Here is a 56,746-nt window from a genome sequence, read left to right as displayed (position 1 = left end):
CGCACCAGCACCAGGCCGGCGGTGCTGACGATGCTGCCCGGCTTGATATCGCCCAGCGCCTTGGCCGGCCCCATGCCCAGCCCCGTCATGGTAGCGCGCAGCAGGGCCAGCGGATGGGCGCGCAGGCTCAGCCCCTTGGTCCGGTAATCGGCCCAGACCTGTTCACCCTGTGTCATCTGCGGCAGGTCGGCCTCCGGCTCGTCCCCCATATCCACGGGCGGACGGTTATCGCCGATGCGCCGGGCCTGATCGGCGGCCTGGAACAAAGGCAGTGGTTTACCGCCCAGCCGTTTCACCTCCCACAGGGCCTGCCGCCGGTCCTGGCCCAGACTGGCAAAGACATCGGCATCGGCCAGCCGGTCCAGGATGGCGACGGGCAGGCTGGTCCGCCGCCACAGGTCACGGATCGTGTCATAGCCGCCGCCGCGTTCGCGCGCGATGGCGATGGCCGCGTCTTCCCGCATGCCCTTCACTTGGCTGAAACCGAGGCGCAGGGCGGGGCCGCCGCGCCCTTCCTCCAGCGTGCACTCCCATTCTGACCGGTTGATATCGACGGGCCGCACCTCCACCCGGTGTTCGACAGCGTCGCGGATGATCTGGGCCGGCTGATAAAAGCCCATGGGCTGGCTGTTCAGCAGGGCGCAGGCGAAGATGGCCGGGTGGTGGCATTTCAGCCAGGAGGATTTATAGGCCAGCAACGCGAAGCTGACGGCATGGCTTTCCGGGAAACCATAGCTGCCGAACCCCTGGATCTGCTTGAAGCAGCGGGCGGCATAGTCGGGGTCGTAGCCGCGCCCGATCATGCCATCGATGAATTCCTGCTCAAACGCTCCCACTCCGCCCGTCTTCTTGAAGGTGGCCATGGCGCGGCGCAACTGATCGGCGCGTCCGGGGGAAAAGCCAGCGGCGACAATGGCCATGCGCATGGCCTGTTCTTGAAACAAAGGCACGCCCAGCGTGCGCTCCAGCACCTGTTCCAATTCCGGCTTGGGGAAGCTGACACGTTCCTCCCCCCGGCGGCGGCGCAGATAGGGATGGACCATGTCGCCCTGGATGGGGCCGGGCCGCACGATCGCCACCTCGATCACCAGATCATAGAATTCGCGCGGACGCAGGCGCGGCAGCATCGACATCTGCGCCCGGCTTTCGATCTGAAACACGCCGATCGTGTCGGCCCGGCAGATCATCTCATAGGTGTCGGTATCCCCGTCCGGAATGTCGGTCAGGCCCTGGGGCCTTCCCAGCCGCTGACCCAGCATTTCCAGCCCGCGCCGCATGCAGGACAGCATGCCCAGCGCCAGCACATCGATCTTCAGCAGGCCCAAAGCCTCGACATCATCCTTGTCCCATTCGACGACGGTGCGGTCCTCCATGGCCGCATTCTCGATGGGGACCAGTTCATCCAGGCGCGAGCGGGAGATGATGAAGCCGCCCACATGCTGTGACAGATGCCGGGGAAAGCCGCGCAAATCATAGGCCAGCTCCATGCAGAGCGCCAGGGTCGGGTCGGACGGGTCCAGCCCCGCCTCCCGCGCCGTGCCCTCATGTTCCACCCCATGCCGGTTCCAGCCCAGGCGGACCAGGGCGCCGACAACATCATCGGACAGGCCCAGCACCTTGCCCACCTCCCGGATGGCCATGCGGGAACGGTAGCAGATGATTGTCGCCACCAGACCGGCATGGTCGCGGCCATATTTGGTGTAGATGTACTGCATCACCTCCTCGCGCCGCTCATGCTCGAAATCGACATCGATGTCGGGCGGCTCATGCCGGTCTTCGGAGATGAAGCGTTCGATCAGCAGTTCATGATGGTTGGGATCGACGGCGGTGATGCCCAGGCAGAAGCAGACAGCGGAATTGGCCGCCGATCCCCGCCCCTGGCACAGGATGTCGCGGGATCGGGCAAAGCGGACAATGTCATGCACCGTCAGGAAATAGGGCGCGTATTTCAGCCGGCCGATCAGGTCGAACTCATACAGAAGCTGTTTGCGCACCTTTTCCGGCACGCCTTGCGCATAAAACCGTTTCGCCCCTTCCCAGGTCAGGCGCTCCAGCTCTTCCTGTGGGGTGCGGCCATCCGGGATGGGGTCAATGGGGTAATCGTAGCGCAGCTCATCCATGGTGAAGGTGCAGCGACCGGCGATCAGGCGGCTATTGGTCAGGGCGTCGGGCCGGTCGGCGAACAGGGAGGCCATATCCGCCGCCGGTTTGGGATAATGGTCGGCATGGGGCGACAGGATGCGTCCGGCATTGGCCAGGGTGCGGCCATGGCGGATGCAGGTCAGGATGTCGAACAGGCGCTGCCGGTCCGGGTGGTGATAGCGGACATCATGGGTGGCCAGCAGGCCAACGCCTGACCGGTCGGCCAGTTCCCCCAGCCGCAGCAGGCGGGAACGGTCATAGCCCTGGTAAAGCGGGGCGACGGCCAGATAAAGCCCCGCCGCCGCCAGGGCGCGGAACCGGTCCAGCTGTACCGACAGGTCGGACAGGCGGGCGGGCGTGGCCCGGCCATCGGGCGCCAGCACGGCCAGTATCTGCCCCTCTGCCGCCCCCGCCAGATCGGCCAGGGCCAGGTGGCATTCCCCCTTGGCCCCGCGCCGCTTACCCAGCGTCAGCAGCCGGGTCAGCCTTCCATAGGCGGCGCGGTCGGTGGGATAACACAGGACCGGCGGCGCATCGGCCAGGGTCAGGCGGCACCCCACCACCAGCCGCATACGGTGCTGCTTGCAGGCCGTATGCATGCGCACGACGCCGGCCAGACTGTCATAGTCGGTAATGGCGATGGCGTCGCGGCCCAAACCGGCGGCGGCCAGCACCAGCTCATGCGGGTGGGAACCCCCGCGCAGGAAGCTGAAATTGCTGGTCACCTGCAGGTCGACATAATCCCCGTCCGTCATGCGCACAGCCCGTGCAGATACCAGGCCCCCCGCTCATCCGCGGTCCGGAACAGCCAGAAACGCCGGCCATCGCTTAACTGCGCGCGGTAATAATCCCGCGTCGGGCCGGTGCGTGCGCGCCACCAGTCGGGCCGGATACGCTCCGGTCCCTCCATCCAGTCGACGGACAAATGCCGCCCGCGCCAGACCAGCCCCTGGCCCATCTGCACCGGTTCGGGCGGATGCAGCAGCAGCAGGGGGCGCGTCCCCTCCATCCGCCATGTCCGGGGACGCGAAGGGGCGGGGCGCTGGGGCTGCGGTTTGGGCCAGGGCTTGGCGGGGGGGCTGTTCTGGCCCTCACCCTCCCGCAAAGCGGGCGAGGGGCGAAATTCAAGCCCCTCGCCCACGACAGTGGGAGAGGGAGGGGCCCAAGCTGTCAGGCTTGGGAGGGTGAGGGAGTGAAAATCCCCGCCCTCCATCTCACCCGCCAGTTCCATCACCTGTTCCGGGCGGTGGGTGTCGCGTGGCACGGGGCGGCCCACATGATCCTCCCCCAGCCGGTTGACCAGCCGGTCCAGCAGGCCGGACAGGGCAAAGGCATCCCCGCCCCCCACGGCCAGCCCCGCCTGTTCCCCGGTAAACAGGTCGGTACCCGTCGCCGTCAGCTCTATCATTTCGATACCGAAACCAGGATCGACCTGATCAAACCGTTCCCGAAACAATTTAAGCAGGGATGGCGGATCGCGCAGGGGGCGGGCCGTGCCGATGGGCAGGTCCTGGCTGCTGGCATCGGTGCGAAAACAGGTCAGGACCAGCCGCCGCGCCCCGCGGCCTGCCGCCTCCAGCCGGGCCGACAGGTCGCGCAGCAGGGATAGCACCGTCCCCTCAATGGCCTCACGCGTGGCGATGGGTTCGGCGAAGGCACGGCGTACCTGCCATTGCGGGGTGGCGGCCTGCGGGGCCACGGGTTCGGCGGTGATGCCCAGCATGCGATCCAGGCGTCGCACCGGCCCCGTGCCATAGCGGGCCACCAGCCCGGCGCGCGGCTGCCGCTGCACATCACCGACCGACCGCAGGCCGACACGGGCCAGATCGCCCTGCAGGCCGAGGTCCAGGCGCAGGGCGGCCAGCGGCAGGGACAACAGCGCCGGCCAAGCCCGCGTGCCCGTGGGCAGCAGGGGGCCTGCGCTGGCCGGGCGATGCCGGGCCCAGCCCCAGGCGGCGGCGGCCCCGTCACCCAGTCCCAGATGATGGGTCAGGCCGGCGCGGGTCAGGCGGCTGCCCAGATCGGCCAGCAGTCCCTCTTCCCCAGCGCAGAGATGGGCACAGCCGGTAATGTCCAGGATCAGCCCGTCCGGCCCGTCGGTGGCGGCCTGTGGCGTATAACGCTGCGCCCACAGGGCTAGCCGGGACAGGGCCGCCTGATCGGCGGCGGGGTCGGCTTGCATGGCGGTCAGGGCCGGGCACAGGGCGCGGGCATCGGCCAGCAGCATGCCGGGGCGCAGGCCATCGGCACTGGCCAGCCCGTCCACGGCATGCAGACGGATCCCCCCCTGTCCCGCCAGCGTCAGGGCCAGCGGGCCGGACAGGGGCGCCACCTTATTCCGCCGCCGCCACTGGTCCGTTGGCCAGCGGCTGAGCCAGACGGAGACGAAACGCCGTGTCATCCCAGGTAACCTCCCACGGTCCCGAACCCGATCCACCGCCACCGCCCCGCGCCCGCAGCAGCGATACCTGCCAGCGCGGTCTTCCCCCCTCTTCCTGCGGCGGGCCATCGCGCAGGGAGGCAATCCGCCAGCGCGTCAGCGCGACGGAGGGCGGGGGCCGGGCCAGGGGCGGCAGGATCAGGAGGCCCAAAGCATCCCCATCCTCCGCCGCCAGTTGCAGACGGCGCAGCGCCACCGCACCGGGCAGCACCCCATCCCCCACAACAGCGGCCAGGGCGGAGCATCGCAACGCCTCTTCCAGTACCCAGAGCGCGTCATCCAGGCTATCGGGCCGCACCAGGATCAGGCGGGAGGCATCCAGACCCAGGGCCGCCAGCCCCGGCCCATAGGGCATGTCGGCATGGCCCAGCGGATCGCCCTTGTCCTTGTGCCGGCACCAGAGGATGGGACCGGGCGGCAGGCCCGACAGGATGGAGGCCACGAATCCAAGCGCCCCCGCATCGGCGGGGGCCGGCAGAAATTCATGCATACCACCGCGCACCAGACCGCCCCCCGCCAGGGCCGCATCCAGACAGGACAGGCCCAGCGACAGGGCCGTCCGCCCCTTGGGCGGACGCACCCGGTCCATGATGGACAGCCGCTCCCGCAGGGCGGCGATGGTGGGGATAGTGTCGGTCATGGGGTTATTGTTCTTGTTTTGTTCTATTTGGCAAGTGCTGAATCCGAAGTGCTCGGTTTGTTGGTCAGTCTCCTCGCTGCTGCTGAAAGGCCTGCATGGTTGCTGTCACCCATTCCACAAAGGCCTTCACGGGCGGGCGGCGGAAATGCGGGGCGGGGGCGACCAGATGATAGGCGTCATAGATGGCCGTCTGCGGATAGGGGCGCACCAGCCGGCCTGCCGCCACATCATCGGCGGCCAGGATCGTGTCGCCCAGGGCCAGACCCTGCCCCGCCAGGGCCGAATCGATGGCATTGCCGGCATCATAGAAGCGGGTGCCGCGCAAGGGCGCCGTCACCACCACGCCCGCCGCCCGGAACCAGCAATGCCAGGGCATGTCCATCTCCTCCAGCAGCAGGTCGCCTTCCAGCAGGCGGGCCGGATCGGCGGGAAGCCGTGCGGCCAGTTGCGGGGCGCAGACGGGGAAATTGACGACCACGGACAGAAGCTGGGCCTGCAACCCCGGCCAGGGGCCGCTGCCATAGCGGATGCCCAGATCGGCCCCGCCCTTGCGGAAATCGGCGGCCACGCGGGTGGCATCCACCACGACCTCCACCTCTGGATGGCGCGCGCGGAAATCGCCCAGGCGGGGGATCAGCCAGCGTTGGGCAAAGGATGGCTCCACCGACAGGATCAGGCGCGACCGCCCGGCCACGGGCGGGGCCGCACGCAACAGGCCCGTCGCCCCCTCGATCAGATCGAAGGCCGCCACGGCGGCATCACGATAGGCACGGCCCGCATCGGTCAGCATCAGGCCGCGATTATGGCGGGTGAACAGGGTACAGCCCAGCCAGGCCTCCAGATCCTTGATCTGCCGCGACAGTGCAGGGTGGGCCACGTTCAGTTCTTCTGCCGCCCGGCTCAGGCTTTCATGGCGGGCCGCCGCCTCAAAGGCGCGCAGTTGGGTCAGGGGTGGCAGGCGGCGCATCGTGATCCCCGCAAGGTCAATCTCCCAGGGCGACAACTGTCGCCTGAGGGTACAGATGTAACTAAAAATTACAGCGACTGTATTTGATTGATATTCGACGTCAAGCGGGGCTTCCGCGATGATGGCGCCAACGACATTCCATCCCTTAACCCAAGGATAATCGCCATGTTGCGCCGCACCTTCATCCAAGGACCTGCCAGTTGGCCCTTCGCCACGCTGTTCAGCCTTCTTTCCTGCCGTTTTTCGCCGATTTCCCCCTGCCAGCGGCATTGACAGGGGGGGTGGTTTGCGGCAGTTGAAAGGCACCCCAGTGCCGGGCGGACGGCCGCCCAATGCCTGATAGATTGCCGGGACTGATCAAGATGACCGACGTCGCCAACGCCGACGCCCCCCAGATGCCGCTGCTGTACAAGAACCCCGTCGCCGTGAGCGCGCAGCATCACGCCGATGTGAAGGTCAAGCGCAACCGCACCTTCCGCTATTGCGCCAATATCCACGCCGTTCCGGTGCTGGCCGAAGAGATGCCGCAGCTGCAGAACCATTATCCGCTGGTGTTCGGGCCCGGCCCGTCGGCCGGCGTGATGGCGCTGCTGGGCTTGCGCGCGGGCGAGAACCTGTTCATCCGCGAGGATGGCACCTGGGCCTTCAATTCGCAGATCCCCGCCTATATCGGTCGTTATCCGTTCATCCTGGTCGAGATGCCGGAAGACAAGCGCCTGGTCCTGATCATGGAAGAGGATGAGGAAATCCTGGTTCGCGGTGAGGGTTCCGAGGGTGACCTGCCGCTGTTCAAGGATGGCAAGGGCACCAAGGAAGGCGAAGACATCCTGAATTACTGCGTGGCCTTCAACCAGTCGGCCCGCCAGACGCAGCTGTTCTGCGAAGAGGTGGAGAAGCTGGGCCTGCTGGTCGATCAGCGCGCCGAGGTGGTGACCCCGGAAGGCAAGCAGCTGTCGCTCTCCGGTTTCCGCGTCATCGACGAGCAGAAGTTCAACGAGCTGCCGGACGAGACTTTCCTGGAATGGCGCAAGCGCAACTGGATCGGTCTGGTCTACGCGCATTTCGTGTCGCTGGGCCGCTGGCAGAACCTGATCGACCGCCTGCCAAAGGGCGTCTGATCACCCTTGCCAAGGGACTAAGTCTGAAAGCCCCGGCGGTCCATACCGTCGGGGCTTTTTCTTTGCTGCTTACCCGGTTTCCTGCCCGTCAATGACCGAAAACCCATACGGAAGAAAGATGCAGGGCCTGTGGGGCCGGGCTATACTGCCGCCATCGACGCTTCCGGCGCTGGCCGGGGCAACAGGTCCGGGTCAACAGCGGCGGTGGCCACAATGAATCTTGAACTTCGCACCTTCTCCATCCGCGATGCCGCCGCCGAAGAGGATGAGCAGCGAATTGCCAGCTTCCTGCGGACGGTGGATGTGGAGCGGATCGACACGGCCTATGCCGATGCCGGCTGGCGCGTCCTGGTCCATTACCGCGACCTGCGCCGGCGGGAGGAGCAGGCCCAGATCGAATCGGCCATCCAGGCGGCCCTCAATGGCTGGCGCGGCGATGTCGCCCGGTCGCAGGGTATCAGCCGAGACGAGGTGTTGAGCAACAATCTGCTGGCCGAGGTGGCGCGTTTTGCCCCCACGACAGAGGTGGAACTGTCCGTCATCGCCTCCAGCCTGGGCGAAAGCAGCCACAAGCACGGGGCCGCCATCGTCGCTGTCGTCCGCCAGACGATGGAAGAGCTGACGGGGTGAGTTTGGCCTATCGCACAACAAAAAAGGCCGCCCAATCGGGCGGCCTTTTCTGTTGGGATCGATAATCCGATCAGACATCCAGCAGGATGCGTTCCGGGTTCTCGATGCATTCCTTGACGCGCACCAGGAAGGTCACGGCCTCGCGGCCATCAATGATGCGGTGGTCGTAGGAGAGCGCCAGATACATCATCGGGCGCACTTCGACCTTGCCGTTCACCACGACGGCGCGGTCCATGGTCTTGTGCATGCCCAGGATGCCCGACTGCGGCGTGTTCAGGATCGGGGTCGACATCAGCGAGCCATAGACACCACCGTTGGAGATGGTGAAGGTGCCGCCCGACAGGTCTTCCATCGACAGCTTGCCGTCGCGGGCCTTCTTGCCCAGCTCGCCAATGGTCTTTTCCACGCCGGCAAAGGACAGCTTGTCGGCATCACGGACGACCGGAACCACCAGACCCTGCGGCGTGCCGACGGCGACACCGATGTCGTAATAGTTCTTGTAGACCAGATCGGTGCCGTCGATCTCTGCGTTGACCGCCGGCAGTTCCTTCAGGGCGACCAGGCAGGCCTTCACGAAGAAGGACATGAAGCCCAGCTTCACGCCGTGCTTCTTCTCGAACGCGTCCTTCAGCTGGTTGCGCATGGCGATCACGTTCGTCATGTCCACCTCGTTGAAGGTGGTCAGCATGGCGGCGGTGTTCTGCGCTTCCTTCAGACGCTCGGCGATGCGCTGGCGCAGGCGGGTCATGCGGACCCGCTCCTCGCGGTCGGCCTTGGCGCGCGGACCCGACGGGGCCGGGGCGGCCTTGGGTGCCGGGGCCGGGGCGGGAGCGGCGGCCTTCGGCGTGTCGATGGCGGCCAGGACATCGCCCTTGGTCACGCGGCCATCCTTGCCGGTGCCGGCAATGGCGCCGGTATCGATGCCGTTATCGGCGGCGATCTTGGCGGCGGCCGGCATGACCGGGGCCGACTGCACGGCGGCCGGGGTCGGGGCGGCGGCGGCCACGGCGGGGGCCGGAGCGGCGGCGGCAGGGGCGGGTGCAGCACCCGAACCGGCACCGATCACGCCCAGCAGGGCGCCGACGGCGACATTCGTGCCTTCGGCGGCCACGATCTCGGCCAGCGTACCGGCGGCCTGGGCGTTGACCTCCAGGGTGACCTTGTCGGTTTCCAGTTCCACCAGCGGATCATCGACATTGATGGCGTCGCCGACCTTCTTCAGCCAGCGGGCAACCGTCGCTTCCGTGACCGATTCGCCCAGCGTGGGCACCTTGATTTCCGTCGCCATGTTCTGTGGCCTTCGTGTTTGGATGGTCTTTGTCGGGGATGGGGAAGCCGGCGGATCAGACCGTCAGCGCTTCGTCCAGAAGCTTTGCCTGCTCCTGGTTGTGGCGCTTCAGCATGCCGGTGGCGGGGGCTGCCGAATCCGGACGGCCCGCATATTTCGGACGACCAGCCTTATGGCCGATGCTGGTCAGCACCTTCTCGATACGGCGGTCGACGAACAGCCAGCCACCCTGATTCTCCGATTCCTCCTGACACCAGACGATATCGGCATTCGGGTACTTGGCCAGTTCCAAAGCCAGCGCATCGCCGGGGAACGGATAGAGCTGTTCCAGGCGGACGATGGCGATGTCCTTGACGCCCCGGTTCTCCCGCTCCTGATACAGGTCGTAATAGACCTTGCCGGAGCAGATGACGACGCGGCGGATCTTGTCATTGGCGACCAGATCGACACCGGTTTCATAAAGAACGCGGTGGAACGTCTGATCGGCGGAGAACATGGCCAGCGGCGACACCGCCAGCTTGTGACGCAGCAGCGACTTCGGCGACATCACGATCAGCGGCTTGCGGAAGTCACGGCGGATCTGACGGCGGAGCGCGTGGAAATAGTTGGCCGGGGTCGTGATGTTGCAGACCTGCCAGTTATCCTCTGCCGAACCCTGCAGGAACCGCTCCAGACGGGCGGAGCTGTGTTCCGGACCCTGGCCTTCCATGCCGTGCGGCAGCAGCATGACCAGACCGGACATGCGCAGCCACTTCGATTCGGCAGAGCTGATGAACTGGTCGATGATGACCTGGGCACCGTTCACGAAATCACCGAACTGCGCTTCCCAGATGGTCAGCGCATGCGGTTCGGTCAGCGAGAAGCCATATTCGAAGCCCAGAACGGCGGCTTCGGACAGCGGGCTGTCATGGACTTCGAAGCTGGCCTGGGTGCCCGGACGGATATGGTTCAGGGGAACGAACTTGTTCTCGTTCACCTGATCGACCAGCACGCAATGGCGGTGCGAGAAGGTGCCACGGCCCACATCCTGACCCGACAGACGGACCGGATTGCCTTCCAGCAGCAGGGTGCCGAAGGCCAGCGCCTCTGCCGTGGCCCAATCGATGCCCTCGCCGGACAGGATGGCTTCCTGCTTGGCCTTCAGCTGGCGCGCGACCTTGGAATTGACGTTGAAGTCATCCGGCGTCTTGCACAGCGCCAGACCCACTTCCTTCAGCACGTCCAGGCCAACAGCGGTGGTGCCGCGCGCCACATCGGCGGGCGCCGGGGTCAGACCCGACCACTTGCCTTCCAGCCAGTCAGCCTTGTTGGGCTTGTAGGAGGTGGCGGCCTGGAATTCCTGCTCCATCTGGGCATTGAATTCGGCGACATAGCCCTCGCCCTCGGCCTGGGTGATCACGCCTTCATTCACCAGTTGCTGCGCATAGAGCGCGCGGGTGGTGGTCTGCTTGGCGATGGTCTTGTACATCAGCGGCTGGGTGAATGCCGGCTCGTCGCCTTCATTATGGCCCTGGCGGCGGTAGCAGACGATATCGACCACGACATCCTTCAGGAACTTCTGACGGAATTCGATGGCGATACGGCTGACATGGATGACGGCTTCGGGATCGTCGCCGTTCACATGGAAGATCGGGGCCTGGATCGACTTGGCCACTTCCGTCGGGTACGGGCCGGAACGGCTGTACTGCGGCGCGGTGGTGAAACCGATCTGGTTGTTGATGATGAAGTGGATGATGCCGCCGGTGCGGTACCCCTTCAGTTCGGACAGCAGCAGCGTTTCCGGCACCAGACCCTGGCCGGCAAAGGCCGCATCGCCATGCAACAGCACGCCCAGCACGTTGGAACGGCTTTCGTCCGACGGCGGCACCTGACCGGAGATCTGGCACTGCTTGGCGCGCACGCGGCCACAGACGACCGGGTTCACGACTTCCAGGTGCGACGGGTTGGGCGACAGGGACAGGTGGATGGTGTTGCCATCGAAGTCACGGTCGCTGGAGGTACCCATATGGTACTTCACGTCGCCCGAACCCTGCACATCCTCGGGGTTCGCGGGGTTGCCCTGGAACTCGCTGAAGATGGCCTTGAACGGCTTGCCCATGACATTGGCCAGCACGTTCAGGCGACCACGATGGGCCATGCCCAGCACGATTTCCTTCAGGCCCATCTGGCCGCCGCGCTTCATCACCTGCTCGATGGCCGGGACCAGCACTTCGCCGCCTTCCAGGCCGAAGCGCTTGGTGCCCGTCCACTTCACCTGACAGAAGCGCTCAAACCCTTCCGCCGCCGTCAGGCGCTGCAGGATGGCCTTCTTGCCATTGACGGTGAAGTCGGTCTGGTTGCGGATGCCCTCGATGCGCTCCTGGATCCAGGCCTTCTGCTCCGGGTCCTGGATATGCATGAACTCCACGCCGATGGAGCCGCAATAGGTGCGCTGTACCGCGTCCACGATCTGGCGCAGGGTGGCGGTTTCCATCCCCAGCACGTTGTTGATGAAGATCGGGCGGTCCAGATCGGCCTCGGTGAAGCCGTAATGGCGGTAATCCAGCTCCGCATGCTCGGCCCGCTTGTCCATGCCCAGCGGGTCCAGCTTGGCCAGCAGGTGGCCGCGGACGCGGTAGTTCCGGATCAGCATCAGGGCGCGCAGGCTGTCCAGCTGGGCGGCGCGCACCTGTTCGGCGGTGAAGCCCTGCACCACGGGCGCGGCGGCGGCCGGGGTCGGGGCGGCCTTGTCACCCTTGGCCGCCTTGGCCGGGGGCGGGGCGTCCGGATCGGGTGCCCCGATCACCTTGGCGGTGGCTTTCGCCCACGACGCGCCGTTCAGTTCGGCCAGGATGGCGTGACCATCATCGCCCATTTCGGCGAAGAAGGACTGCCAGCTGGCATCGACCGAGGACGGGTCCTGCCGGTAACGGGCGTAAAGTTCCGCGATGAAGGTGCCGTTGGCGCCGAAGAGGAAGGACAGGCGCTCGCTCGGTGCTTGATCGTAGGGGGCCATTTGGGGTTCCGGTCGGAAAGGCCGCGACGTTGGATCGCCGGGGCCGGGTGCAAAGGCTTGATAATCCGCGACGGTTTTACGTCAGTGCATCGGTGTCATCAACATGCAGGTCTGCCGTGGCAGCCTTTTGCCGTGAGCACGGGTAGCATGACCAGCCGGACAAAGGTCGATTGAAAACAGACCATTCGTGCTAAAGATGGTATCGACCGGTGCCAAATCCAGGGAAAGTCAGGGAAAAATCGCCGATGAGCCGTCAGCCCCGTGCCGAACTCGCCAAAGCCGTCCTGCATGAGGCGCGCAAGCTGGTCGCCGATCACGGGCTCTCGGCCCTCACGGCACGCACCCTGGCACAGGCCGTTGGTTGTTCGGTTGGAACATTGTACAACCTTTACCCTAATCTGGACACGGTGCGCCTGCACCTGAATGCCGAACTCCTGGACCGGTTGCAGGTGGTGATGGCGGCGGCAGACGAGGCGGTGGCCGCCGACGCGGCGGTGGAGACGCGGCTGCTGGCCCTGGCCAAGGCCTATCTCAGCTTCGCCCGCTCAAACCTGAACCTGTTCCAGACCCTGATCGACAACCGCCCGCCCGTCCTGACCGAGCCGCTGCCCGACTGGCTGCTCGAACGCATCGTCCGCCTGCGCCGGGGGATCGAGATGGCCGTGGCACCCCTGATCCCCAATGCCAGCCCCGACCGGCTGGAACGCGCCGCCGCCACCACCTGGGCCGCCGTCAACGGTCTGGTGGAAGGCATCGTGTCCGGCAATCTGGCCCCGGTCAGCAGCGCCGACCCGGAACTGATGATGGCCGAACTGGTGGAAACGCTGGCGGCGGGGCTGCGGGTGCGGGGGTGATGCCGCGGCCGTGTGGTGGCGGCCACAATTCCGGCCATCTTGGGGGTCATCATCCGATGGTTGCCCCATGGTCCCCGCCGGGTCAGGAACCGTCCATGACCATCGCCTATGCCTTTCGCCCCCTGCTGACCGCCGGCATGCTGGCCCTGTCCCTTCCCGCTCTGGCACAACCGAGTGCGCAGACGACTATCCGGGAGGAACAGGTGGTCAAGGTCGATGGCAGGGCAGAAGTCTGGCGCCTGTCCTGGATCGGCCCCGTCAAACCCTTCTGCGGTCCGGATTCGGGCGACGATGTCATCACCATGCCCTGCAGCGGCTTTGCCTATGGCGAACAGGGGCGGCTGGTCCTGTCGCGCACGCTGCCGGGCGGTCAGCTGGATGACCGGCTGGACCTGTCCCCCCTGTTCGCCGGCAGTGACCTGACCGACCACGAAGGCAATGCCGTGCTGCCCCGCTGGCCCATCCTGGACGAAGATACGCACCGGCTGGTCGCGGACGATGCCACGCTGGCGGCGGAAATCCGGGCGCGCCCGCCTGTGGCGGTCATCAAGCTCGTCGATTACGACCGCGACCGCAAAGCCCAGGAATTCCTGATCCAGACGGATGTGCAGCCGGGCGGCAAGCGCTTCTACGTGGCCGTGGGCGTGAACCGGACCACGGGCAGGCTGGACTGGCTGCGCTCTGCCGCCCGACCGGACCGCCCCCTGGTCCTGAACTGGGCCGCGTGGCAGGCGCTGGCCAAGGGGGCGCAGAATATTGATGTGGTACGCTGGGATTGCGGCGATCATGGCAGCGAGGTTCTGGAAACTTATCGCCTGTCGGTCAATGCCGGGCGCATTGATGTCCGTCTGCGCACTTTCGCCTGTGCCGATGCGGGTGGAAACGGCGGCCTGCAGAAGGAGGAACCCTATTGAGTCTGGCACACCGAACGGCGGTAACCCTGCTGCTGGCCCTTTCCCTGGTTACGCCCGCCCTGGCGGCCGACACGCCGGACGTTCCGGCAGGGTTGTTGTCGAACCGGCTGTGCGGGTCGTTGACGGTGGCCATCGACTCGGTGCCTGGCAAGGGGCCGGCCTTTCTGCGCAGTTTCGATCATCCATCGGGGGCGGGCGCGCCGGCGGAGGATGCGCTGAAGAACGCGGCCTTCACCTATGACAATGCCCTGGCCGCCATCGCCCTGGTCGCCTGTGGCCGTGCCACAAAGGCGCGGCGTATCGGCGATGCGCTGCTGTCGGCGGTGGAGAATGACCGGGCGGGGCCGCAGGGTCGGCTACGCACCACCTATCGCGCCGGGCCGCAGCAGGAATTCCCCATCCCGCCCAATGGCTGGTGGAACCAGAAGGCCGGGCGGTGGGAGGAAGATGCCTATCAGGTGGGAACCGCCACCGGCAATGTCGCCTGGGCTGGTCTGGCCCTGCTGACCCTGGCCGATGCACTGAATGAGCCAAAATACCGGGCGGGGGCCGCCAAGCTGGGTGGCTGGGTCCTGGCCCATACGCGTGATGCCAAGGGGCCGGGCGGCTTTACGGGCGGGGTGCATGGTGACGGGACGGGCACCCAGGCCCTGACCTGGAAATCGGTCGAACATAATACCGACCTTGTCGCCCTGTTCGGCTGGCTGGAACGGGCCGGCGTGCCGGGTGGCGACTGGGCGTCGGGAAAGGCGGCGGCGCTGGGTCTCCTGAATGCGCTATGGCAGGCGGATGGGGGGTACTTCCCGACCGGCACGCTGCCCGATGGCGTGACCGTCAATGACGGCAATTCCGGGCTTGATGCGCTGCTCTGGCCCCTGCTGCTGCCCGAGTCGCCGCGTGATTGGCGCCGGGCGCTGAACCGCGCCAATCAGGTGCATGGCGTGGCCGGCGGCTATGATTTCAATGGCGACCGCGACGGCGTCTGGGTAGAGGGCACGGCGCAGGCGGCCCTGTCCTGGGCGTCCGTGGGTGATCGGGAGCGGGCGGAAAAGCTGCTGGCCGGCCTGATCGGTGATATCAGCCCTGGCGGCTATCTCTGGGCCACGCGTGGGGACAAGGTGTCCACCGGCTTTGCCATCGGCCCTGACAGCAAGGGGGCCGATTTCTTCTATTACCGGCAGCCGCATCTGGGGGCCACGGCCTGGGCGGTGCTGGCGGCCACGGGCTGGAACCCGTTCACGGGCAGGACCATCAGCCCTTGATGATGGGGGCATGCTTCTGGGATGCTGCCGCCATCGGCAATCCATAAAGAAGAAGCCCCCATGCGCCTGACCCTGCTCGCCACCGCGGCCCTTCTGGCCCTGTCATCGCCCGCCATTGCCCAGGACGCGCCCAAGCGCGCCACACCGGCAGAGGTGCTGGCGGCATCGCCCGCCGGCGACTGGCGCGTGCCGGTACCGGAGAATACCTTCTATATGGACCTCCCCGGCGGGCGCGTGGTCATCGAACTGGCGCCCGCCTTTGCCCCGGTGCATGTGGAGAACATGCGCAAGCTGGCGCGGGAGAACTGGTACGAGGGGACGTTCATCGTCCGTGTGCAGGATAATTACGTGACCCAGTGGGGCATGCCGGACGAAACGCCCAAGCCCATGAAGACGGCCCTGGACAAGCTGGCGCCTGAATTCACCATCAAGGACGGGGCCAGAACCCTGCCCTTTGCCAAGCTGCCCGACCCAGATGCCTATGCGCCGGAGGTCGGCATTTCCGACATCTTCCCCGCCGCGCGTGATCCCAAGACGGGGGAGGCCTGGATGACCCATTGCTATGGCATCGTGGGTGTCGGGCGCGGGATGCCGCTGGACAGTGGCAGCGGGGCGGAACTGTACACCGTCATCGGCCATTCCCCGCGCCCCCTGGACAAGGTCATCACCCTGGTGGGCCGTGTCCTGAAGGGGATGGAACTGCTGACGGCCCTGCCGCGCGGCACGGGCACGCTGGGCTTCTATGAGAAGGTCGAACAGCGCGTGCCCATCACCGCCGTGCGTCTGGCGGCCGATGTGCCGGTGGCGGAGCGGGAAAAGATCGAGGTCCTGTCCGGCCAGAGCGAGACCTACACCAAATGGCGCGATGCCCGCCGCTTCCGCCAGGATGATTTCTTCATCCGCGCGTCGGGCCATATCGATGTCTGCAACGCCATGCCGCCGGTACGGGTGGTGAAGGGCTGAACGGGACGACCCGATACACGCCCCTGTCTTGCGGGGCGTGTATCGGGGATCACAATTGCTTGGGTGCGTTCAGGCCCCGCTTCTTCAGCGCCTCAATGAATTTTCCGCTGGCGCGCTGGGCAACAGCCTGACCCCAGGCCTGGCCAACAGCCATGGATTGCTGGGTCAAGGTCGGCAGGCTGTTCAGCATCTTGATGCCAATCGGCGTCTTGTAGAAATCGATGACCGCATCCATTTCCGCGACGGTGAAGTTGGTGGCATAAATGCCGGCTATGGCATCCATGAATTCCGGCATTGAGGCCCGGACCTCGGGCAGGAAATATTCTTCCAGCGCCTCTTTCACCTCGGCTTCGTGGCCGGGATTGGCATTGTTCACCAACTGACCGATCTGGCCCACCATGGCCGTGGTGATCTGATCACTCAACTTGGCCATACCTGTGATGGCGATCAACTCCCGGGCTTTCCCCATGCGGGCGTCATATTCGGCCTTGTCCGTCGCGGCCCAGGCCGGCGAACACAGCAGAGACAGCGCTAGTGACAAGGTGACAAGTAGGGAACGTACCACGATAGCAACCTCGATCTGAGCGGTTTGACACTCCCGTCAGCCTATCCAATGTCTCCCTATGTTGCCAGTATCGGCTGTCTATATTGCAGTAATCTCGCGTAGCGGGGTGATGTTTCATAGCCGCTTGGGCAGCGACAGGCCGCGTTCGCGGGCGGCCCTGGCGAAACTGTCCCAGGCCTTGTCGGACACACCCTCTGCCCAGGCCTGACCCAGGGCCATGCTCTGCTGGATGATGGTGGGTGACATCGCCACCAGCTTGCGTCCCACCGGCGATTTGTAGAACCCGATCATCTGATCCAACTCCGCCGCCGTGAAATGGGCGGCGTAGAGGCCCGTGATACCGCGCGACAGTTCCGGCAGGGCGGCGCGCGCCCTGGGCAGGAAATGGTCGCGCACCAGGGCCGTCACCTCCGCCTCCCGTCCTGGATTTTCATGGGCCAGCAGTTCCTCGGCCTGGCGTGTGACGCTGACCAGGGTCTGGTCGGCCAGTCCGGCGGCACCGGCCAGTTCCATCAGGGTACGGGCCTTTTCGATCCGGGCCCCATCATCCCCCTTGGCGACGGCATGGGCAGGCAGCAGCAGGGAAATCAACAGCGGGGCAAGCAGCAGGATACGCACGGCACGGCACCTTTGGCGGCGGAACTCTGACGCCAAGCCTACCCGCCCGGCATCAAACCGTCAGCACCGATCCGACGCGCAGGTCATAGCGTCCCTGGTGCTGGCGCAGACGGTTGAAATCAATCCGGGTCCAGCCATCTTCCCCGAACCGGGCCAGATAGGGACCGACCTGATCACGGGTCAGCGGCGCCAGGGCCAGGTATTGCTCCGTCCCGCCGGCGTTTGCGAAATCCAGCCCCTCCGCATGGTCGCGCAGCCAGGCCAGGGCCCAGGCCCCCAGCAGGAAATGCCCGCCCATGGACAGCACCATCCGTCCCGCCGCCACTTCGCGCAGGGCATCCTCCTGCCAGTTCAGGCCGATGATCGACAGGTCCTGTCCCGGTGTGCGGCCCATCGTGATGGCAGCATCCATGGCGCCCAGGGCCATATCGTCATTGGCGCACCAGATGCCCTGGGTCTGCGGCTGCCGGCGCAGCAGTGACAAGGTGCGGTCGCGGGCCTCCTCCCGGCTCCAATTGACGGCAACCTGATCCAGAAGCCGTGCGTCGCCGTCCGCCGCCAGGACCCGGTGCAGACCATCCAGCCGTTCCTGTGCCGCCGGTGTCGCGGTAATCCCGCCCAGCGCCAGCAGGGGCACCGGTCCCTTCCCGCTCGCGCGGCGCCGGCAATCCGCCACCAGCGCCTCTGCCATGGCAGCCCCGGCTCCAGCATTGTCGGCCAGCAGGCTACCCAGAAATAGGGGGCTGCGTTCACGCGGTCGGCCCAGCAGGGCCAGATCCTCCGCTGCCAGGCCGCTGAACGCCAGAATAGCCGGTACCCCCGCCGCCTGTGCCGCCGCCATCAGGGGGGCGGCGGTCCGGTGTTCATTGACGATGATCATGTAATCCGGCTGCTGCGCCAGAATCTCATGCCCCAGCGACAGGACGCGCTGACGGTCGCGCTCCGCGTACTCGGTCAGCAAGGTAATCTGGAACCGTTTCGCCGCCGCCCGCATGGCAAGATCGGACATCTGCCAGAAACGGTCGCTGGCCCGCCCCGGATTGACGAACCCGACGCGCAGATGACGCACCCCGTGATGCGCACGCACCGGCAGCGCCAGCCCGGACAGGGCGGCGGCGGCCAGCAGCAGGCGGCGTGACGGGTGGATGGTCACGGTACTCATATGTTCAGCGTCGGGGTGTAGGACAGGGGCCAACTATAGCCTATCTGGTGCCGTTGCACACAGGGGAATGTCATCCGTGATGAACCGCCCCCGTCACATACGAAGTCATGTTGCGGGGGTCACACCCCTGCACCCCTAATGCCCGTGACGGGAAAATCCCGCAGCGTTTTGGGGGGAAACAGATGGATATGCGTGCGGACCGGCGGTTCGACAGGCCGGAGCTTGATGTTCTGCGCTTCCTGGCCTTCGTCGGTGTTTTTGGTTTCCATTACATCGATTACGCGCCGTTCGACCGTGATGCGCATCCGGTGTTCATGGCCTTCTGCACCATCGGTGCTTTTGGCGTCTCGATTTTTTTCCTGCTGTCGGCCTATCTGATCACCGAGCTTCTGTATCGGGAACGGGCGGTGATGGGCCGTATTGATGTGAAGCGGTTCTTCATTCGCCGCATCCTGCGCATCTGGCCGCTTTACTTCACCATGCTGTTCGGCCTGCTGGCGCTGGGCCGGGTGGTGCCGAAGGTGGCGCCGGATAATTGGCTGGCCGTGCTGTCCTTCATCACCTTCACCGGTAACTGGTACGTCATGGACCGGGGCTGGATTGCCGGCTCCTTCGACCCGCTCTGGAGCATTTCGGTCGAGGAGCAGTTCTATCTGTTGATCCCCTTTGCCATCGCGTCCCTGCTGCCGTGGCGGATCGTTGCCATCTGTCTGGGTGTCATCGCCGTCTCCTATGCCACAATCTGGCATTACGCCACGCATCCGGTGATGGGCGACAATGGCATGTGGACCAACAGTCTTGTGCAGTTCCAGTTCTTTGCCGCCGGCACTCTGCTATCCGTCTTGCTGCGCGGTCGGGCGCCGGGCTGGGCCATGCCGGTACGTCTGGCGGTGTTTGCGGCGGGGTTGGGCTGCTGGTTCTGGGCACTGTTCGATTTCGGGGTGAAAAGCTGGGATGCCCATCCCACGCCGGTGGGTGCCCTGATCGGCTGGGGTCTGGTGCTGCTGGGGGCCGTCCTTTGCTTCCTGGCGCTGCTGGGTATGGACCGGCGCTGGGCGCCGCGCTGGTTGATCTATTGGGGCAAGGTCTCCTACGGGCTGTACCTGTTCCACTCCCTGGTTCTTTACCTGACCTTCGGTTTGCTGATGGGCTGGTTTGGCGGCCCGCAATTTCTGCAGCGCGATCCGGGCGGGCCGGCCTTATGGGTGGGCACGGTTCTGTCGCTGCTGGCCCTGTTCGGTCTGGCGCATCTGTCCTACCGCTGGCTGGAAATGCCGTTCCTACGGTTGAAGGACCGTTACGCCCTGGTGGGAAGATAGGACAGGACAACCCGGCAGAAAGCGCCGGGTTCCTTGCAGGGGGCAAGGGGATGTTGCGGAATGCAAGGCATCGACATTTCCCAACCCCTTGGAATCATTGAGACGCGCCGAACTGGCCCAGAGATTGCTTCGTTCCCGCCGTCACCAACCGACGGGGACCATCATGGACGGCGGCACGCATCTTCACCTTCTCCCTTCCCAGGACAGCCAGACGGAAGCCGAGGGCAGTTTTGCCCAGTTGTACCGTCAGGCGCATGGCAAGGCCGGCCTGTCGCGGCTGGGTGTGGGGGCGATCCTGGACTGGCTGACCCGCCGGGGCGGGGATGCGCAGGGCATCGATACGCTGCTCGACGATGGGCTGCCGTTGACATCGGACAATCGCGACCGGGTGAAGGGCAATCTTTTCCTGTCCTACCTGTTCCATGATCTGCGCGACAAGCTGCGGGTGCATATGGAGGCGGCGCGCGATGCCGGCGACGGCCCCTTTGCCCCCCTGCCCAACGGCCTGACCCAGCAGCAGAAGCTGAACTGGCTTCGCGCCCAGGCCTGTATCAGCCTCAATCTGGTGCTGGATGAATGGGCTGCCGATCTGGCGGGCAAGCCGGCGCCCGCCTGCCCCTTCGCCCGCATGGCCCGCTTTGCGAAGGGCTTCTTCAAGGGTTCCGCCCTTTATGCCCGCGCCGACCATGACATGGTTTCCATCTCCAAGACCGGCAGCAATACCGCCCTGCATATGTGCTTCAGCCTGGTGGAGGCGTCGCTGCACCTGGGCCTGGACATGGCGGTGCCGGCCTGGCGCGACGCCATGTGGCGCAGCCGCAAGGAGCTGAAGACGCTTGCCGCCGGTAGCCTGGGCATGATCGTCACCTTCCTGCACACCTCCAAGCTGGAGCCGGAGGGCGAAAGTGCCGTGAACCCGACAACGGGGGAGGCCTGCGCCTTCAAGGTGGAGCATGCACCCGATGGCGTGCGCCTGCGCCTGGATGCCCGGTCCATCACGCCGTTCAGCACGGGCAATGACCGGATCTACACCGGCTGCCCAGCCTTTCATGTGTCGGGCATGATCGAGATGTATCTGGATTGGGTGCTGGATCTGGCCATCCATCATGACCTGCATCAGCCCGAACGCCCCGTCATCGACCGTCCCTGGCCGCAGCGCTGGCACCATGGGATGGCGGCGGAGTAACTATGACGCCCAACGAAAAAGGGGATGCGGTGACGCATCCCCCTTCTCTTTGAGCAAAACCGTGCTCAAACCCGCATTAGCGGGTTCAGCCAGCGCAGGAAACGGCCCGTCAGGCGCAACGGCGCGTCGGTGAAGGCGATGCAGATGCAGTCGCCATCATCATCGGCAACAGGCCGGTGATCGACACTGGGGTCGGTCGCCGCGAAATCGCCGCGCAGGTAATGGCCGGTATCGTCGGAAAAGCCGCCGGCCAGCACCAGGGTGAATTCATCACCGCGATGGGTATGCTGTGGCATACCCATGCCGGACCGGATGCGCATCATCCGCACCGCGCCGCCACTGCATTTCACATTGGCCTCATGCAGGCCAGGGATGGTGCGGCGCCAGCGGATATGATCGATATCGCCGCCGATATAGGACCGCAGCGGTTCCGGCAGCACGGGTGCCGGCCCGACCGGGGCCAGACGCCGGCGCGGCGCCTCCGCCGGTGGTGGTCCGTCCAGGCGCGACAGAACATCGGACAGAAGGCCATCGCTGACCGCCATGCCGGCATCGGCCGACAGCAGGGCGCCGCCAATCGCCTCCATCCCCGCTACCTCTGCCCGGCAGTGCGGGCACAGTGCCAGATGTGTGGCAACGACCAGGGATGGCGCCTCTGCCAGGGTGCCGGCGGCATAGGCCAGCAGCAGGTCGCTGTCCGGGTGGTGATGCGGGGTGTTGGTCATGCCGTTTCCCCTTCCAGGCTGCCGGCCATCAGCTTGCGCAGACGGGCCACCGCCAGACGCAGCCGTGATTTCACGGTGCCCAGGGGCAGTTGCCGTTCAGCGGCGATGGCGCTGTGCGCCTTATCCTCGAAATAGGCCATCCTCAACAAATCCGCCTGTTCGGGCGGCAACTCCCGGATTGCCCGGTGAAGTTCCGCCGCCCTTTCTTCCACCAGCATCGTTTCCATCGATCCATCCGCCTCGTCCGGCACCAGGGCCGGGTCGTTGGGGTCGATGGTTGGCCGCCTGTCGCGTCGCAGCCGGTCGATGCGCCGGTTGCGGGCGATGGCGAAAATCCAGGTGCTGACCGCTGCCTGCGCCGGGTCGAAACTTTCGGCCCGATGCCAGACCGTGACCATCACGTCCTGGATCGTTTCCTCCGCCGCCCCCGCCTCCATCCCTGCCCGAAGCAGGAAGGATTTCAGCCGGGGGGCGAAATGCTGGAACAAAGCGACGAATGCCTGCCGGTCCCGCTGACGCGCGACGCGCGACATCAGATCGTTCAGCCGGTCGATCTCGGCCTGGTCGGTCTTCTGCGCGGTCATGTCCGGCTGTGGCATCCTGCGGGCAACAAGAAGAGTGTCCGCAACGGCCAACCCGTCACGTCTGATCCTTCCCTTGGTGCCCGGACTATAGAAGCCGCTGTGTCCCATGCCAATCTTTACGAAGGATGTGGCAGAATGGATCACAGGCAAGTCCGTGCCATCCGAAATTATTTATCTGGAGGCCCCTGTTCCAGTTCCCGCAGGTCGCGCCCCCGCGTCTCCCGCCCCAGTGCGGCGATCAGCAGCAGCGCCCCCAGGGTCGGCACCGCGATCAGGGCGGCGGCGATGCTGAAGGCCGGGACGGCGGCGGCCACCGACAATCCCTGTGCCATCAACCCGCCCAGCTTGCTGCACCCCGCCACCCAACCGGTGGCGCGCGCTCGCACGCGCAGCGGATAATTCTCCGCCGTGTAGGGCAGCAGGATGGAGATGACGCCCGACGATCCGACAATGACGAAGGTCAGCGCCAGCAGCGGGCTGTCCCCCGGCGTGCGCAGCAAAAACAGCAGCAGACCGCCCGCCATCATGGCCACCATCAGCACCAGCGACCATTTCGAACTCCACCGCGCATAAAGGAAGGTGGCCACGGCGACAACGGGGATGGAGATGATGGTGGATTTGGCGATGAGGCCGCTGGCCGCCGCCACGCTCAACCCTTCTTCCACCAGCGTTCCCGGCAGCCAGAGCAGCAGCCCGAAATTCACCAGCCCCCAGGCCAGTGCGCCCAAGGTGAGGGCCGCCGTAAGGCCCAGGAACCGGCCCTGCACGGGCGGGCTATGGGTGTGATCCGCCTCCGCCGCCACTTCCTCTTCTGTGGCCTTGTGCGCCACGGCACCGAACCGGGCCAGCATGGCACGCGCTTCCGCCCCCCGGCCCATCTGCTGTAGGAACCGCGCACTTTCCGGCAGAAGCGGGCTCATCGCCACCAGCAGAAGGCCGGTGGGCAGGTTCAGGAACCACATGATCCGCCAGCTATAGACCGGTTGCAGCATTTCCGACAGGAAGGAGGCCGCGAAATAGCCGCCGACGGCGCCGATGCCGCCGATCAGCACCAGCATCCAGCCGCGATGGCGTGTCGGCATGATCTCTGCCAGCAGCGCATAGGCCACGGGCAGCATGCCGCCGGCCCCCGCCCCCATCAGCAGGCACATGAAGACGTTCCACCAGAAATCCGGCATGGCCCCGCAGATGGAGGTGCCGATGAAGACGATGGAGGACAGAAGGATGGCGGCCCGTCGCCCGTAAATATCGGCCAGCGCGCCCCAGATGAAGGAGCCGATGACCGTGCCCGTCAATGCCGCCAGCGGCAGCCAGGCCACCATGGCGCGGTCCACCTGATACTCGGCCCGCATGCCGGGCGTGACGAAGCCCAGGCTGGCCGGCTTCATGATATCGATGATCAGGGCCAGGGCCAGCAGGCCCGCCATGCCCCAATGCGCCCGCGTCAACGGGGCATCTTCCGGTGGGGCGATGGTTTCGATGATGCGCTCATGCCGGGGCAGTTGCTTGGGCAGAAGGCCGAACGCGGCCAGCCCGATCCCCACCACGATCAGGGCCATGCCCCAGTACATCTCCGCATCCATGGGCATGCCGACCAGGACATAGCCCATGTCGGCGCCCATCAGATACATCGGGATGTGCAGCACGACGCCGACCGTCACCACGGCGCAGCCCAACCAGAATACCAGCGCATTGCGCCGGTCGCCGACGGCGGAAAGGGTCGTGGACACGTGATTTCCCCCCAGTATCCGGCAAAACCCGGCCCCCGCCGGTCCCGCCCCATATCCCAGGCCGATATAGGGCAGGTTTCCAATCGGCGAAAGCGGAATCATCGATGCCGCTTTACAGGCGCTAGCTTTCAGTTCCTCAAACGCCTGCGCCGCATCTGCGGCTTGGCTTCACGCGGCATGTGCCGCGCGGCGACAGTCGCCGCCGGAACTGTTTCCGGTCGCTCCGATGGGGGCTGGGGGGTATGCGTTCAAGATGGGGGTGCGGATGGCCGCCATCAATCAACTGCATGGCTTCTGTGACGAAACGCACATCGAACGTCGTTCAAATTCCGCTACACAGTCCTCACCGCGATGATGAATGACGGCTTCGAACAAGAAATCGCCACAATCGCAATAACGAGTGAGCCAAATGGTCCTCAAGGAAGCGCTGAACATTGGCGCCACAGATGAACTGTGCCTTGTGGTACCACATATGGAGAGAAAAATGTCGCGTATTGCTTCTGCCCTGCTTGGTGGTGTTGCTCTGGTCGCCGTTGGCGCCGCTCCGTCGCTGGCGCAGTCGCCCTTCGACGGTGCCTATGTCGGTGCCTTCACCGGCTACACGGACAATAATGCTTCCGCCGCTTCCGGTGCCGCCCGCGCCGATATCGACAGCGACGGCTGGCTGTATGGTGCCTATGCCGGCTACGGCAAGACCTTCGATCAGTTCTATTTCGGTGCCGAAGCCGAAATCGGCTCGGCCAGCCTGTCGGGCAATGCCGGCACGGTCGCCGGTCTGCCGACCAAGCTGGACGCTAATGAAAGCTGGGGTCTGTCGGCCCGCGCCGGTTACCTGCTGAATGACAGCACCCTGCTCTATGCCCGTGCCGGCTGGCAGCGCACCAATTACGACGTGACCGTCGGCACCGGTGCGACCCAGGTCAAGGCCAGCGATAACCTGGACGGCTATCGTCTGGGCGGCGGTCTGGAATATGCCGTGACCGACAATGTCCTGGTCCGGACCGAGTACAACTACGTCAACTACGACAACACCAACTTCCGTGAGAACCAGGTGCGCGTGGGCGTTGCCTACCGCTTCTAAGGTTTTCAGGAAGCGCTTCCCCCGTCCCGGACCGCAGCCCCACAGCGGCCGGGATGGTTGGCGGGCCTGAATCCGCCCTCATGACAGGCCCGCCCCGTCGCCCCCGGCACCGTCCCCACGGTGCCGGGGGCTTCGCGTTTATGGGCGCCCCGTGTTGGCGTGAGCGGCGTTCATAAATTTGCAGGCCTGTGATAGGGATCACATTGAACGGCGTTCATATCGCGATAGAGATGGGCTCAGAGGCAGCCGGCAGAGGTGCCGCACCGGCCCGGACCCAGGTCGATTTTGACAGGGGGAAGGGATGATCGGATGTGGGGCCGCGTTCTGTCTATCGAACTGCCTCTGACCTTTTCCCCCCGGCTGGCGGCCCCACGACAGCCGGGATGGGTGCGGGCCTGTCGCCCTCATGCGGGCCTGCTTGTCCCCCCGGCATTGTCCCCACAATGCCGGGGGTTCCTTTTTCAGCGCTTGCCCGCCACGGCGCGGTCGCCGACATAGGGGTTGCTCTGGCGTTCCTGACCAAAGGTGGACAGACCGCCATGGCCCGGCAGGAAGGTGACATCGTCACCCAGCGGGAACAGCTTTTCCCGACAGGAACGGACCAGATCCTCCAGATTGCCGCCGGGGAAGTCGGTCCGACCGATGGAACCCTGGAAAATCACGTCACCGACGATGGCGAATCGGGATGGTTCGTGGAAGAACACGACATGACCCGGCGTGTGGCCGGGGCAATGCAGCACCTGCAGGGTCAGGTCGCCCACCGTGACCGTGTCGCCATCGACCAGCCAGCGGTCGGGCGTGAAGGGCCGGGAATAGGGCATGCCGTAACCGGCCCCATGTTCCCTCAGCGCGATGATCCAGTAATTATCCTCAATGGCCGGCCCTTCGACGGGGACCTTCAACAGGTCCTTCAGGTCGGCCACGGCGGCGGCATGGTCGACATGACCATGGGTCACCAGGATGCGTTCGACCGTCAGCCCGTTCTGCGCCACAGCCTTACGGATTTCCTCCACCCCGCCGCCGGGATCGATCACGGCGGCGCGCAGAGTCTTGGTGCACCAGATGATGGAGCAATTCTGCTGGAACGGCGTGACCGGGATGATCACAGCCTTCATGGGGGGTGTCGCACTCATCCCTGTCTCACGCCTTCCGTCGCACGAATTTCAATGCCGTATGCGTGGGTGACACCGCGCATACCGTGTTGTCAACCAGCCCGGCACCGCGCCCGGCGGCAAACACATCCTCCTGGGTGATGTCACGCCGCCCCTTGGGATAGATGACCCACAGGCCGGATTTGGGGCCAAGCCCCACCGCCAGCCCGGCCACCGCGTCGAGATCAATGGGATGATCGGCCACCAGCAGGATCAGGTCGGCATCATCGCCACCATCGCCGGCCACCCCACCACGCGACAGTTCAGCAGCCAGTACGGGGTCGGGGGCCTGTCCGCGCAAGGCCACCCGCTGCCCCGGCTTGAACCCCAGCTTGTCCAGCACACTTTTAGGGTTGCGGATGCGGTGCAGCCAGTCGGCGGCCTTGGCGGCACCCAGCGTCAGGGACAGGGTGCCATCGGGCGTGGTCAGGACCAGATCGTCGCCCGCCACACTGCCCGCCGTCAGATCGGCCAGCATCAGCTTCACCCGCATCTCCCCGCGCAGCAGCAGATGATCACCCTCCAGTATGGCCTTGCCGGTGCTGGTGGTGCCGTTCCAGGTGGCGGTGACGGTGGCCTCTTGTCCCATGGCGTTACACCCTTGCTGCCAATTCCCCCAAACCCCGGTCGCGGATGCCCAGTTCAGCCAGATGGTCGATCAGGCTGGTCAGGTAATCGATATTGCGGCCCGACTGTCCCACACCCTGACGGATCAGGGCGGCGGTGCCGTCCAGGCCCAGGCGACCGCAATATTGCGGGTGGGCGGGATCGGCTGTGAAGGTCAGGGCCGATACATCGCCATCCGCCGTCCTTACCTGCAGCCGGCGCGGGATATAGACGCGGTAGGCCATTTCACGTTGCCAGAGATAATCCAGAACGCCGGGCACCGCATCCGCGGCGACCCGATAGACCCGGCCCCGGCAGGACCCGCCCCGATCCAGGCCCAGCACGGCGCCCGGTCGTTCGGGCGTGCCACGATGCTGATGGCTGTAGATGCAGAAGCCGCGATGGTAACCGCGCAGCAGCGCCTCACGCTGTTCCACGAAGTCAAAACCCGGATTCCACATCAAGGAGCCATAGGCAAAGACCCAGAGGTCGGTGCCGGGCGGATGGTCAAAATCGGGGACGGGGGGGCTGTCGCTCATTCCTGGTTGCCGGTTCCATCTCGCAATCGCAAAATGGTAACGCAAGCCCGCCCCCCGTGCCAACGCGGATATCCCCATGCTGCACCGTTACCGCCCGCTATTCCTGGGTCTTTCTGTCGCCATCCTGCTGTTGCTGGCCTATACGGCCTGGTGGTCGACCCTTGCCTGGCGGGTGCGCGCGGCCCTGGCCGAGGCCCCGGCCAAGGCAATGGCAGAAAAGGGTGTGCAACTGGACCTGCGCGATGCGGTGGTGGGTGGTTTCCCGCTGACGGTCAGCGTCGAGTTGTCCGGTGCGCGGGCGCAATGGCCCAGCGGGACTGTGCTGGAAACCGGGGCCGTGACGGCCAGCGCCTTTGCCTGGGCACCCACCGATATCATCCTGTCCTCTACCGCCCCCGTGCGCCTGGACCTGGCGGGATCGGCCCGGCATGAGCCGGTGGTGGGCGGTGCAGGAGCGGTGCGGGTCGAGGCCAGCCTGGGCCTGAATGGCAAGCCCAAGCTGGTCACGGCACGGCTATCCGGGGTGGAGGCTGCAATGAAGGCAGGCAATGGCCGTCTGAAGGCGGCCGACGCGATCTTGACCTGGACCGCGCCTGCCCAACCGCCCGTCGGCCCCACCGACAGCCAGGGCCAGACCAGCCTCCTGATCAGTAATCTGGACCTGCCGGGCGCGGTGCCTGCCCCGTTGCAGCAGCGGATCGAACAGGTGGCTCTGTCCTATGAACCGCGCGGGCCGCTTCCGCCCAAACCCAGTGTGGAGGGGATGACGGCATGGCGCGATGGTGGTGGCACGCTGGAAATCCGGTCGTTCCGTGTGTTGTGGAGCGGGATGGACCTGCGCGCCAACGCCACCCTGGCGCTGGACCGCGACATGCAGCCAGAAGGGGCGGGCACGGCGGAACTGTCAGGGGCCGATGCCCTGATCGATGTCATGGGCACCCGTGGCAACATCCCGGCAGACCGGGTGGCCGTGATGAAACAAGGTCTTAAAGGCCTGACACGGCGCAGCGATGATGGGCGCGACGTGTTGTCGGTGCCCATCACCTTGCAGAACCGGCAGCTTTCCGTTGGCCCCATCGTGGTTGGGGTGCTGCCGGTGGTGCCGTGGAATTGAGGGGTGGAGGGGACATTACCCCCGCGCCAGTTCCGCCGGGCTGCGGAACAGCAGGTCGCGGGGGCTGATACGGGCGATGAAGGCGGCGAAGTCGCGATCCTCGCCATGCACGGCATCGTGATAGGCGTCGAACAAATCCTCATAGAGCTGCAATTCCTTCAGCAGGGCCGTCTTCTGCTGGAGCGAGGCCTGTTCCATCAGGTCGGTATGCAGCATGGCCAGACCCGCCACCCGCCAGTCGGCACCGGCGAAGAACGGGATCAGCACCAGATTCTCATCGGCCTTGTTGCCGGCGGAAAAGATGATACGGCCCAGGCGCAGGGCGCGGCGCTTGCTGCCCGTGGCGGCGCGGCCACCATCATAGCCCGATGCCTTGCCCGCCGACACGCCGATGCGGGCAGTGGCGGCCAGGACCGGCACCCCGTCCTTGCCCTCGCCCTTCAGCCCGTAAAGGATGCCGCCGGCGACATTGGTCAGGATGGAGGAAAACGCGATCAGGGTCTGGCGATCCGCCTCGGCCAGCGCCTCATGCGAGACGCCAAGCGCCGTCAGCGCCGTCAGGATGGTAGGCGCCACTTCCCGCGCGGGCCGCGAGATGCCGACCGTGACGGTCTTGGCCTGATGGCGGATGGTATCGACGGGGCGGCTGGTTTCTTCAAACAGCTTGCGCATCAGCTCCACCCCGCCCGACAGCAGGGCGGTGCGGCTGCCCGCGTCGGCGGTGGCGAGGGAGGTGGAGAGGGCGGCCAGTTGTGCCACGGCGCGCGGCGGCAGGGCCGCGTCCTGTTCGCCATCGGCCACACGGCGCAGTTCCACGGCGATGGCGTCGATGATGGGGGCCAGCGGACGGTCCTTCTCAACCAGCGCCTGTTCGATGGAAACACCCAGGGCGCGGAACCCCTGTGACCGGCGGTCGATGGCGCGGGCGGCGTGGAAGCCCCAAAGATGGCCGACCACGGTCGCCAGCACGAAATCCAGCCCAGCCCCCGCCGACGGCACGCGGATCACCGCCTCGGCATAGCTATCAAAGCAGGTTTCGCCCTTGGCGGCGATGACCAGCGGCTTGCCGGCATGGGCCTTGAAAATCGCCACTTCCTTGGCCGTATCCTGCGCCAGCAGGGGCGGCAGATCATTGGCGATGACCAGCGTCAGCGGCTCCGTCGACAGGTCGATATGCTTCTTGTCTTCGGTGAAATCGACGGGGATCGACTTGTAGCAAAGCTCTGACAGCTTGATGCGGATTTCCTCTGCCGCGATCTTGTTGGGGCCGTTGCCGACGACCGCCCAATAGCGGTTCTGCGGCGCGTAGCGTTCGGCACAGGCGGCGATCAGGTCTTCCTCGTCCAGCACTTCCTGAATGCGTGCGGGCAGCCCTTCAAGCGCCACCAGTTCATCATGGATCTGGGTGGGCGACAGGCTGCCCAGCGCGTCGGCAATGCACAGCGCCGTCAGCTTGCCCGCCGCCACCTGGCTGTAAAAGGCCTTGGTGCTGGCCACCGCCATTTCGATGTCCCGCCCGTCGCTGGTGAACAGATGGCTGTCGGACTTGCGGACCAGCGGGCTGTTGCGGCGGTTGACGATGGCGTGGATCCAGGCGCCTGACGCGCGGGCCAGATCGACGGTGCGGTTGGTGTCGGTGGTGGTGCCGGACTGGCTGATGGCGATGACGATGGCGTCATCCAGGCGCACACCATCCAGATCGGACGACAGTTCCGACGCCTTCGCCGCCTCCACATGGATCGACGTGCCGGGCAGGGCCTGACGCAGCAGATGGGCGACACCCATGCCGGCGATGGCCGCGGTGCCCTGGCCTGTCACGAAGATGCGGCGGATGGCGGGCTTTGCCGGGTCGGCCAGACGCCGGCGCAATCCTGCCCAGATGCCGTCGGGGCCAAGGTCGAAGCTGGCGGCGCGGCCCTGGCGGGTATAGCGGCCCACCAGCGTCTTGCGCACCGACGTGGCGCTTTCATGCACTTCCTTTTCAAAGAAATGCGCGAAATCGCCCCGGAAAATGTCGCGGCTGAAAATCTCGATGGTTTCGGGTTTCAGCTCTGTATCGGCGCCATCATCGATGGTGCGGGCACTGATCGCCGGTTCGCCATCCAACGTGGAGAGCGTCACCTGCAACCCGCCCTTTTCCACCTTGGCCATGGCGATAGAGGCGCGGGCGCGCGGGGCCAGACCGTAATTCTCCGACGCGATGATAAGACCGTCGCGAACCTGCGCCAGGAACAGCGACTGGCCGCTGCCCTTCTGCCCGAAATAAAGCCGCTGGGGCTGTGTCGGGTGCAACAGGCCGATGGCGACGGACCCTTCAAACTGCCGCAGCGCCGATAGGAAACGGTCGGGCGTGTTGGTACCCGGCGTCAGGCGGAAGGCGACGGGGATGATCTTGGCATCGGTGGTCACCTGGGCCGGCACCTCATGCCCGGCGGCGCGCACCAGACCGTCCTTCAGGCCCCGGTAATTGTCGATATCGCCGTTCAGGACGCACATCGTGTCGGCATCGGCGGCCAAGGTCGGGGCATTGTCGCCGGCCAGCCAGCCCGATTGCGGGTGACAGTTGGGCAGGTTGATGGCCCCGTGCGAGGCCCAGCGTGTATGGGCCAGGATTGCCACCTGATCGGCCTGCAAGGCGATGGACCAGAGCAAGGCGTCGGCCCGCACCTTGGCTCGCAGGGTGGCGCCATTGTCGCCCAGCTGCCCGATCAACTGCGCCACCTTATAGGTGAAGCGCGCGGTGGCCCCGCCATCGGGCAGGGCATGGATGGTGACAGCGCCATCGGCATCGAACGCGTCGCGCCCGGCGGATGCCGCCTGACGCCGCCAATCCGCCATCTGCCCATCCGACACGGGGCCGGGCAGGCGCAGCTGCACCGCCACGCCGGCGCTGTCACGCCCACGCACCTCCAGCCGGTCCAGATTCTCCAGAACCTGTTCGATGGACCAAGCCGTGAAATGCTGGGCGCGGGCCGGGGTCGGCACGCCCCCGATCAACGAAAGGGTGCGGTCGATATTGGCCAGCACCTCGTTTCGCAACTGCCAGCCGTAATCGCGCAGACGCTCGGCGGTGCGTTCGGCGGCGGGATCACGGGCGATGGGGCTGGCCTTCAGCTCCGCCTCCAGCCCCTCGATCCGGCTGGCGGCCTGGGTCAGCCGGTCGCGCAGGTCGGCGCGTTCCACCAGCGCCAGATGCGTGGCAAAGGCCATCAGGTCGTCAAAGCGGGCATGCAGTTGATCCAGCATGGCATCAATGCCAGCCAGATGGCCGATCCCGGCATCGCGCAGCCCATCGGCCAGCAGGGCGATCCAGGAGACGTCGTTATCCTGGTGCCAGGTCAGGTTCGACAAAAAACCCGCAATGCCGCACATGTCCAAAATCCCTTTGTAAAGATACGCCGCCTTGATACCCCGAGGCCCCCGCCCGGTGCAAACAATGTGCATGCCCCTCGAAAGGGGCGGAATTGCGGTGATGGTGATAACGGGGAACGGAAAGGGCATGAGTGGTGTTGCCCTCACCCTCCCATCGGCTGGCGCAGACGGCCCCCTCCCTCTCCCACGTTCGTGGGCGAGGGGTGAAATTTAGCCCCTCGCCCGCATCGCGGGAGAGGGAGGGGCCCAAGCCGGAAGGCTTGGGAGGGTGAGGGTGCAACACCCTCTACCGCAGCTGCAACAGGTCCCACTTGTTCCCATAAAGGTCCTGGAAGACCGCGACGCTGCCATAGGCCTCGTGCCGTGGTTCCTCCAGGAATTGCAGGCCGGCCGCTGTCATGGCGGCATGGTCGCGTGCGAAATCGTCGGTATGCAGGAACAGGAAGACGCGGCCCCCGGCCTGATGGCCGATCTGCGCCTCCTGTTCCGGCCCTGCCGCCTGGGCCAGCAGCAGACGGGTTTCCGTGGCCCCCTTCGGGGCCATCAGAACCCAGCGTTTGCCGCCGCCAAGGTCGGTGTCGCTGACCAGCGTGAAGCCCGCCCGGTCACGGTACCAGGCGATGGCTTCGTCATAATCCCGTACCAGCAGGGTCAGGGCGCCGATGGCGGGCATGGGGTCAGTCGCGCAGCAGGTCGTTGATGGAGGTCTTGGACCGGGTCTGTGCATCCACGCGCTTCACGATCACGGCGCAGGACAGGGACGGGCCGGGGCTGCCGTCGGGCAGGGCCTTGCCCGGCAGGCTGCCGGGGACGACGACGGAGTAGGCGGGAACGCGGCCCACGAACACTTCGCCGGTCGTGCGGTCGATGATCTTGGTCGTGGCGCTGATGAACACGCCCATGGACAGGACGGCGCCCTGTTCCACGATCACGCCTTCCACCACTTCCGACCGCGCGCCGATGAAGCAATCATCCTCGATGATGACGGGACCGGCCTGCAACGGCTCCAGCACGCCGCCGATGCCCACGCCGCCCGACAGATGCACATTCTTGCCGATCTGGGCGCAGGAACCGACCGTGGCCCAGGTGTCGACCATCGTGCCCTTGTCGACAAAGGCCCCTACATTGACGAAGCTGGGCATCAGAACCACGCCCGGCGCGATATAGGCGCTACGGCGCACCACGCTGCCCGGCACGGCGCGGAAACCGGCCTGGCGCCAGCCGGCCTCGTCCCAGCCATCGAACTTCGACGGGACCTTGTCCCACCAGGACGCCCCGCCCGGCGCGCCGGAAATCATGGCATTGTCATTCAGGCGGAAGGACAGCAGCACGGCCTTCTTCAGCCACTGGTTCACGGTCCAGGACCCGTCCAGCTTTTCCGCCACCCGCGCCTCGCCGGCATCCAGCAGCGACAGGGCCTTGTTGACGGCGTCGCGCACGTCACCGGTGGTGGAGAAACCCAGATTGGCGCGGTCTTCCCAGGCCTGGTCGATGGTGCGGGCGAGATCGGCGAAGCTGCTCATCGCGGGTGGTCCTGATGTTCGGTTTAGGAAGGATCGGCGGGGACTTTGGGGGTGGGCACCCTGGGTGTCAACGAAGCCTCAAGCAAGGCGCCCATGCCCGCACGGTCGTTCGGGAAAACGCCCTTACCGCAGATGCGCCGTGATCTCGGCCAGCCATGCCTCCACATCGGCGATGACATGGTGCACATGGTCGCCGGGATGGATGTGGGCGCTGGGATCGGGGTGGGAATATTCGCTGTCGGTGCGTACCCAGACGGTCGTCATGCCGGCGGCGGCGGCCGGCAACAGATTGCGGTGCAGATCCTCCACCATGGCGGCACGGGCAGGATTGATCCCGAAGTTGCGGATCATGGTGGCATAGGGGGCGGGATCGGGCTTTGGCACGTAATCGGCGGCCACGATGTCGAAGATGCCGTCGAAATGATCGGCCACACCCAGCCGGGCCATCACATTTTCGGCATGGCGGACGGACCCGTTGGTGAAGATCACCTTACGTCCCGGCAGCGCCTTCAAGGCGTCGGCCAGCAAGGGCGATGGGGCCACTGGCGTCACGTCGATATCATGGACATAGGCCAGGAACGGTGCCGGGTCCATGCCATGGTCGATCATCATCCCGCGCAGCGAGGTACCGTGCAGCCGGTAATATTCCTTCTGCTTCAACCGCGCCGCCTCCCGCTCCATGCCCAACGCCTGGGCGATGTAATCGGTGATGCGTACATCGACCTGGGCGAACAGGTTACAGCGGGCCGGGTACAGCGTGTTGTCCAGGTCGAAGACCCAATGGTCGACATGGGCAAAACGGTCGGCAAGAGCGGCGGCCAGCGGGGTGGTGGCGGTCTGATAAGCGTTTGTCATGATTGTAACATGATCAACCGCCGATGTGACCGCAAGGGCAATGGACCGCAAGGCTCCGGTGCGTTACCACTGGATCAGCGAGAATTGGTTACCACGGGAGCGCCCCGGCCTTGTCACCCACCCCCGGCCCTGCCGATGCCATTGATATCGTGGCCCTGCCTGCCCTGCTGGAGGGCTGGCCCGGTCCCGGCCTGACGCTGGACGGGCAGGGGCAACCCCTGGCGTTGAATGCCGGCGCACGGCAACTGGCGGACCGGCATGATGGCTGGCTGATCGAACTGGGCCGCTGGGCCGCGTCCGGCGGGCCCTTGTCGGAACCGCACCGGTCGGTGCCAGTTGAAACGGGCAGCGGGCCGGGTGTCGTGGAATTCACCACCGTCCTTCTCACCGATGGCGGGGTGCTGTGCCTGGGCCGGGAGGTGACGCTGGAACGCCGCCTGCGCCACGCCCTGACCGAAAGCCGGCAGCGGTATAAGGATCTGGTCGATATCTCGTCCGACTTCGCCTGGGAAGTGGGGCCGGACGGGCGGTTTGTCTTCGTGTCGGCGGCAGGCGCCATCGGCTATCACCCCGATGATCTGATCGGTCGGCACCCGTCGGAATTCGTGCTGGGCGATTTCGCGGATCAGCCGCTGCCCTTCGATACCGCTGTTGGGATCGAACGGACGGAGGTCTGGCTGCGGGCCAAGGATGGGGAGGCGGCCTGCCTCATCTCCTCCGCCGTGCCCCTGGTCGGGCCGCAGGGCGACTGGATCGGGGCGCGTGGTGCCTGCCGCGACATTACCGAGGCGCGGGTGAAGGGCATGGAACTGGCCCAGGTCCGCCTGCGTGAGAAATATCTGGGCTATATCGTCTCCTCCACCCGCGACGACGTGGACCCGGCCAAGACGCTGGAGATCGCGGTGGGCGTGGCGGTGAATGCGACCGGGGCCGGTGGTGCCCGGCTTTATGCCCGCACCGGCGATGCCTTCGTGGAGGCTGCGGCCCAACTGGCCATGGCACCCAATATTGTGGAGGCCATCCCCCCCTTCCTGGAACAGGTGGCCGAACAGGCTGAACCGATCACGACATTGGTCAATGGCTATGGCATGCTGGCCACCCGCACCCTGTTCCGGCACGAGGTGAATGGTGCCATCCTGGTCTGGCGCGGTGATGGGCTGGACTGGAGCGAGGATGATTTCTCGATGATCCAGGCCATCGCCGATCAGGTGGGCGTGGCCGTGGCCCAGGCCCGCTACCAGGAACGGTTGAAGACGCTGTCGGAACGTGACGGTCTGACCGGTCTTTACAATCGCCGTACTTTCATGGAACTGCTGGAAAGCCGTCTGGACAAGCAGACGGGGGGCGGGTCTGCCCTGCTTTACTTCGATCTCGACAATTTCAAGGCCGTGAACGACAAGCTGGGTCATGGGGCGGGCGATGATGTGCTGCGCGCCGTGGGTGAGTTGTTGGGCACGCTGGCCCGGCCCAGCGACCTTTGCGGTCGTCTGGGCGGGGATGAATTCGTGCTGTGGATCGACCGCGTGGACGAGGCACAGTCCGTCGCCGTGGCCGACCGCCTGCTGCGCGAAGCCGCGGAATTCCTGCGTCCCCTGTCGGCCTCACCCGAAAAGCCCCTGGGCGTTTCGGTGGGGGTCGCGGTCTATCGCGGTGGCTCGGGCGAGTTGGCACAGGGCCTTGTCGACCGGGGTGACCAGGGTATGTATGCTGCCAAACGCATGGGCAAGGGCCATCGCGCCCTGTCCCCGGCCTTCACGGCTGATTGAGAACGGGATACGGTTCTTAAATGAAAGGTTCCACCCCCACCACGCCGCTGGATTACGATACGGCCAAGAAGCTGGCGGCCAGCGATGATGCCGGACAGCGCCGGATGGTGGCGTCGCGCGCCGATACCAAGCCGGAACTCCTGTTCTATCTGGCCAATGACGAAAGTGCCGAGGTGCGGCGCGAGATTGCGCGCAACAATGCCACGCCTCGCCAAGCGGATCTGCTGCTCTGCGGCGACCCGGACGAGGAGGTGCGGTCGGGTCTGGCGCGCAAGATCGCGATGCTGGTGCCCACACTGCCTGCCGACCGGGTGGGACAGCTTGAACGCATGACCCTCGACATTGTGGAGGCGCTGGCCAAGGATCAGGCCTCCGCCGTGCGCCGTGTGGTGGCCGAAACCCTGAAGGATCAGCCGGGCGCGCCGCCGCACCTGATCCAGCAACTGGCCCGTGACCTGGAACTGTCGGTATCGGGTCCCGTCCTGCGCTTCTCGCCGCTGCTGACCGATGACGATCTGCTGTCGATCATCGGCAGCCAGCCGATGGATGGCAAGCTGGTTGCCATTGCCCAGCGTGCCGGCCTGTCGGGCGGCGTGTCGGAGGCGGTGGCCCGCACACAGTCGGAAGCGGCGGTGGCGGCCCTTTTGGGTAATGAATCGGCGCAGATCCGGGAAGAGACGCTGGACCGTATCATCGACATGGCGCCCCGGTTCGAACCCTGGCACGGCCCCCTGGTCCGCCGTCCGGCCCTGCCGCCCAAGGCGGCGGCCCGCATCGTGGGCTTTGTCAGCGAACAACTGATGCGCGTGCTGGAGAACCGTACCGACCTGCCGCCTGATGTGCGTGCGGCGGTGCGCAGCGCGGTGCAGGAACGGGCGCGGAGCGCCAACAAGGGCGGTGGGGCGGAACCGCTGGGCATTGGCGATGACGAGCCGGAGGAGGCGCCCAAGGAGCGCCCCATGGACCGGGCGCGCAAGGCCCACGCTGCCGGCAAGCTGGACGAGGATATGGTGGCCGCAGCATTGACCCAGGGTGACCGCGCCTTCGTGCTGGCGGCACTGTCGGTGCGGGGCAATGTACCCATCGACGCGGTGGACAAGATCATTGGTGGGCAGAGCGCGCGCGGGGTGACGGCTTTGTGCTGGCGGGCCAAGCTGTCCATGCGCCTATGCCGGCAAATCCAGCTGCGGGTGGCGAACATTCCGCCGACATCGGTGTTGAATGCACGGGAAGGCACCCATTACCCGATGTCGGACAGCGAGATGAACTGGCAGCTTGAATTCTTCGGACTGAAGGCATGAGGCCATGAACGCCGCCGCTGACCCGGATACGGCCCCGCCGACCCATCCAGGCCCCGTCGGCCTGATGTCGGGCACGGCGGCCCGCCGGGTCATGCAGTCGCTGATGCGCACGGGCCAGGAGGCGCGGTTCATCGGCGGCTGCGTGCGGGATGCGTTCCTGGGTATCCAGGCCGCCGATATCGACATCGCCACACCGCTGGTCCCGGAAGAGGTGACGCGCCGGCTGCGCCAGGACGGTATCCGCGTCATCCCCACAGGCATTGAGCATGGTACCGTCACCGCCTTGACGGAGGGATCGTCGTTCGAGATCACGACACTGCGCCGTGATGTCGAAACCGATGGGCGGCGCGCGGTCGTGTCCTTCACCGATGACTGGCTTGAAGATGCCAGCCGCCGCGATTTCACCTTCAACGCCATGTCGCTGACCCCGGAAGGGGAGCTGTACGATCCGTTCGACGGGGTGCGTGACCTGAAGGGCGGTCGCGTGCGCTTCATCGGGCAGGCGCGGGAACGGATTGCGGAGGATGTGCTGCGCATCCTGCGTTTCTTCCGTTTTCATGCCCGGTTCGGCCAGGGGCGGCCCGACCCCGATGCCCTGGCCGCCTGTGCCACCATGGCACCGCTGCTGCCATCCCTGTCGGGCGAGCGGGTGCAGCAGGAGGTGATGCGCATCCTGGCCCAGGACCGGATGGTGGAGGTCTGGCGCCTGATGATCGATTGCGGGGTGGTGGCGCAGACCCTGCCGCACGCTACCAATGTCACGCGGCTGGCCGCACTCGACCGACTGGAATGGCTGGTGGGGGAGGCGCATCCCATGGCGCATCTGGCAGCATTGCTGCCATCGGGCCTGTCGGCGGCGGCGGATACGGCGGAACGGATGCGCCTGTCGAATGCCAACCGCGACTATCTTCTGTCGCTCTGCGCCCCGCCGGTCGATGTGCATCCCGACCTGACGGTCACCAGCCGCCGCCATGCCTTGCAGAAACTGGGGCCGGAAACCTACCGCGACCTGTTGCTGCTGGCCGCCGCGACGCGGGGAACGCCCGCCGTGGAACTGCTGGAGGCGCTGGCGGAGGCGGCGACCTGGGTCGTGGTGCCCTTCCCCCTGAAGGGCCGCGACCTGCTGGAAATGGGGGTGCCGCCCGGACCGGAGGTGGGGGTGATGCTGGCCTCGCTGGAAGGGTGGTGGGCGGCCCGTGATTACCGGCCCACGCGTGAGGATTGCCTGACCGAACTGTCCCGCCGTATGGCCGACCGGCAGCGCGATCAAGCGTCGCCTGCAAAATCATAAGGTAATCTAACCCTTTGGTAGCAAGCCAGATACGCTGTCCTGGCGGTATGGTTAAGGGCCGGCGGAAACCGCCGGATCGGGGACCGGGGGTAGTAATGAAATTATCGATCAAAGCGACCTTGCTGGCCGTTCTGGCTATGCTGGGGCTTGTGATACTGGCCAATGGCTTTGTGTCCTGGCGGGCATTGAGCGTGGCGCAGGCCGATCTTCAGGAAATCTATAATGGCCGCGTGGTGCCGCAGCGGGAACTGAAGATCATCGCCGACGCCTATGCCGTTTCCATCGTCGATGCCTCGCACAAGGTGCGAAACGGCAATGTCGGTTGGGATGAAGGCCTGGCATCCGTTCGCAAGGCGCAGGCCGATATTGCCACCGCCTGGAAAGGGTTCAGCACCGTTCCCCATCCGGACCCCAAGGAAGCCGCTCAGATCAAGGCCGCGTACGAGGCGCTGACCAAGGCTGACAAGGCGGTGGGCGACCTGATCACCATTCTGGCGGCAAAGGATGCGGCGGCCCTGGACCAGTTCGTGAAGGAACGGCTCTATCAGAGCATCGATCCCGTCTCCGGTGACATCTCAAACCTGATCGACACCGGTGTGGGCAAGGCCGGCGGTCTATATGACCATGCCGATGCCGCTGCCGATCGCGCGATTCTCCTGGCAGAGCTGCTGCTGCTGGTCGGTGCAGCGTCGATCGTGCTGGGCGTCTGGTCGGTGCTGAACCGGGTGGTGCGGCCTATGGCGGGCCTGACCGCGACGCTGGAGGTGCTGGCGCGGGAGGATTTCACGCCGGTGGTTCCCTTCACCGACAAGCATGACGAGATCGGGACCATGGCCCGTGCCGTGGACGTGTTGAAGCAGGGCGGGGCGGAGGCCCAGCGGCTGCGTGCCGATCAGGAACGCCAGCGGACCGAGGCCGAGCGGCAGAAGCGTGAGGCGCTGGAAGCCATGGCGCAGAAGGTGGAGGGTGAAACCCGCGCCGCCGTGGACCGGGTGGCGGGCCGTACCGGCGAAATGGATACCCATGCCGGCGCCATGGCACAGTCGGCGGAACTGGTTTCCAACAACAGCCAAAATGTGGCCGCCGCCGCCGAACAGGCCCTGCACAATGCCGAAACCGTGGCGTCCGCCGCCGAGGAACTGTCCGCTTCCATCCGGGAGATCAGCGCCCAGGTGGCCCACAGCGCGGAAGTCAGCAAGCTGGCCGTGGAAAAGGGCAACGAGACCCAGACCACCATCGCCACCCTGTCCGATGCCGTGGCCCGTATCGGGGCCGTGGCCGGCATGATCCAGGAGATTGCGGCCCAGACCAACCTCCTGGCGCTCAACGCTACCATCGAGGCGGCGCGCGCGGGCGAGGCGGGCAAGGGCTTTGCCGTTGTGGCATCTGAGGTGAAGAACCTGGCCACGCAGACGGCCCGCGCCACGGAAGACATTGCCCTGCAGATCGCCGAGATCAACAGCGTCACCAGCCGGTCCGTCGATGCCGTGCGCGAAATCGGTCGCACCATTGAGGAAATGGACGGTATCTCCGGCGCCATCGCCGCCGCCATCGAGGAACAGGGGGCAGCGACGCAGGAGATCAGCCGCAATGTGCTGCAGGCCGCCGATGCCGCGCGTGAGGTGGCGGCTCGTATCGCCGATGTCTCCAACGAAGCGGCGGCCACGGGGGATCGGGCCGGTACCGTCCGGGTAACCGCAGCCGACGTCGCCCATTCCGTCACGGACCTGCGGTCGGTGCTGGTCCGCGTCGTCCGCACCTCCATGGCCGAGGTGGACCGCCGTCTGACGCAGCGGTTCAAGGTGGATGCAGTTGGTACCATCACCATCGATGGCAGGCGGCATGAGGTCACCGTGCGCGACCTGTCAAACGGTGGGGCGCTGCTGTCGCCGGTGGCCGGTATCAGCCGTTCGGCACGCGGAAAGCTGTCCGTTCCGTCGCTCTCTCTCGAAATCGGTTTCCAAACCCTGGACACGGGCGAGGAAGGGCTGCATCTCTTGTTCACGATCCAGGGCGATGAACAAGCCGCCCTCGCCCAGACGCTGCGCCGTCTGGGGGCGGCGGCGTGACGGGAGGGGCCGATGCGGGCCAGTGACATCGACGGCGTGCTGGCTTTCTGGTTCCAGGAGGCGGGACCCGCCAAATGGTTTGGTGGCGGGCCGGACTTTGATGTGCTGGTGACACACCGGCTTCTGCCCGCGCATCTGGCCGCCGGCAATGGCGATCTGGCCGATTGGACGGAAAGCCCGGAAGGGGTGCTGGCCCTGTGCATCCTGCTGGATCAGGCGCCGCGCAACATGTTCCGGGGGACGGCACGGGCCTTTGCCACCGACCCGGTGGCCCTGACCATCGCCACCGATGCCATTGCCCGCGAACAGGACCTGATGCTGCCGGAGGATCAGCGCCTGTTCATCTATCTGCCGTTTGAGCATTCCGAACGGATCGAGGATCAGCGGCTGGCCGTGCGCCTGTTCGCCAACCGCACACGTGATCCGGCCCTGCTGGACTATGCCTGCCGCCATCTGGCGGTTATCGCCCAATATGGCCGCTTCCCCCACCGCAACGCCATCCTGGAGCGGGAAAGCACGCAAGCGGAGCTGGCCTATCTGGCCATGCCGGGATCGGGGTTCTGAAGACCCCGATCCCGTGACCCATGATCAGGCTGCTGCCTTGCGGGTATCGATCCAGCCTTGCACCACCTCCTCCAGGATCGGCAGGGTGACGGCACCGTTCGTCAGGACGGCGTCGTGGAAGCCGCGGATGTCGAATTTCGGCCCCAGCTCCGCCTTGGCCTTTTCCCGCAGTTCCAGGATCTTGTTCATCCCGATCTTGTAACCCAGCGCCTGACCCGGCCAGACGAAGTAGCGGTCAATCTCCGTCCGGTTGTCGGCGAGGGGGTTGGCGGTATTCTCGTCCATCCAGGCCACCGCCTGTTCGCGGGTCCAGCGCTTGTGATGGATGCCGGTATCCAGGACCAGACGGCCCGCGCGGAACAGTTCGGAGATGATGCGCCCAGCCTCCGACAGCGGTTCCTTGTAGAAGCCGTAATCCTTGGCCATGCGCTCAGTATACATGGCCCAGCCTTCGCCATAGGCGGTGTCCCAGGCGTACTTGCGGAAAGTGGGCAGGCCTTCTACCTCCTGCGCGATGGCGATCTGCATGTGATGGCCGGGCAGGCCCTCATGATGGCACAGCGCCTCCAGATCATGGCGCGTCTGCACCGACATGTCGTAGAGGTTGGCGTAGAAGACGCCGGGCCGCGTGCCATCGGGGGATGACGGTTCATAGAAGGCGCTGGGCGTGGCCTTCTCGCGATAGGCTTCCACCGGCTTCACCACCACCTTGGCCTTGGGCAGGGTGCCGAACATTTCCGGCAGACGGGCGGCCATGTCGTCGATATAGCGGGTGGCCGTCGCCAGATATTCCTTGCGACCCGCATCGGTATCGGGGAAGCGGACCGACGGATCGGTGCGCACGAAATTGAAGAAATCCTGCACGCTGCCCTGGAAGCCCAGCTTGGCCATGGCGGCCCGCAACTCCCCATGCAGGCGGGCGGTCTCGGCCAGACCCAGGGCGTGGATATCGTCGGCGGACATGTCCAGGCCGGTATGCAGCTTGATCTGCGCGGTGTAGAAATCGGCCCCCTGCGGCAGGGCCCAGACGCCATTGCTGTCCTTCTGCGTTGCCGCCAGATCGGCGACGGTGGCCAGGAACCGCTCATAGGCGGGCTTCACGCCCTGGACCAGGGCCTTGGTTCCCGCGGCGATCAGGGCCTTCTTTTCCGCCTCCGCGATGGCCAGCTTGCCCACCTTCTCCTTCAGATCGGCCAGAAGCGGGCTGTCCGCCTTGGCATCCTTGCCAAACGGGGCGCCGGTGATGACATTGCGCGCCGCCTCCGTTATGCGGCCAAAGCTGAAGGCGGGGGGCAGGACGCCGGCCTTGGCCTCCCGCCGCATATTCTCCGCCGCAATGTCGATAACGGCGGCAATCCCCTCCAGCCGCTTCACATAATCACGGGCATCGGCGGGATTGCTGACGGCGTGATAGCCGATCAGGAAGGAGGGGATGTCGGTATGGGCACCCTGAAGATGGCTGACGGAATAGCCATGATGGCGCCAGCGATAGGTGTCGAGGGCCCGCTGCAATTGCCCTTCAAACAGCTTGTACGAAACCCGGGCCGTGGGCGACAGGGCGTTGATGTCAAAGGCGCGCAGGGCCTTCAGCTGTTCAGCCGTGATCGACAGGTTCAACTGCTGGAACGCCTCATCCGCCAGGGTCCAGCTATCATGCGGGCCGGGCAGGCCCATGCGCGTGCGCTGTTCCGGGCTGCGGCTCAGATCATCCTGCCAGCACTTTTCCAGGAAATTGTTCAGTGCCTTGTCGGCGGGGCTGTCCTGTCCGGCCAGAGCCAGACGGGGCATGATCCCTTCCAGCGCCATGGCGGTGGCGGACAGGGCGAACAGGCCGGAAAGGGCGGTGCGGCGGGTGACGGCGGGCATAATGGCTCCGGTTATCGGTCTGGATATCTGGCCGCCATCCTTACCGTTTCCCGTCAGCGGGCCAAGATATGCATTGTAAACAGGCTGTAACGCAGGGTGCGGTTAGTTGGGGCGGCTGGGGCGGCCCTGGACCGTGTCGCTGCTGGGGCTGCGCATCACGCTTTTGCCGCCGTCGGGGTTGGGCGTGTCGGTCATGCGGTCCAGGCGGCGGTTGGGCGCATCGGGGTCGCCGAAAATCTTGCGCAGGCGATCGTATTCCTTACGGTGATTTTCCCATTCTTCCTGAAAGCTGGGCTCATTGCGCCGGCCATTGACGATGATCTCCTCCTCCATGGGAGGCTGCTCCTTGGCCTGGGCCGGCTGTGGCTGTGCGGTCTGCGCCTTCACGGCAATCGCCGTCATCAGCAGGAACAGCACGGCGCACAGCGCCAACAGCCCCGCCTCCAGCATGATCCGCATGGTATCCCGCCCCTGATCAACCACCCTGCGGTGCAGCATGTCACAGACCTATCTGCGTGAACATAGTTCAAAAGCAATAGAGAGGATCAATTAGCCGCCAGCGGCTCATACCAATCCGACGGCAGGCCCGCCAGATCGCGCGACAGGCCGTTGAAGGGGCGTTTCAGCTCGCCCTTGAAATGGGTGCGGACCAGATGCTGCCACCAGGGGCCGGCCTCCTGCCCCATGGTCTGCGCCGCCACCTGGAACCAGCGGCGGCCCGTGGCGACATGCCCAACCTCATCGCGCAGGATGATATGCAGGACCGCCACGCTTTCGGCGTCGCCGGCCCTGGTCAGGCTGTCGATGATGCCGGGCGTCACGTCTAACCCCCGCGCCTCCAGCACCATGGGCACCACGGCCAGCCGGGCCGCCAGATCATGCGCCGTCGCCTCCGACGCCTGCCACAGCCCATCATGGGCCGGCAGGTCGCCATAGGCGGCGCCCAGGCTGGCCAGACGGTCGGCCACCAGGGTGAAATGCAACGCCTCCTCATCCGCGACACGCAGCCAGTCGGTGTGGAAACTGATGGGCAGGGGCGTGCCGTCGGGCAGGGTGTGGAACCGGGCCAGGATGTCCCAGGCCAGATCAATGGCGTTCAGTTCGATATGGGCGATGGCGTGCAGCAGCGCGATGCGGTTGGCCACCGACTGGCCCTTGCCACGCTTGGGCATGTCCTTGGGGTGGCACAGTTCCGGCTTGGCCGGGCGCGCGGGCCGGGCCGGCGGGTTGGCGCGGCCCAGGTCGGTGATGGTGCCGTCCCGCCACGCCGCCGCGAAGGCACGCGACAGACGCGCCTTTTCCCGCGCATCGGCGGTGGTCAGGATTGTGACGGCGGCGGCGGAGAGGGTGGGGGGAAGCATGGTCTTCTGGCTTCAGGGGCGGATCGTTTTTGACTTCCCGGCGAAGGCCGGGACCCAGGGCCCCTCAGCGCAAACCGCTGCGCTGCCTGGCTCAAAGCTGCCGAAAGGTTGGGCGTGTGGCCCCTGGGTCCCGGCTTTCGCCGGGATGACGAAGGGGGGACTTTCCTTACACCGAAAAGCTTTCCCCACAGCCGCAACGCGCCTTCTCATTGGGGTTCTTGAAGGTGAAGCCGGATTGGAACTTGTCCTCGGCATAGTCCATTTCGCTGCCGATCAGGAACATGGTGGCGGCGGGGTCGATCAGGATGGTGACACCCTTATCCTCCACCACCTCCTCGAACTTCTTCTTTTCCTCGGCATATTCCACGAAATAGGACATGCCCGAACAGCCGCGCGTCTTCACGCCCACGCGCAGGCCGATAATGGGCTTGTCCGACCGGGACATCAGTTCCTTCACGCGGCTTGCCGCCGCGTCGGTCAGGGTCAGGGCCTTGGGCAATGCACGGGCCATCTGCGCCTCCTCTTAAAACATGTTGAGCGCGATGCGGGCATCGTCGCTCATGCGGGACGGGTCCCAGGCGGGTTCCCAGATCAGTTCGACATGGACGCTGCCGACACCTTCGACGGCGGCCACCACCTGCTGCACCTGGCCCGGCATTTCACCGGCCACGGGGCAGGCGGGGGCGGTCAGGGTCATGTCGATCTCGACATCGCCATCGGCATCAACATCGCAGCGGTAGATCAGCCCCAGCTCATAGATATTCACCGGGATTTCCGGGTCATAGACGGTGCGCAGCGCCTCTACCACCCGGTCATAGAGCGGGGCGTCGGCGGGCAGCTTCTCATCCGCCGGGATGTCCACGGGGCTGCCCATGGAGACGTCGGGGGCGATGGGGCGGTGGCTGTGGCTCATGATCGATGTCCGCTCAGAAGGACGCGTTTTCGGTGGAAGTCGTCGCCTCGCCATGCAGCGCGGCATTCATCGTGTGCCAGGCCAGCGTGGCGCATTTCACCCGCATGGGGAATTCGCGCACGCCCGATAGGACGGCCAGCTTGTCCGTGGCATCCTCGTCCAGGGGGCCATGGTCGCCCTGCTCATCCTCGTCCTTGGTGCACATGTCGTGGAAATAGCCGAATAGCGCCTCGGCCTCCTTCATCGACTTGCCACGCAGGATTTCTGTCATCAGGCTGGCGCTGGCCTGGCTGATGGCACAGCCGCGACCGTCGAAATGCAGGTCCTGAATGGTGCCGTCCTCGCCCACGGTCAGATAGATGGCGATCTTGTCCCCGCACATGGGGTTGTCACCCCGGGCCGTGCGGTTAAAGGCGGCGGGCCGACCGAAATTCCGTGGGTTCTTGCCATGGTCCAGGATGACTTCCTGGTACAGGTCGCGCAGATCATCAAACATATGGATATCCGCCCTTATCCGAAAAAGGCTTTGCAGGCCTGCACTGCTTCGACCAGCACATCGACCTCGGCCTCGGTATTGTAGAGGCCGAAACTGGCCCGTGCCGTGGCCCCCACCCCGAACCGGTCCATCAGCGGTTCGGCGCAATGCCGGCCCACCCGAACAGCTACCCCGCCACGGTCCAGCAGGGTGCCTATATCGTGGGGATGGATGCCGTCCATGGTGAAGCTGATGATGGCTGCCTTGTCCGGTGCGGTGCCGATGATGCGCAGGCCTTCGATCTCCGACAGGCGATGCGTGGCATAGGCCAGCAGCCGCTGCTCATGGGCCTGGATGGCGCTCATGCCCAGCGCCGAGACATAATCGATGGCTGCACCCAGGCCGATCCCTTCCACGATGGCGGGGGTCCCGGCCTCAAACCGGTACGGCGCCTCGCGATAGGTGGTGTTCTCAAAGCTGACGGTGCTGATCATGTCGCCGCCGCCCTGCCAGGGGGGCATCTTGTCCAGCAGTTCCTTACGCCCATACAGCACGCCGATGCCGGTGGGGCCATAGAGCTTGTGGCCCGTGAAGACATAGAAATCGGCGTCGATGGCCTGCACATCCACGGGCTGATGCACAGCGGCCTGGCTGCCGTCAAAGGCGACCAGGATACCCTTGGCATGGGCCAGACGGGCGATGCGGGCGGCGGGATTGACGGTGCCCAGAACGTTGCTGGCATGGGTGATGGAGACCAGCTTCACCTCCGGCGTCAGCATCGCTTCGTAGGCGGCCATGTCCAGGCTGCCATCATCCAGCACCGGCACAACCTTGATCGTAATGCCGATCCGGTCACGCAGAAGCTGCCACGGCACGATATTGGCGTGATGCTCCATCCAGGAGATGATGACGGCATCACCCGCCTTCAGGAACCGCCCGCCCCAGCTATTGGCAAGCAGGTTGAACGCCTCCGTCGCATTGCGGGTGAAGACGATGTTCTCCCGGCTTGGCGCGTTCAGGAATTTCGCCACCTTGTCGCGCACCGCCTCATACAGGTCGGTGGAACGCTGGGACAGGAAATGCACGCCGCGATGCACGTTGGCATAGTCGTTTTCCAGCAGGTGCGACATGGCGTCGATCACGGCCCGCGGCTTCTGCGCGCTGGCCCCATTGTCCAGATAGACCAGGGGCTTGCCGGCGCGGCCCTTTTTCTCATGCACCAGACGGGTCAGGATCGGGAAATCCTGACGCACGCGCATCACGTCATAGGGGGCATTGCCCAGGGTCGGATTCAACAGATCAGACATTATTCATCCCCGATGGCCCGCCGCAACCAATCGCGGCCCTGGCCCAGAAGGTAATTCTCCACCCGCATGCGGCGGGCATAACCGACGGCCCGGAAAAAGTCCGGACATTGATAATCCATTGGCATGACCGTGGCCCAGCGGCACCCGGCCTCTGCCCCCAACCGTTCCAGTTCCCCCAGCACCTGCCGCCCCAGGCCCTTGCCGCGCCAGAGCGGCACCACGGCCAGATCGACCAGGGTCAGGTAGGCGCCGTCCAGAACGGCCAAGCCCCCCGCTACCCGTACCCCGCCGGCATCCACCGCTTCTACCGTCAGTTCGGTATAGGGATCGGGAATGGTCAGGTACCAATGCGCGTCCAGGCCGTTCTCCACAGCCTGCACATCCGCCGGATCGGGCGCTTCGGCCCGGTGCAGATACAGCCCGGCGGGCAGGGCCAAGGCGGGGGCGACGGACAACGGCGTCTTGCTGAAATAATGCCGGTCATGGCCCCAGGTGAAATCGGCAAACACGCCCTGGCTTTCATAGCCATAGCGCGGATAGAAATCCGGCCCCTGAAAGCCCATGGTGGACAGGTACAGCCGGTTTGCCCCCGCCGCCACCGCCGCATTCTCCGCCGCGACCAGCAGGGCTGCCCCCAGCCCCCGGCCCCGCCAGGGCGCATCCACCCACAGCACGTGGATATAGGCGTCAGGACCATAGAGCCAGACCACGGCCCCGGCCTGGATCACCCCGCCCATATCGCGGATGAACAGGCCCAGCGGCTTGCGATCCATCCCCAAGGCGGCGCGCTCAGCCACCATTGCCCGTTCATGCAGCCAAGCCATGACATCCCCATCCGCCGGATGGCGGCGGTAAAATGTCAGGGTTGAGCGGCGGGACAGGCTGTCGGGCATCGGATTAGCGCGCCCCCATCCAGGCCTCGGCCTGCGCCCGGAAATGGGCACGCACCGTCTCGTCGATGATCTCGTCCAGCGCCTCATCCAGGAAGGCACCGATCAGCAGCACGCGGGCCGCATCACGCGAAATGCCGCGGGCGCGCAGATAGAACATCTGGTCCTCGTCCAACTCACCCGCCGTGGCGCCATGGCTGCACTTCACATCGTCGGCGTAGATTTCCAATTCCGGCTTGGAATTGATCTCTGCGCTTTCGGAAAGCAGCAGGGCGCGGTTCAGCTGATAGCCGTCGGTCTTCTGTGCATCGGGGCGCACGATGATCTTGCCCTGGAAGACGGCGCGGGCCGCCCCGTCGATCACGCCCTTCACTACCTCGCGGCTGGTGCAATGCGGCTTGGCATGGTCGATCAGGGTGGTGATGTCGCTGACCTGATTGCCGGTGATGGCATAGGCGCCGGACACCCGCGCCTCGATCCCCGTACCGTCCAGCACCTGTCGCGCCTCATGCCGGGCCAGCCGGGCACCGAGGTTCATGACGAACGTGTCATAGACGGCATCCTGGGCCAGATGGGTGGAGACATTGGCCAGATGCCAGGCGTCCAGCCCCTCTGCCTGCAATTTGTAATGATGCAGGCGGGCACCGATACCCACGCTGACGTCGGCCACGACATTGCTGATGTAGGTGCCGGCATTAGCACCGACATGGTGTTCCACCACCGTCGCCTCGGCCCCGTCGGCAATCTCGATGATGATGCGCGGGTTCCACAGGGCGGCCTTGTCACCCGCCGTCGCCGCGATGAAGACCAGTTCCACGGGGCTGGTCAGCTTCACACCGGCGGCCACGCGCAGGGCCGCACCGTGGGATGACAGGGCGCTGTTCAGGGCACGGAACGGGCCGTCGCCGGCGACCGGCGCGGTCTCACCCGTCAGGGCGGTCAGCACCACGCCGTCGGGCAGATCGCCCACGCGCGACAGGTCGGCGCGGTACTGCCCGGCGACAAACACCAGACGCGGGGCGGGCGTGTCCAGGGCGGTCGGGATGGCATCCACGGTCACGGTTGCGGCGTCCGGGGCGGGGCCTAGGGTCAGCTTGTCCAGACCGCGCAGGTTGGTGAATTTCCAGGCCTCAGCCCGTGTGCTGGGCAGGCCCGCCTTGGCGAAGCGGTCCAGGCAATCGGCGCGCGGGCCGGCCAGGGCAGGGGCCAGCGCCACCACCTGTTCCACGAAATTCCGGGCCGTCTGGTTCTGTTCGTCGCGCATGGTTCAAAGCTTCATGTCGTAGAAGTTCATGTTCAGGCCCGGCACGTCATATTCGGCAACGCCGAAACGCTGGAACCCGTGCAGCGGATAGAATTGGGGCGCCTGGCAATCCATCGTCTCCACCGCCGCCCGCGTGCAGCCCAGCTTCCGACCCTCATCCAAGGCGGCGGCCAGCATGGCGTAACCGGTGCCGGTGCCGCGCAGACTGTCATCCAGCCAGACCATGTCGACCATGAAGTCGTTATCCACGGCATAGCAAAGGGCGGCCCCGCGCGGGGCGTTGGTCACGATATCGCGGACGTAAGCCGCCACCAGTTTCACAGGCGCGCCAAGCAGGCCCTGCCGGCGGGCATCGGTGATGCGCCAGATTTCCTTGGCCAGATGCCGGGGCGGCGGTTCGTGGATGGCCAGGGCAAAGCCGGCGGGCATCGCAGCCTCCCCCTTGCCGATCCGCTTTTCCAGGATGGTGAAGACACCACCCCGGATATGCGGGCCGATCACCTGGCGTACCGCATAACCGGCGGCCAGATAGGGGGCGGTGTCGTCATGTGCACGCACGATCATGATGAACCGGTCGGCATCGCGGCGGGCCAGTTCAGCCTCCGTCCGGGCCAGCACCGCGGCGATGGCGGGGCCGGGATCGATGCCGGGAACGGTCCAGACACCCCAGAAGCAATAGGCGTCGCGTCCCCACTGGGTCAGCGACAAACCTGCCTGCGGCGCGCCTGTCTCCCCATTTCCCGCCACCGTGACGAACCGGCCCTGGGCCGGCGGCAGGGTGGCGGCATTGAAGGCCATCAGCCCGCCCAGCACGATATCCGCGTCCGGTCCCGTGACCGGCACGTCATATTCGATGCTGATGCGCACACCGGGGGCGGTCATGGGTCAGGCCGCCTCGGTCACGCCGAACTCGGCATAGCCCTTGGCTTCCAGCTCCAGCGCCAACTCCTTGCCGCCCGACTTCACGATGCGGCCATTGGCCAGCACATGCACCACGTCGGGCACGATGTAATCCAGCAGGCGCTGATAATGGGTGATGACCAGCATGCCGCGTTCGGGCCCGCGCAGGCGGTTCACGCCTTCGGCCACGATCTTCAGGGCGTCGATATCCAGACCGCTGTCCGTCTCGTCCAGGATGGCCAGCTTCGGCTGGAGGACGGCCATCTGCAAAGCCTCGTTGCGCTTCTTCTCCCCGCCGGAGAAGCCGACATTGACGGCGCGCTTGATCATCTCATCATTCATGGACAGATCCTTGGCCTTGGCCCGGATCAGCTTCAGGAACTGCATCGCGTCCAGCGGCGTCTCGCCACGGGTCTTGCGGATGGCGTTCAGCGCTTCCTTCAGGAAGGTGGTGTTGGACACGCCGGGGATTTCCACCGGGTACTGGAACGCCAAGAACAGGCCGGCGGCGGCGCGCTCCTCAATCTCCATGGACAGCAGGTCCTGGCCGTCAAAGGTGACGCTGCCTTCGGTGATCTCATAGCCTTCACGACCGGCCAGCACATAGGACAGCGTGCTCTTGCCCGCGCCATTGGGGCCCATGATGGCATGCACCTCACCGGCATTGATGGTCAGATCAACCCCCTTGAGGATCGCCTTGCCATCGACAGTGGCGTGCAGGTTCTTGATTTCGATCAGGGACATTTGCTGCTCCAACTCACATCTCATGGCGGAAAGGCCGGGCCTTTCCGCGTCATCTCTTCATCCGGGGGCTTAGCCCACCGAGCCCTCAAGGCTGATCGCCACCAGCTTCTGCGCTTCCACGGCAAATTCCATGGGCAGTTCCTTCAGCACTTCCTTGCAGAAGCCGTTCACGATCAGGCCAACCGCGTCTTCTTCCTTCAGGCCGCGCTGGCGGCAATAGAACAGCTGGTCTTCGGAGATTTTGGCCGTCGTCGCCTCATGCTCCACCCGTGCAGTCCGGTTGCGGCTTTCGATATAGGGCACGGTATGCGCCCCGCACTTGTCGCCGATCAGCAGGCTGTCGCACTGGGTGAAGTTGCGGGCGTTCTGCGCCTTGGGCAGGATGCGGACCAGACCGCGATAGGTATTCTGGGCGCGGCCGGCCGAAATACCCTTGGAGATAATCGTGGACCGGGTGTTCTTCCCGATATGGATCATCTTGGTGCCGGTATCGGCCTGCTGCATGTTGTTGGTGATGGCGACGGAGTAGAACTCGCCCACCGAATTATCGCCCTGCAAAATGCAGCTCGGGTACTTCCAGGTGATGGCTGACCCGGTTTCCACCTGGGTCCAGCTGACCTTGGAATTACGACCGCGGCAGGCGGCGCGCTTTGTCACGAAATTATAGATGCCGCCCTTGCCATTCTCATCGCCCGGATACCAGTTCTGGACGGTTGAGTACTTGATGGTGGCATCATCCAGCGCCACCAGTTCGACCACGGCGGCGTGCAGCTGGTTCTCGTCGCGCTGCGGGGCGGTGCAGCCTTCCAGGTAGGAGACGTAGCTGCCTTCGTCGGCGATGATCAGGGTGCGCTCGAACTGTCCCGTATTCTTCGCATTGATGCGGAAATAGGTGGACAGTTCCATGGGGCAGCGCACGCCCTTGGGGATATAGACGAAGCTGCCGTCGGTGAAGACGGCGCAGTTCAGGGTCGCGAAGTAATTGTCCGAATAAGGCACGACGGTGCCCAGATACTGGCGCACCAGATCAGGATGGGTCTTCACCGCTTCCGAGATGGAACAGAAGACGATGCCCTTCTCTTCCAGCTTCTTCTTGAAGGTGGTGGCGACCGAAACCGAGTCGAACACGGCGTCGACCGCGATGGACGGGCTGTCACCCGCCCCTTCGACGCCGGCCAGGATGGCCTGTTCCTTCAGCGGGATGCCCAGCTTCTCATAGGTTTTCAGTAGTTCCGGATCGACCTCGTCCAAGGACTTCGGACCCGCTGTCGTCTTCGGCGCCGAATAGTAATAGCTGTCCTGATAGTCGATGGGCGGATAGTGCAGCTTGGCCCAATCCGGCTCTTCCATGGTCAGCCAGTGGCGATAGGCCTTCAGCCGCCATTCCAGCAGCCATTCCGGCTCCCCCTTCTTGGCGGAGATGAAGCGGACGATATCTTCCGACAGGCCCTTAGGCGCGGTTTCCGACTCGATATCGGTGAAGAAGCCGTACTTGTACTTCCCCTCCGCCAGGCTCTTGACCTGTTCGATCGTCTGTTCAGTGGCGGCCATATCCGTCGCTCCCCTTCAAACCCCTCTCCCCGAACCCGTTCAACCGGCCAGCACGGCGCGGGGCGCCGGCTCACGCTCGAAATCGAACAAGGCGGGGGTGGCCATGTCGGCCAACGTCACATCCTCCAGCGCGCGGCGTACGGCGCTGTTCACCTTTTCCCAATGGTTCTTGCGGGAGCACAGGCTTTGCACCCCGCAGCCGCCGGAACCGCCATCGACGCAATCGGTCAGCGCAATCGGCCCCTCGATCGCCTCGATGATATGGACCACATTGATCCGGTCGGGCGTGCGCGACAGGCTGTAACCGCCCGCCGCCCCCCGGTGCGATTGCAGAAGGTCGCCACGGGCCAGCAGCTTCAACAGCTTCTGCACCGTCGGCATGGGCAGGCCCGTGCGGTCGGCCAGGGAATTGGCCGTGTGCAGCGCGCTGTCGGCATGCGCCAGGGTGGTCAGGACCACCACGGCGTAATCCGTCATCTTGCTGAGCCGCAGCATAGGCGTTGCGAACCTTTCTCAATACAGGACCAAATTAGTACCGATTAAGTGAGCCGGTCAGGGGCGGGTGTCAAGCATTCCGCCCCCACCCCTCGGCACGGGTGGCATGCATCCGTTAAGATAGCCATGCGGTGAGCGGGATTTTACCGCCCCGCAACATGCCCCATTGGGCGTTGTCACCCCCGCCTGACGGGCGCACCATTCTTTCCATGACGGGGGCGTTAAGGACCAATCCCCGCCAAAACCGACCGACCCGGGCGACGGGCGGCCGGAAAATCGGCCGGATTTATCGCGGCGAAGCCCCCGCCTTTGTGCGGTTCCACGTGGCTTGTGCCCATCCGGCTGAAGCCGAGAGGCTATCGAGAAATGGCGGACCGTCTCCTGGTTGGGACGGCCCGCCATTTTCGCTTTTGGCGAACTCCGCAGCTTGGCCACTCCCCCTCGTCATCCCGGCTTCCGCCGGGATGACGAGGGGGGCAAGCAACCCGCCCTGCGCCCCACGCACACCGCCCCCGGTGGCAAAGAGGTTTTCCGCGCACCCGCCCGCTTGGTAGGGTCGCCGCCTGTTCTGTGCGGTCTGGCAAGGGGGATGGCGATGGTGACGGCGACGGGCGTGGCGGCAGTGACGGTCATTCCGCCGACCCACCCCCTGACGGGCCGCGTGGTGCCGCCGGGATCGAAATCCATCACCAACCGCGCCCTGCTGCTGGCCGCTCTCGCCGCGGGTACCAGCCGTCTGACAGGCGCGCTGAAAAGCGATGATACACGGCACATGGCCAACGCCCTGCGCCAGATGGGCGTCACCGTCTATGAACCCGACGCCACGACATTCATCGTGACCAGCAGCGGGCGACTGACGGCCCCCACCGGGCCCTTGTTTCTGGGCAATGCCGGTACGGCCACCCGCTTCCTGACCGCCGCCGTTGCCACCGTCGATGGCACCGTCGTGGTGGACGGGGATGAGCATATGCGCAAGCGGCCCATCGGCCCGCTGGTCAAGGCGCTGATGGCGCTGGGCGTCGATCTGGAGGCACCGACCGGCTGCCCCCCCGTCACCGTGCGTGGCAAGGGTGCGCTGGCGGGGGGCCGTGTGGAGATCGATGCCGGCCTGTCCAGCCAGTATGTCAGCGCCATCCTGATGGCGGCAGCCTGTTCCGGCGGCCCCATCGATATCGCCCTGACCGGCAGCGAGATCGGCGCGCGCGGCTATATCGACCTGACTTTGGCGGCCATGCGCGCCTTTGGCGCCGTGGTGGAACAGCGTGATGCCGCCACCTGGCGCGTGCTGCCCACCGGGTACAAGGCTGCCGATTATGTGATCGAACCCGATGCGTCAGCGGCGACTTACCTTTGGGCGGCAGAGGTGCTGACCGGGGGGCGTATCGACCTGGGCGTGCCGTCGGATGCCTTCACGCAACCCGACGCCTGTGCCCAGGCTGTGATCGCGCAGTTCCCCAATATGCCGGCGGTCATTGACGGGTCACAGATGCAGGATGCCGTGCCGACGCTGGCCGTGCTGGCGGCCTTCAACAATCATCCTGTGCGCTTTGTCGGCATCGCCAATCTGCGCGTCAAGGAATGCGACCGCACCCGGGCGCTGTCCACCGAACTGGCCAAGATCCGTCCGGGTCTGGCCTGGGAGGAAGGCGATGATCTGATCGTGGCGGCCGATCCGGCCCTGGCCGGCCAGACGCTGCCCACCGATATCCACACCTATGCCGACCACCGCATCGCCATGTCCTTCGCGCTGGCCGGGCTGAAGATTCATGGCATCACTATCCTGGACCCTGGCTGTGTCGCCAAGACCTATCCCGGCTATTGGGATGCGCTGCGTTCGCTGGGCGTGGAACTGGTAACCCGAAACTAATCACCCCATGCCCTGCAGGGGGCCGGGTTCTGCCAGCAGGCGGACAAGCCGTTCGGGTTCGGACGCGAACCAGACATGGCTTCCCCAGGCCAGTGAGGGCAGGGCCTTCTTCACCTCTGCCCGGTCGCGGTCCAGGAAGGCGGTGATGCAGGCCACCCTGGATGGGGCAAAGCCCCCCTCGGCAGCGATATCCAGGAAGGCCCTGGCCCGCTGCTCGGTGACGGGGCCGTCGGTTGCCACCACCTCCACGAACACCAGTTTCAGGTCGGCGGCGCTGTGTCCCCGGTCCAGCAGGATGATGTCGGGCAGGGTGCGGTCGGGCGTGATGCGCAGGCGCAGCCGCTTGATCCAGCCCTCATCGCGCGCCGCCACCTTGGCCGCACTTTCCGACAGCCACAGCACCACAGGATCGGTCAGGAAACGCGGTGCGAACTGTTCCACCACGGCCTGCGCGATACGGCTGCTGGGTCCCGGCGCCAGCAACCGCGTCTCCCCATTGGGAAAGCGGACCAGGATATCGGCCCCGTCGCGGTCGGTGGAGCCGCGCAAGGACACGATGCGGGCCAGCGCCATGGGGTTCAGGGTGGCATCGGCCCATGCCTTGGCCGCTGTCACCAGCGCCTCACCCTGCAAACCGGGATCGAACAGGGCGGCGAAGGGGGCGGCCAGGGCATAGCGCGGCTTGGACGATGTCGTGGGTACGCCCGCCCGTTCGATGACGGCGCCATTGGGGATCAGTCCCTGGCGGATGACCTCATCGCGCACCTGTTCGCGGCTGTTATCCTGATACCAGCGTTCACCGGTGGCGCGCGGGGCCTTGGCATAGTCGGCGCGTGACGGGGCATCGGCGTTGAACAGCATGCGCGTATCGCCCAGCCGCACCACATGCACCGGGTTCAGCCAGATGTCCGCCCCTTCCACCGCCCCGATATAAAGGAAGGCCGCGACGGTGGCCGCCGCCGCATCGCGCACGCATTTATCCCGTTCCGGCGTGCCTTCCGGGAAAATCAGGCGCAGGCGGCGGGCCACCTCCGCCCGTTCCAGCAACGGCGGGAGGGGATGCATCAGGAAATCCCGTACAGACGGTCGGCGGCCTGATCCAGCCGCTCACGCGACGCACCCGCTGCCACCAGCGCCGTCAGTTCCTTCAGTGCCGCCGGATGCGGCAGGGGCATGGCCTCCAGCTCATAGGCCGACACGGCGACCGAACCAGAGATGCAGCGGAAGGCGCGGTCGGCGGCCCGGCTGTTCAGGAAGGCGGCCAGGACGGCGGGCGGCACCGGGGGCGGGGTGTCATCCAGCGGCAGCAGCATGTTCAGATGGTTTTCCACCGTGACGCCGCGCGGATGCTTGGTCAGGAAGGACAGAGGCATTTCGGCGGCGATCAGGCGGCGGGCCTGTTCCTTGGCCGTCGTTCGCTGCAACAGCACGCAGGGCCGGCGGGTCAGCAGCCAGTCATCGCCCTTCAGCGCCGGGTGGAACCAAGGCTTGTGGTTGGCCTTCTCACAGCGATAGGTAAAGCGGCCATCGGGCGTGACGGATTCGGCCCAGACCAGGGGCACAGCCCCCTTGCCCGGCTTGTCCGCGATCTGCGGCTTGTACCGGTTCCAGACCAGGGGGCCGGTGGCGACGCGATAGCCCCAGTCGCGCAGCCGGCTGTCCAGGCTGCGCAGCCGTGTCGCCAATCCCGTCTCACTGGCATGACGCGGCAGGATCCAGGGGGCGGTCGGTTCATCGGGCAGGGTGAAGGAACCCGATGGCAGGATGGTCAGGCCCTCA

The 56,746-nt window shown here is 65.6% G+C and carries 50 protein-coding genes (2 of these 50 only partly in view); 16 read left to right on the top strand and 34 right to left on the bottom strand.

What is annotated here, in order from left to right:
* The 4 genes from ACT6Q8_RS13605 to gcvA all read right to left on the bottom strand — a co-directional run.
* Positions 1-2,897 carry the 5' portion of an error-prone DNA polymerase gene (locus ACT6Q8_RS13605; protein WP_054170478.1) on the bottom strand. 301 nt of this gene lie to the left of the window's left edge, so 2,897 of the gene's 3,198 nt are visible here — the first part of the coding sequence; the start codon lies at positions 2,895-2,897; its stop codon lies off the left edge, out of view.
* Positions 2,894-4,543: a Y-family DNA polymerase gene (locus ACT6Q8_RS13600; protein ID WP_444732692.1), complete on the bottom strand. Its 1,650-nt coding sequence runs from the start codon at positions 4,541-4,543 to the stop codon at positions 2,894-2,896. Before ACT6Q8_RS13600 ends, ACT6Q8_RS13605 begins: the two co-directional genes overlap by 4 nt.
* Positions 4,476-5,222 carry an ImuA family protein gene (locus tag ACT6Q8_RS13595; protein ID WP_444732693.1) on the bottom strand — a complete coding sequence of 249 codons (747 nt, stop codon included), beginning with the start codon at positions 5,220-5,222 and terminating at the stop codon, positions 4,476-4,478. Before ACT6Q8_RS13595 ends, ACT6Q8_RS13600 begins: the two co-directional genes overlap by 68 nt.
* Positions 5,223-5,286: 64 nt before the next feature.
* Positions 5,287-6,189, bottom strand: a complete 903-nt coding sequence (gcvA, locus tag ACT6Q8_RS13590; protein ID WP_444732694.1) for a transcriptional regulator GcvA — start codon at positions 6,187-6,189, stop codon at positions 5,287-5,289.
* 362 nt (positions 6,190-6,551) lie between these two features.
* Between gcvA and ACT6Q8_RS13585 the strand changes: the two genes are divergently transcribed.
* Entirely contained in the window at positions 6,552-7,307 is a 756-nt protein-coding gene (locus ACT6Q8_RS13585; protein ID WP_158659866.1) for a SapC family protein, read from the top strand.
* 213 nt (positions 7,308-7,520) lie between these two features.
* On the top strand, positions 7,521-7,937 hold the full coding sequence (locus ACT6Q8_RS13580; RefSeq protein ID WP_054170500.1) for an HRDC domain-containing protein: 417 nt from the start codon (positions 7,521-7,523) through the stop codon (positions 7,935-7,937).
* Between the two features lie 70 nt (positions 7,938-8,007).
* Here the strand turns inward: ACT6Q8_RS13580 and odhB are convergent, their stop codons facing one another.
* Both odhB and ACT6Q8_RS13570 read right to left on the bottom strand, forming a co-directional pair.
* Entirely contained in the window at positions 8,008-9,225 is a 1,218-nt protein-coding gene (gene odhB / locus ACT6Q8_RS13575; protein ID WP_054170483.1) for a 2-oxoglutarate dehydrogenase complex dihydrolipoyllysine-residue succinyltransferase, read from the bottom strand.
* Positions 9,226-9,280: 55 nt separating this feature from the next.
* On the bottom strand, positions 9,281-12,220 hold the full coding sequence (locus ACT6Q8_RS13570) for a 2-oxoglutarate dehydrogenase E1 component (RefSeq protein ID WP_054170484.1): 2,940 nt from the start codon (positions 12,218-12,220) through the stop codon (positions 9,281-9,283).
* Positions 12,221-12,465: 245 nt separating this feature from the next.
* On the opposite strand from ACT6Q8_RS13570, the gene ACT6Q8_RS13565 reads away from it, so the two are divergent.
* From ACT6Q8_RS13565 to ACT6Q8_RS13550, 4 genes are all read left to right on the top strand, one after another.
* The gene (locus tag ACT6Q8_RS13565) at positions 12,466-13,074 is read left to right on the top strand and encodes a TetR/AcrR family transcriptional regulator (RefSeq protein WP_054170485.1); all 609 of its coding nucleotides are present in this window, start codon (positions 12,466-12,468) and stop codon (positions 13,072-13,074) included.
* Positions 13,075-13,169: 95 nt separating this feature from the next.
* Positions 13,170-13,988, top strand: coding sequence for a hypothetical protein (locus tag ACT6Q8_RS13560; protein ID WP_444732695.1), 819 nt, complete (start codon positions 13,170-13,172; stop codon positions 13,986-13,988).
* Positions 13,985-15,250, top strand: coding sequence for a hypothetical protein (locus tag ACT6Q8_RS13555; protein WP_444732696.1), 1,266 nt, complete (start codon positions 13,985-13,987; stop codon positions 15,248-15,250). Before ACT6Q8_RS13560 ends, ACT6Q8_RS13555 begins: the two co-directional genes overlap by 4 nt.
* A 60-nt stretch (positions 15,251-15,310) precedes the next feature.
* On the top strand, positions 15,311-16,213 hold the full coding sequence (locus tag ACT6Q8_RS13550) for a peptidylprolyl isomerase (protein WP_444732697.1): 903 nt from the start codon (positions 15,311-15,313) through the stop codon (positions 16,211-16,213).
* A gap of 49 nt (positions 16,214-16,262) precedes the next feature.
* Here the strand turns inward: ACT6Q8_RS13550 and ACT6Q8_RS13545 are convergent, their stop codons facing one another.
* The 3 genes from ACT6Q8_RS13545 to ACT6Q8_RS13535 form a co-directional block, all read right to left on the bottom strand.
* Positions 16,263-16,778, bottom strand: coding sequence for a DUF2059 domain-containing protein (locus ACT6Q8_RS13545; protein ID WP_156344904.1), 516 nt, complete (start codon positions 16,776-16,778; stop codon positions 16,263-16,265).
* A gap of 114 nt (positions 16,779-16,892) precedes the next feature.
* The gene (locus tag ACT6Q8_RS13540) at positions 16,893-17,396 is read right to left on the bottom strand and encodes a DUF2059 domain-containing protein (RefSeq protein ID WP_444732698.1); all 504 of its coding nucleotides are present in this window, start codon (positions 17,394-17,396) and stop codon (positions 16,893-16,895) included.
* Positions 17,397-17,448: 52 nt separating this feature from the next.
* Positions 17,449-18,558 (bottom strand): ABC transporter substrate-binding protein, encoded by a 1,110-nt coding sequence (locus tag ACT6Q8_RS13535; protein ID WP_444732699.1) that lies wholly within the window; start codon positions 18,556-18,558, stop codon positions 17,449-17,451.
* Positions 18,559-18,740: 182 nt separating this feature from the next.
* On the opposite strand from ACT6Q8_RS13535, the gene ACT6Q8_RS13530 reads away from it, so the two are divergent.
* Both ACT6Q8_RS13530 and ACT6Q8_RS13525 read left to right on the top strand, forming a co-directional pair.
* On the top strand, positions 18,741-19,877 hold the full coding sequence (locus ACT6Q8_RS13530) for an acyltransferase family protein (protein ID WP_054170491.1): 1,137 nt from the start codon (positions 18,741-18,743) through the stop codon (positions 19,875-19,877).
* Positions 19,878-20,040: 163 nt separating this feature from the next.
* On the top strand, positions 20,041-21,063 hold the full coding sequence (locus ACT6Q8_RS13525) for a hypothetical protein (RefSeq protein ID WP_054170492.1): 1,023 nt from the start codon (positions 20,041-20,043) through the stop codon (positions 21,061-21,063).
* A gap of 65 nt (positions 21,064-21,128) precedes the next feature.
* On the opposite strand, the gene ACT6Q8_RS13520 is transcribed toward ACT6Q8_RS13525, so the two are convergent.
* From ACT6Q8_RS13520 to ACT6Q8_RS13510, 3 genes are all read right to left on the bottom strand, one after another.
* On the bottom strand, positions 21,129-21,788 hold the full coding sequence (locus tag ACT6Q8_RS13520; protein WP_054170493.1) for a ChrR family anti-sigma-E factor: 660 nt from the start codon (positions 21,786-21,788) through the stop codon (positions 21,129-21,131).
* Complete coding sequence (locus ACT6Q8_RS13515) at positions 21,785-22,372, bottom strand: sigma-70 family RNA polymerase sigma factor (protein WP_444732700.1); 588 nt, start codon at positions 22,370-22,372, stop codon at positions 21,785-21,787. The genes ACT6Q8_RS13520 and ACT6Q8_RS13515 overlap by 4 nt, the downstream gene beginning before the upstream one ends.
* Positions 22,373-22,539: 167 nt before the next feature.
* Positions 22,540-24,102 (bottom strand): MFS transporter, encoded by a 1,563-nt coding sequence (locus ACT6Q8_RS13510; protein ID WP_444732701.1) that lies wholly within the window; start codon positions 24,100-24,102, stop codon positions 22,540-22,542.
* A gap of 484 nt (positions 24,103-24,586) precedes the next feature.
* On the opposite strand from ACT6Q8_RS13510, the gene ACT6Q8_RS13505 reads away from it, so the two are divergent.
* Positions 24,587-25,183 carry an outer membrane protein gene (locus tag ACT6Q8_RS13505; RefSeq protein ID WP_054170494.1) on the top strand — a complete coding sequence of 199 codons (597 nt, stop codon included), beginning with the start codon at positions 24,587-24,589 and terminating at the stop codon, positions 25,181-25,183.
* Positions 25,184-25,644: 461 nt separating this feature from the next.
* Here ACT6Q8_RS13505 and ACT6Q8_RS13500 read toward each other — a convergent pair whose 3' ends face one another.
* The 3 genes from ACT6Q8_RS13500 to ACT6Q8_RS13490 are packed head-to-tail and all read right to left on the bottom strand — an operon-like array spanning position 25,645 to position 27,479.
* Entirely contained in the window at positions 25,645-26,316 is a 672-nt protein-coding gene (locus ACT6Q8_RS13500; RefSeq protein WP_444732702.1) for an MBL fold metallo-hydrolase, read from the bottom strand.
* Positions 26,317-26,323: 7 nt separating this feature from the next.
* Positions 26,324-26,923, bottom strand: a complete 600-nt coding sequence (locus ACT6Q8_RS13495; protein WP_444732703.1) for a hypothetical protein — start codon at positions 26,921-26,923, stop codon at positions 26,324-26,326.
* A 4-nt stretch (positions 26,924-26,927) separates the two neighbouring features.
* Positions 26,928-27,479, bottom strand: coding sequence for a gamma-glutamylcyclotransferase (locus tag ACT6Q8_RS13490; RefSeq protein WP_444732704.1), 552 nt, complete (start codon positions 27,477-27,479; stop codon positions 26,928-26,930).
* Positions 27,480-27,555: 76 nt separating this feature from the next.
* Between ACT6Q8_RS13490 and ACT6Q8_RS13485 the strand changes: the two genes are divergently transcribed.
* Positions 27,556-28,593, top strand: coding sequence for a DUF2125 domain-containing protein (locus ACT6Q8_RS13485; RefSeq protein ID WP_054170498.1), 1,038 nt, complete (start codon positions 27,556-27,558; stop codon positions 28,591-28,593).
* Between the two features lie 15 nt (positions 28,594-28,608).
* Here the strand turns inward: ACT6Q8_RS13485 and ACT6Q8_RS13480 are convergent, their stop codons facing one another.
* The 4 genes from ACT6Q8_RS13480 to ACT6Q8_RS13465 form a co-directional block, all read right to left on the bottom strand.
* On the bottom strand, positions 28,609-31,965 hold the full coding sequence (locus ACT6Q8_RS13480) for an SIS domain-containing protein (protein WP_444732705.1): 3,357 nt from the start codon (positions 31,963-31,965) through the stop codon (positions 28,609-28,611).
* A gap of 286 nt (positions 31,966-32,251) precedes the next feature.
* Positions 32,252-32,638 carry a VOC family protein gene (locus ACT6Q8_RS13475; RefSeq protein ID WP_444732706.1) on the bottom strand — a complete coding sequence of 129 codons (387 nt, stop codon included), beginning with the start codon at positions 32,636-32,638 and terminating at the stop codon, positions 32,252-32,254.
* Positions 32,639-32,642: 4 nt separating this feature from the next.
* Positions 32,643-33,488: a 2,3,4,5-tetrahydropyridine-2,6-dicarboxylate N-succinyltransferase gene (gene dapD / locus ACT6Q8_RS13470; protein WP_054168617.1), complete on the bottom strand. Its 846-nt coding sequence runs from the start codon at positions 33,486-33,488 to the stop codon at positions 32,643-32,645.
* Between the two features lie 123 nt (positions 33,489-33,611).
* Positions 33,612-34,343 carry a pyrimidine 5'-nucleotidase gene (locus ACT6Q8_RS13465; RefSeq protein ID WP_054168616.1) on the bottom strand — a complete coding sequence of 244 codons (732 nt, stop codon included), beginning with the start codon at positions 34,341-34,343 and terminating at the stop codon, positions 33,612-33,614.
* A 110-nt stretch (positions 34,344-34,453) separates the two neighbouring features.
* Here ACT6Q8_RS13465 and ACT6Q8_RS13460 point away from each other — a divergent pair, with 110 nt between their 5' ends.
* The 5 genes from ACT6Q8_RS13460 (at position 34,454) to ACT6Q8_RS13440 (ending at position 41,334) form a co-directional block, all read left to right on the top strand.
* The gene (locus ACT6Q8_RS13460) at positions 34,454-36,109 is read left to right on the top strand and encodes a sensor domain-containing diguanylate cyclase (RefSeq protein ID WP_444732707.1); all 1,656 of its coding nucleotides are present in this window, start codon (positions 34,454-34,456) and stop codon (positions 36,107-36,109) included.
* 20 nt (positions 36,110-36,129) lie between these two features.
* Entirely contained in the window at positions 36,130-37,410 is a 1,281-nt protein-coding gene (locus tag ACT6Q8_RS13455; RefSeq protein ID WP_054168614.1) for a DUF2336 domain-containing protein, read from the top strand.
* A 4-nt stretch (positions 37,411-37,414) separates the two neighbouring features.
* A complete protein-coding gene (locus ACT6Q8_RS13450; protein WP_444732708.1) occupies positions 37,415-38,701 on the top strand; it encodes a CCA tRNA nucleotidyltransferase in 1,287 nt (428 codons plus the stop codon).
* Between the two features lie 95 nt (positions 38,702-38,796).
* Complete coding sequence (locus ACT6Q8_RS13445) at positions 38,797-40,770, top strand: methyl-accepting chemotaxis protein (protein ID WP_444732709.1); 1,974 nt, start codon at positions 38,797-38,799, stop codon at positions 40,768-40,770.
* 12 nt (positions 40,771-40,782) lie between these two features.
* Positions 40,783-41,334: a DUF924 family protein gene (locus ACT6Q8_RS13440; RefSeq protein WP_444732710.1), complete on the top strand. Its 552-nt coding sequence runs from the start codon at positions 40,783-40,785 to the stop codon at positions 41,332-41,334.
* Positions 41,335-41,358: 24 nt separating this feature from the next.
* Here ACT6Q8_RS13440 and ACT6Q8_RS13435 read toward each other — a convergent pair whose 3' ends face one another.
* From ACT6Q8_RS13435 to ACT6Q8_RS13375, 13 genes are all read right to left on the bottom strand, one after another.
* Positions 41,359-43,200, bottom strand: coding sequence for a DUF885 domain-containing protein (locus tag ACT6Q8_RS13435; RefSeq protein WP_444732711.1), 1,842 nt, complete (start codon positions 43,198-43,200; stop codon positions 41,359-41,361).
* A gap of 102 nt (positions 43,201-43,302) precedes the next feature.
* Positions 43,303-43,659, bottom strand: coding sequence for a hypothetical protein (locus ACT6Q8_RS13430; RefSeq protein ID WP_156344647.1), 357 nt, complete (start codon positions 43,657-43,659; stop codon positions 43,303-43,305).
* A gap of 86 nt (positions 43,660-43,745) precedes the next feature.
* On the bottom strand, positions 43,746-44,561 hold the full coding sequence (locus tag ACT6Q8_RS13425; RefSeq protein ID WP_444732712.1) for a ferritin-like domain-containing protein: 816 nt from the start codon (positions 44,559-44,561) through the stop codon (positions 43,746-43,748).
* 166 nt (positions 44,562-44,727) lie between these two features.
* A complete protein-coding gene (locus ACT6Q8_RS13420; protein ID WP_054168609.1) occupies positions 44,728-45,072 on the bottom strand; it encodes a HesB/IscA family protein in 345 nt (114 codons plus the stop codon).
* Positions 45,073-45,084: 12 nt separating this feature from the next.
* On the bottom strand, positions 45,085-45,474 hold the full coding sequence (locus ACT6Q8_RS13415; RefSeq protein ID WP_082372400.1) for an SUF system Fe-S cluster assembly protein: 390 nt from the start codon (positions 45,472-45,474) through the stop codon (positions 45,085-45,087).
* A gap of 13 nt (positions 45,475-45,487) precedes the next feature.
* Complete coding sequence (gene sufU, locus ACT6Q8_RS13410; protein WP_054168608.1) at positions 45,488-45,970, bottom strand: Fe-S cluster assembly sulfur transfer protein SufU; 483 nt, start codon at positions 45,968-45,970, stop codon at positions 45,488-45,490.
* A gap of 14 nt (positions 45,971-45,984) precedes the next feature.
* On the bottom strand, positions 45,985-47,256 hold the full coding sequence (locus ACT6Q8_RS13405) for a cysteine desulfurase (protein WP_444732713.1): 1,272 nt from the start codon (positions 47,254-47,256) through the stop codon (positions 45,985-45,987).
* Positions 47,256-48,149 (bottom strand): GNAT family N-acetyltransferase, encoded by an 894-nt coding sequence (locus ACT6Q8_RS13400; protein WP_444732714.1) that lies wholly within the window; start codon positions 48,147-48,149, stop codon positions 47,256-47,258. Before ACT6Q8_RS13400 ends, ACT6Q8_RS13405 begins: the two co-directional genes overlap by 1 nt.
* Before the next feature lie 4 nt (positions 48,150-48,153).
* A complete protein-coding gene (gene sufD / locus ACT6Q8_RS13395) occupies positions 48,154-49,410 on the bottom strand; it encodes a Fe-S cluster assembly protein SufD (RefSeq protein ID WP_444732715.1) in 1,257 nt (418 codons plus the stop codon).
* A 3-nt stretch (positions 49,411-49,413) separates the two neighbouring features.
* On the bottom strand, positions 49,414-50,292 hold the full coding sequence (locus tag ACT6Q8_RS13390; RefSeq protein WP_054168604.1) for a GNAT family N-acetyltransferase: 879 nt from the start codon (positions 50,290-50,292) through the stop codon (positions 49,414-49,416).
* A gap of 3 nt (positions 50,293-50,295) precedes the next feature.
* Complete coding sequence (sufC, locus tag ACT6Q8_RS13385; protein ID WP_444732716.1) at positions 50,296-51,054, bottom strand: Fe-S cluster assembly ATPase SufC; 759 nt, start codon at positions 51,052-51,054, stop codon at positions 50,296-50,298.
* A gap of 69 nt (positions 51,055-51,123) precedes the next feature.
* Positions 51,124-52,605 (bottom strand): Fe-S cluster assembly protein SufB, encoded by a 1,482-nt coding sequence (sufB, locus tag ACT6Q8_RS13380; RefSeq protein WP_444732717.1) that lies wholly within the window; start codon positions 52,603-52,605, stop codon positions 51,124-51,126.
* 39 nt (positions 52,606-52,644) lie between these two features.
* Entirely contained in the window at positions 52,645-53,100 is a 456-nt protein-coding gene (locus ACT6Q8_RS13375) for an SUF system Fe-S cluster assembly regulator (RefSeq protein WP_054168602.1), read from the bottom strand.
* Positions 53,101-53,695: 595 nt separating this feature from the next.
* Here ACT6Q8_RS13375 and aroA point away from each other — a divergent pair.
* Entirely contained in the window at positions 53,696-54,967 is a 1,272-nt protein-coding gene (aroA, locus tag ACT6Q8_RS13370) for a 3-phosphoshikimate 1-carboxyvinyltransferase (RefSeq protein WP_444732718.1), read from the top strand.
* Here the strand turns inward: aroA and ACT6Q8_RS13365 are convergent, their stop codons facing one another.
* Together ACT6Q8_RS13365 and ACT6Q8_RS13360 are read right to left on the bottom strand one after the other, a co-directional pair.
* Positions 54,968-56,032, bottom strand: a complete 1,065-nt coding sequence (locus tag ACT6Q8_RS13365; protein WP_444732719.1) for a BsuBI/PstI family type II restriction endonuclease — start codon at positions 56,030-56,032, stop codon at positions 54,968-54,970.
* A protein-coding gene (locus ACT6Q8_RS13360) for an HsdM family class I SAM-dependent methyltransferase (RefSeq protein WP_444732720.1) crosses the window boundary here: on the bottom strand, positions 56,032-56,746 show its end. 1,073 nt of this gene lie beyond the right edge of the window; 715 of the gene's 1,788 nt are visible here — the last part of the coding sequence; its start codon lies off the right edge, out of view — the gene reads right to left on this strand; the stop codon is at positions 56,032-56,034. The genes ACT6Q8_RS13365 and ACT6Q8_RS13360 overlap by 1 nt, the downstream gene beginning before the upstream one ends.

Source organism: Niveispirillum sp., from assembly GCF_052437035.1.
In the GTDB taxonomy this organism is placed as follows: Bacteria; Pseudomonadota; Alphaproteobacteria; order Azospirillales; family Azospirillaceae; genus Niveispirillum.
This window is presented reverse-complemented; position numbering and strand designations above follow the sequence as displayed.

Bases quoted from the DNA above. Each gene is read 5' to 3' on its own strand.
- ACT6Q8_RS13520 (WP_054170493.1), bottom strand. From the start codon at position 21,788: ATGACCAACACCCCGCATCACCACCCGGACAGCGACCTGCTGCTGGCC.
- ACT6Q8_RS13490 (WP_444732704.1), bottom strand. From the start codon at position 27,479: ATGAGCGACAGCCCCCCCGTCCCCGATTTTGACCATCCGCCCGGCACC.
- ACT6Q8_RS13430 (WP_156344647.1), bottom strand. From the start codon at position 43,659: ATGCGGATCATGCTGGAGGCGGGGCTGTTGGCGCTGTGCGCCGTGCTG.
- ACT6Q8_RS13485 (WP_054170498.1), top strand. From the start codon at position 27,556: ATGCTGCACCGTTACCGCCCGCTATTCCTGGGTCTTTCTGTCGCCATC.
- odhB (WP_054170483.1), bottom strand. From the start codon at position 9,225: ATGGCGACGGAAATCAAGGTGCCCACGCTGGGCGAATCGGTCACGGAA.
- ACT6Q8_RS13600 (WP_444732692.1), bottom strand. From the start codon at position 4,543: ATGACACGGCGTTTCGTCTCCGTCTGGCTCAGCCGCTGGCCAACGGAC.
- ACT6Q8_RS13365 (WP_444732719.1), bottom strand. From the start codon at position 56,032: ATGCATCCCCTCCCGCCGTTGCTGGAACGGGCGGAGGTGGCCCGCCGC.
- ACT6Q8_RS13435 (WP_444732711.1), bottom strand. From the start codon at position 43,200: ATGCCCGCCGTCACCCGCCGCACCGCCCTTTCCGGCCTGTTCGCCCTG.
- ACT6Q8_RS13535 (WP_444732699.1), bottom strand. From the start codon at position 18,558: ATGAGTACCGTGACCATCCACCCGTCACGCCGCCTGCTGCTGGCCGCC.
- ACT6Q8_RS13530 (WP_054170491.1), top strand. From the start codon at position 18,741: ATGGATATGCGTGCGGACCGGCGGTTCGACAGGCCGGAGCTTGATGTT.
- ACT6Q8_RS13450 (WP_444732708.1), top strand. From the start codon at position 37,415: ATGAACGCCGCCGCTGACCCGGATACGGCCCCGCCGACCCATCCAGGC.
- ACT6Q8_RS13495 (WP_444732703.1), bottom strand. From the start codon at position 26,923: ATGGGACAAGAGGCCACCGTCACCGCCACCTGGAACGGCACCACCAGC.
- ACT6Q8_RS13525 (WP_054170492.1), top strand. From the start codon at position 20,041: ATGGACGGCGGCACGCATCTTCACCTTCTCCCTTCCCAGGACAGCCAG.
- sufC (WP_444732716.1), bottom strand. From the start codon at position 51,054: ATGTCCCTGATCGAAATCAAGAACCTGCACGCCACTGTCGATGGCAAG.
- ACT6Q8_RS13505 (WP_054170494.1), top strand. From the start codon at position 24,587: ATGTCGCGTATTGCTTCTGCCCTGCTTGGTGGTGTTGCTCTGGTCGCC.
- ACT6Q8_RS13565 (WP_054170485.1), top strand. From the start codon at position 12,466: ATGAGCCGTCAGCCCCGTGCCGAACTCGCCAAAGCCGTCCTGCATGAG.
- sufB (WP_444732717.1), bottom strand. From the start codon at position 52,605: ATGGCCGCCACTGAACAGACGATCGAACAGGTCAAGAGCCTGGCGGAG.
- ACT6Q8_RS13595 (WP_444732693.1), bottom strand. From the start codon at position 5,222: ATGACCGACACTATCCCCACCATCGCCGCCCTGCGGGAGCGGCTGTCC.
- ACT6Q8_RS13375 (WP_054168602.1), bottom strand. From the start codon at position 53,100: ATGCTGCGGCTCAGCAAGATGACGGATTACGCCGTGGTGGTCCTGACC.
- ACT6Q8_RS13440 (WP_444732710.1), top strand. From the start codon at position 40,783: ATGCGGGCCAGTGACATCGACGGCGTGCTGGCTTTCTGGTTCCAGGAG.
- gcvA (WP_444732694.1), bottom strand. From the start codon at position 6,189: ATGCGCCGCCTGCCACCCCTGACCCAACTGCGCGCCTTTGAGGCGGCG.
- ACT6Q8_RS13445 (WP_444732709.1), top strand. From the start codon at position 38,797: ATGAAATTATCGATCAAAGCGACCTTGCTGGCCGTTCTGGCTATGCTG.
- ACT6Q8_RS13455 (WP_054168614.1), top strand. From the start codon at position 36,130: ATGAAAGGTTCCACCCCCACCACGCCGCTGGATTACGATACGGCCAAG.
- ACT6Q8_RS13400 (WP_444732714.1), bottom strand. From the start codon at position 48,149: ATGCCCGACAGCCTGTCCCGCCGCTCAACCCTGACATTTTACCGCCGC.
- ACT6Q8_RS13500 (WP_444732702.1), bottom strand. From the start codon at position 26,316: ATGAGTGCGACACCCCCCATGAAGGCTGTGATCATCCCGGTCACGCCG.
- ACT6Q8_RS13570 (WP_054170484.1), bottom strand. From the start codon at position 12,220: ATGGCCCCCTACGATCAAGCACCGAGCGAGCGCCTGTCCTTCCTCTTC.
- ACT6Q8_RS13415 (WP_082372400.1), bottom strand. From the start codon at position 45,474: ATGAGCCACAGCCACCGCCCCATCGCCCCCGACGTCTCCATGGGCAGC.
- ACT6Q8_RS13580 (WP_054170500.1), top strand. From the start codon at position 7,521: ATGAATCTTGAACTTCGCACCTTCTCCATCCGCGATGCCGCCGCCGAA.
- ACT6Q8_RS13480 (WP_444732705.1), bottom strand. From the start codon at position 31,965: ATGTGCGGCATTGCGGGTTTTTTGTCGAACCTGACCTGGCACCAGGAT.
- dapD (WP_054168617.1), bottom strand. From the start codon at position 33,488: ATGAGCAGCTTCGCCGATCTCGCCCGCACCATCGACCAGGCCTGGGAA.
- ACT6Q8_RS13550 (WP_444732697.1), top strand. From the start codon at position 15,311: ATGCGCCTGACCCTGCTCGCCACCGCGGCCCTTCTGGCCCTGTCATCG.
- ACT6Q8_RS13390 (WP_054168604.1), bottom strand. From the start codon at position 50,292: ATGACCGCCCCCGGTGTGCGCATCAGCATCGAATATGACGTGCCGGTC.
- ACT6Q8_RS13515 (WP_444732700.1), bottom strand. From the start codon at position 22,372: ATGACCGCGCAGAAGACCGACCAGGCCGAGATCGACCGGCTGAACGAT.
- ACT6Q8_RS13475 (WP_444732706.1), bottom strand. From the start codon at position 32,638: ATGCCCGCCATCGGCGCCCTGACCCTGCTGGTACGGGATTATGACGAA.
- ACT6Q8_RS13585 (WP_158659866.1), top strand. From the start codon at position 6,552: ATGACCGACGTCGCCAACGCCGACGCCCCCCAGATGCCGCTGCTGTAC.
- ACT6Q8_RS13420 (WP_054168609.1), bottom strand. From the start codon at position 45,072: ATGGCCCGTGCATTGCCCAAGGCCCTGACCCTGACCGACGCGGCGGCA.
- ACT6Q8_RS13425 (WP_444732712.1), bottom strand. From the start codon at position 44,561: ATGCTTCCCCCCACCCTCTCCGCCGCCGCCGTCACAATCCTGACCACC.
- ACT6Q8_RS13465 (WP_054168616.1), bottom strand. From the start codon at position 34,343: ATGACAAACGCTTATCAGACCGCCACCACCCCGCTGGCCGCCGCTCTT.
- ACT6Q8_RS13560 (WP_444732695.1), top strand. From the start codon at position 13,170: ATGACCATCGCCTATGCCTTTCGCCCCCTGCTGACCGCCGGCATGCTG.
- aroA (WP_444732718.1), top strand. From the start codon at position 53,696: ATGGTGACGGCGACGGGCGTGGCGGCAGTGACGGTCATTCCGCCGACC.
- sufU (WP_054168608.1), bottom strand. From the start codon at position 45,970: ATGTTTGATGATCTGCGCGACCTGTACCAGGAAGTCATCCTGGACCAT.
- sufD (WP_444732715.1), bottom strand. From the start codon at position 49,410: ATGCGCGACGAACAGAACCAGACGGCCCGGAATTTCGTGGAACAGGTG.
- ACT6Q8_RS13405 (WP_444732713.1), bottom strand. From the start codon at position 47,256: ATGTCTGATCTGTTGAATCCGACCCTGGGCAATGCCCCCTATGACGTG.